Below are 57,671 nucleotides of genomic sequence, written 5' to 3'. Positions count from 1 at the left end.
ATAAAGATCTGATCACAGTCGGTGAAATGTCGTCAACGTCGATCGATAATTGCGTGAAATACACCCATCCTGACCGAGATGAATTGTCAATGACCTTTAGTTTCCACCATTTAAAAGTGGATTATCCTAATGGTGAGAAATGGACAAAAGCTCCGTTTGATTTAGATGCGCTTAAAACAATTTTGACAGATTGGCAAGTCGGCATGCACGCCGGTGGCGGCTGGAATGCGCTCTTTTGGTGTAACCATGACCAACCACGTGTTGTCTCACGGTTTGGTAGTGAAGGAAAGTATCATAACCGCAGCGCGAAGATGCTGGCGACAACACTTCACATGATGCAAGGAACCCCGTATATTTTCCAAGGGGAAGAGTTTGGGATGACCAATCCCAACTTTGAAACAATCGATGACTACCGTGATGTCGAATCACTTAACACGTACCGAATCATGACCGAGCGCGGCGCAAGTAAAGAAGAGGTACTCGACATCCTAAAACAGAAATCACGTGATAATGCTAGAACGCCGATGCAGTGGAACGATTCAGCTCACGCTGGTTTTACTGACGGTACGCCGTGGATTGATGTTGCACGTAACTACCAAGATATTAATGCTGAAAAGGCTCTGAAGGATCAAGACTCAATTTTTTATTACTACCAGCGCTTGATTCGGTTAAGAAAATCGGAAGCCATCATTACTGATGGAAAATACCGGTTGATTTTAGCATCAGATTCTGATATTTTTGCTTATGTGAGAGAAACTGATGACGAACAACTTGTCGTGTTAAATAACTTCTACGACAAAGAGGTCGCTTATGATCTAACCAATGAAGGCATTTTCGCAAAAGTTGCCGACGTGTTAATCAGCAATATGGATGACCAACAAGGCAGTGCCGAAACAGGCGTGTTACGTCCGTATGAATCGGTTGTTTACCACATCAAGTAAATCAGTCTCAACTAAGTGGCTAAAGGAAGATGATGATGCAGAATAAATACTTGGTAATCTACCAAGACTTACTTGAACAAATAGAAGACGACATTCATCCCGTGGATAGCTATTTACCAAGTGAAAATGAATTAAAAGCTCAATACCAAACGTCAAGGGAAACCGTGCGAAAAGCACTGACATTACTATCACAAAATGGCTATATTCAAAAAGTCCGTGGTAAAGGCTCAGTTGTCTTACCACAGAATAAGTTCGACTTTCCGGTGTCTGGCTTAGTGAGTTTTAAAGAACTACGTGATAAACTCGGTGAAGATAATAAAACGCACGTGTTAGCGTTAGAGACTCGCTTACCATCGCGTCACATTAAAAAGCAGTTACTGATTGATGATGACGATATGAGTACACTTGTCACCAAGGTCATACGGGCGCGGGAAATTAACGGAGAGAAAGTGATTTTAGATAAAGACTACTTTTTAGCTGAAAAAATTTCAGGGCTCACAGCTCAAGTTGCCCAGGACTCGATTTATCAACATTTAGAAGGCACGCTCGGCTTATCGATTAGTTTTGCGAAAAAAGAAATCACAGTCGAGGACCCAACTGAAGAAGACCGTGACTCACTCGACCTTGATGGGTTCCATAATATCGTTGTCATCAAAAACTATGTTTATTTAGATAATGCGACGTTGTTCCAATACACTGAATCGCGTCACCGGCCGGACCGTTTTCGTTTCGTTGATTTTGCTAGACGTCATCACTAAAAATAAGACCGCTCAATGTCCATATTACCGGACTAAGAGCGGTCTTATTTCTTATATTTGTTTTCATATGATGCTTGCTAATGTTTTTTAAAATCGTTGCGTAACGTTTCGTCAATCGAGCGGACATGTAAATCGCGCTGTGGGAATGGAATTTCGATGCCATGTTGGCTAAAGGTTCGGAAAATATTAAAATTTACGCTGGATTTGATACGAATGAATTGTTTTGGATCTTGTATCCAAACAAATAGCTCAAAGTCAAGTGACGAGTCACCAAAGCCAACAAAATTCACAAACGGTTCTGGGGTAGTTAGAATCGTGTCGTGTTTGTTACTTTCTTCTTCAGCCACTGACATCAAGAGTGCTGCAACTTTATCAACATCGCTGTCATATGAAACCCCTACTGGAACAACGAGACGCATCTCAGGTGCCGCATAGGAGCGGTTGACGACATGTTCTTCTAAGAAGTAAGAGTTAGGAACGATGATGTGTTCATTATTAATCGAGCGAATGATTGTGGCGCGCATATTAATCTTCTTGACATCCCCAATAATCTCTTCAACAATGACCCGGTCACCAACTTTAATTGGTCGTTCAAATAAAAGAATAATCCCCGAGATGAAGTTCGAGGTAATGTTCTGTAGACCAAAACCAATCCCAACTCCTAATACACCAGCAAAGACAGTTAAGGCGCTTAAGTCAAGTCCTACCATCGATGTTGTCACAAGAACGGCGGTAATCATTACCGTATAATGAAACAACCGGTTAAAGGTATATTGAATGCCGATATCTAAATGATAACGGTTGTAGAGCGTCGGTAAAAAATGTTTTGTTAAAGCTTTAGATGCATGATACGCCAGTGTTAAGACAAAGAAGCTAACAATGAGTAAATTTAAGTTGACATCAAATGTCCCAAATGAAATGAACGGGTAGGTTAAAAAACGCTTGCCTTGGTAATAGGTTAAGATGAAGATGATATAACTATAGATACTGAGCCAATACCCAAACGGTGAGCCAGGAAACTTCTTTCTAATCAAACGATTAAGTAGCGGCGTTATCACAAGTAAGCCAGCTAAAACAATAAGTGGTAATAATGAATGATGATTGATAAAAAGCCAAACCGATTCGATCATAGGAACACATCCTTTTTAACAGCTTACTTCTAGTTTAAAGGACGTAGAAGTTTACCGCAAGGAAATGACAAAGTGATCCGGCTAAAATAAATAAGTGAAAGATCTCATGAAACCCGAGATGTTTAAACTCAAGGAATTTTGGCTTAATCGCATAAATCACACCACCTAATGTATAGATGACACCGCCTAAGACAAGATACACAAGACCCGCGGTTTCGATGTGCTGGGCTAAGGGTTGAACCACAAAGACAATAATCCAGCCCATCCCGATATACAGTAAGGTCGAAATGATTCTTGGACAATGGAACCAAATCAGTTTAAAGGCAATACCACTTAATGCAATCGCCCAAATCGTAATAAGCAACGGAATCCCGATTGAATCGCGTAACGGGATTAAACAAAATGGTGTATACGTGCCGGCAATCAGAACAAAGATCATCGAATGGTCAACTTTTCTTAGCCAGCTGATAACGGTTGGCGAGGCTTTAATGCCGTGATAGATGGTCGATGCGCTGTACAGTAGGATAAGTGAAACCCCGAAAATAATAATTGAGATTGTCGCGGTCAATGTGTCGGTTTTAACTAACATGATAACCATAGCGACGGCACTTAAAATGATACCAAATAGATGCGTTAAACTATTGAGTGGTTCGCGAAAAAATGTGTGCATAAATATCATAACCCCTTTATGTAGTTTTTAATACTATGTATAATCATACACCTTTATTTTAATCTGTCAACCTTTACTATGTAACGTTATTTCGTTATAATTAAATGAATGAAAATGAAAGAAAAGGGTGACGATAATGACTTTAGAAAAAGATTATCAAGCGATGATTGAACGTGATATGATTCCCGATTTAGATTTATATATGGATCAAGTGAGACAGTTATTTGAAAAAACGTACGCTGGCAATAAGCGTGACGATAAAGAAAAGATATTAACGAAAACGATGATCAACAACTATGCCAAAAGTAAGCTGGTGCCACCGATTGTGAATAAGAAATATCAAACGGAACATATTATGTTGATTCAAATGATTTATCAACTAAAAGGCGCACTGTCTTTAACTGATATTGAAACGGTTCTATCATTTATTACCCCGTCAATCCTAAATGAAACGACGAGCGCTAAAGTCTATGATGACTATATTGGATTAATGAAAAAACAAGCCAAGGAAGCAGAAAAGATAAAAGCGAACATTGAAGCCGATGTGAAGCAAATAGATAAGCCACTGGCTGACTTTTATACCGTCGCCAGTCTTGTTCAGCTTAGCGCGGTATTTCGAAAGATGGCTGAAGATGCGATTGATACGTTTTCAGAAGATCAAGTTAAACAAGGGGAAAATCCTCCGGATTAAAAGATAGATGATTAAAGTGTAAGAGTTTTCAAAAAACTTTTTGATGAATCAATGGAAAAGTTATTTACCTAGCCCCAGAAGTGTAGTAAGATTAAGATTATTTTAACATGCTTGTATTTGAAATGAACAATGAAGGGGTGTTTCGCATGACAGAAAAAGCACTAGAAATGTTGCGGTTATTAGAGAAAAATGCCGCTTACTCAAATGAATTATTAGCGGATTTATTAAATATCTCAGTGGCTGAAGTCAAAGCCATTCGAAATGAGCTAGAAGACCAAGCCGTTATTTTAGGCTATCAAACATTAATTGATTGGACGAAAGTATTAAATACTGAACTCGTCACAGCAATGATCGAGGTGAAAGTAACGCCGACGCGCGGGAAAGGTTTTGATCAAGTCGCCGAGCGAATTTATCGCTTTAAAGAAGTCAAAGCGCTCTACCTTATGAGTGGTGGCTACGATTTATCGATTACCATTGAGGCCCAGTCGATGATGGAAATCAGCCGATTTGTCTCAGATAAACTATCTCCACTTGATTCTGTGATGTCGACGGTCACCCACTTCATTTTAAAAAAATATAAACACGATGGGGTCATTTTTGACCAAGACAATGACCACGATCCAAGAATGTTGGTGACACCATGAGTGAACGATTTGTCGCTTCGCACATTAAAGCACTAAAACCATCAGGTATTCGGCGCTTCTTTGATTTGGCGCAATCAATGGAAGGTGTTATTTCACTTGGTGTAGGTGAACCAGATTTTACGACGCCATGGTCGGTGATTGAAGCAAGTTACCATTCATTAGAGCGTGGTTTTACCGCCTATACCCCTAATGCCGGTTTACTAGCACTCAGGCAGTCCATCTGTCGTTTTTTAGACACGCGCTTTCATGTCCAGTACCATCCAGAAGACGAGGTGATCGTCACTGTCGGTGCGTCACAAGCAATTGACCTTGCTTTTCGGGCGATGCTCAATCCTGGAGATGAAGTGATTGTGATGGAACCGAGCTTTGTCTCTTATGTTCCGACCATCACCCTAGCAGGCGGCGTGCCTGTCGTTGTCGATACGTATGAGAAGGATGCATTTAAGTTATCGAAAGATGCGGTTGAAGCGGCCATTACCGATAAAACAAAGGCAATCCTTATTTGTAGTCCAAATAATCCTACGGGTGCTGTGTTAACGAAGGAAGACTTGATGGGGATTAGTGAGGTTATCAAACGTCATGACTTATTCGTTATTTCTGATGAAATTTATGCTGATCTTTTATATGATGATATGTACACAAGTATAGCCTCTCTTGAAGGGATGAAAGAACGTACCTTACTTGTCTCTGGTTTTTCCAAAGCGTTTGCGATGACTGGCTGGCGACTCGGTTATGTTTGCGGTCCAACCGCCTTAATCGCCGAGATGCTTAAAATCCATCAATATACGATTATGTCTGCTCCAACGATGGCGCAGTATGGGGCGGTTGAAGCGCTAGAGAATGGCTTAAGTGAAGTCGAGATGATGAGAGAAAGTTACAAGCAACGCCGGAATTACGTAGTCAAAACACTAACGCGGATGGGGCTGGATTGTCATATGCCAGGTGGGGCTTTTTATGTCTTTCCTTCGATTAAGTCAACCGGACTCACATCAAGTGAATTTGCCGAGCGTCTGTTGATGGAAGAAAAAGTGGCGGTTGTCCCGGGGAACGTTTTCGGTGACAGTGGTGAAGGTTATATTCGTTGTTCTTATGCCGCATCGATGAAACAACTCATAGAAGCAATGGAGCGGATGGCGCATTTCATTAAACAATTAACAGCAGAGGGATCTTAAACCTTTGCTTTTTTTATACAATTATTTGTTCAAATATTCACAAATCAAACAAAAAACATAAAAAAATGATAAAAACACTTAAAAATAACGAAAATGATGTTATAATACGAATAATTAAATTAAAAATATAAAAAACGTACGATTTTAGAGGAGGACTATGCATGCTGTCAGATTTAGATATCGCAAAACAATGTCAGTTACAACCAATCGAAATAATTGCTGATCAAGTAGGAATTGATCAAGCATTCTTAGAACAATACGGAAAACATAAAGCCAAAGTATCACTTGATGTGATGGAGACAGTAAAAGATCAACGAGAAGCAAATTTAGTTTTAGTTACATCAATCAATCCAACGCCTGCCGGTGAAGGGAAATCTACGGTTACTGTTGGTCTTGCCCAGGCAATGAAGCAATTAGGGCACAGTGTGAGTTGTTGCTTGCGTGAGCCATCACTTGGACCGGTGATGGGTTTAAAAGGCGGGGCTACTGGTGGCGGTTATAGCCAAGTCGTACCAATGGAAGATATTAATCTCCATTTTACGGGGGACATTCATGCGATTACAGCGGCAAATAATGCTTTATCAGCTTTTATCGATAATCATGTTTTTCAAGGGAATGAATTAAATATTGATGTGCGCCGGATTACTTGGAAGCGGGTTGTTGATTTAAATGATCGAGCCCTGCGTCAAGTCATTGTCGGACTTGGTGGCGTGAAACAAGGCGTGCCAAGAGAAGATGGTTTTAATATTACCGTAGCATCAGAAATTATGGCTATTCTCTGTCTAGCAACAGATTATTCTGACTTAAAAAAACGACTAAATCGGATTATTATTGGCTACAATACAAGTGGTGCGCCGGTCACGGTAGAAGATTTAAATGTAGGCGGGGCATTGACGTTATTGTTAAAAGAAGCATTTAAGCCGAACTTAGTCCAAACATTAGAAGGCGTACCAGCCTTTATTCATGGCGGCCCTTTTGCGAATATTGCACACGGTTGTAACAGCGTCGTAGCGACAAAAATGGCATCGAAACTGACGGATTATGTCGTAACAGAAGCCGGTTTCGGCGCCGACTTGGGTGCTGAAAAATTCTTAAACATTAAAGCCCGTCAAGCTGACCTTGACCCAAAAGCGGTTGTCATTGTCGCAACGATTCGTGCCTTAAAGATGCACGGTGGTGTGGCTAAAGATCAATTAGAAAAAGCTAATGTTGAGGCGCTTTTAACAGGGTTAGAGAACTTAAAAAAACATACCGAAACGATTGATGCTTTCGGTTTACCGTTTGTGATTGCGATTAACAAATTTACCGCAGATACAGATGAAGAGATTAACGCACTGAGTGAGTGGTGTGAAGACCATGACTTTAAAGTCGCCTTAACGGACGTCTGGGCAAATGGTGGTGCTGGTGGACAGGCACTAGCGGAACTGGTTGTACAAACGATCGAAGAAAAAGAAGCAAACTTTAGACCACTCTATCACTTAGAAATGACACTGGAAGAAAAAATTGAGGCGGTCGCTAAAAAGGTATATGGCGCAAAGAGGGTAGACTATTCAACCCAAGCAAAGAATGATATTATTGCGCTGAAAGAACAAGGTTACGGTAATTTAGGAATTTGTATGGCGAAGACACAATACTCTCTTTCAGATGACCCTGAAAAGTTAGGCAGACCAGAAGACTTTACGATCACAATCAGAGAATGTCGTCCTTCAATTGGCGCCGGCTTTATTGTCTGTCTGACAGGTGATGTCTTAACGATGCCGGGCTTACCGAAAGAACCTGCTGCCCTTAAGATGGATATCGATGATCAGCACCAAGCGATTGGTTTGTTTTAATTTAAGGGCTGTTTTTCGTCTGGTACCGATTAAGTTAAGCTAACAAACCTATAATTAAGGTGAACGGAGAGCCTATATAAAACCATCACGCTAAACCGATAGGTAAGCGTGATGGTTTTTTAACTTATCTTCATGGTGGTCTGTTTAATTTTTCTTCTTTTTGGGTTGTTATTATTCCTCAAAAGGTTTAAACTAACGTTACCTACCGAACGGTAGGTAGGGAGGTGAAGGGATGGAAACAAAGCAAGCGATTATGACCGGAGCTTTCCAGTTATTTGCTGTAAAAGGTTTAGCCTTTAGTATGAGTGAAGTGGCTGATTATGCAGGGATTAAAAAAGCATCTATTTATGCGCACTTTGCTAGTAAAGAGAAGTTGTTAAAAGAGGTAATTGAAACGGAAAGTGAAGGCTACTTTTTGTTGAATACGCGTACTAAGGACTTAAAAACAGTCTTCTTTGATATTTTAACTTATCATAGAGAGGACCCTAAACGTACCTTGTTTTGGAAACGGTTATTAATCTTACCGCCAGAAGCGATGGATCAAGTTGTAATGAACCAAATAGAGACGCGGTTACAAAACCGATTTCAACACGTACGTGAGTTAATCAAACGTGAAAGTAAACAAGCGGATAGATCTGATGAAGAAGTTGAGACGTTAACGGTCATGTTTTTCTCATTGGTTCATGGTTTGTTATCAAGTGAACTGATTTATACTGAAACGGATTTGTCGCACATGTATGAAGGTATTTGGCAACAGTTTATGATAAATATGTCTCACTAAGGTACACATTAAGAAAAGAAAAAATAAAGAAATCAGGGATGTTGTGATGTTGAAACCGAAATTATTCTCTATTTTAAAACATAGAAAGACAGAACTAACAAAAGAACAAGTAGTAAAAGATATCATCGCTGGTGTTGTCGTGGCCATCATTGCGCTACCATTATCGGTGGCCTTGGCGATTGCATCAGGAGTATCGCCTGAAAAAGGATTAATCACAGCCATTATTGCCGGATTTCTTATTTCATTTTTAGGTGGTAGTCGGGTTCAAATCGGTGGGCCAACGGGTGCCTTTGTGATTATTGTCTTTGGTATTATCGCTGATTACGGGCTCGAGGGTTTAACGATTGCGACACTTATGGCCGGGGTTTTTATGATTGTGTTTGGTCTTATTAAATTAGGTGGCGTTATTCAGTATATCCCTTACCCAATAGTGACGGGGTTTACGAGCGGTATTGCGGTTGTCTTACTCTCTACTCAAGTCAAGGACTTTTTCGGTCTTGATTTAGCCAAGGTACCATCTGAGTTTTTACCGAAGTGGGGTGCCTATATCAGTCATGTCGACTCACTTGACGTGACAACCTTCATCGTCGGTATGATATCACTGTTAATCATCATACTATGGCCGAAAATCACGAAGAAGATACCAGGTTCATTAATTGCATTAGTTGTTGCAACATCGATTGTACAATGGTTTGATTTACCTGTTAAAACGATTGGGAGTGAGTTTGGAGATATTTCAGGCCAGCTTTCATTTGTCGATTTTTCGTCATTTGATTTATCGATGGCAACGATCAGTGCGCTGATACGTCCGGCATTAATGATCGCCTTTTTAGCGAGCGTGGAGTCATTGTTATCGGCAGTCGTTGCTGACGGGATGATTGGGAAGAAACACCAATCCAACATGGAATTAATCGCACAAGGTATAGCGAATATCGGTTCTGCTTTGTTTGGTGGAATTCCTGCGACAGGAGCCATCGCAAGAACAGCGGCTAATATTAATAATGGTGGGAGAACACCGATTGCTGGTATGGTCCATGCGGTCGTGTTACTTGTGATGATGCTTGTTTTTATGCCACTGGCGAAATTAATTCCAATGGCGACATTAGCGGCAATCTTAGTCATTGTTAGTTACAATATGAGTGAGTGGCGTTCATTTAAGGCGATTCTTTCATCAACGAAAAGTGATGCGCTTGTGTTGTTACTTACCTTTTTTATGACGGTTATGTTTGATTTGATTATTGCGATTGAAGTGGGTATGATTTTTGCGATGGTGCTGTTTGTGAAACGAATGATTCAAAGCACCGATTTTCAACAAGTGACCCACCACTACTTCGAAATAGATGAGGATGAAACGACAGAGGCGTTACCGACATCTATAAACAAAGAAACTGTCGTCTATGAGATCACCGGCCCACTCTTTTTCGGTGTGGCACAGGCCTTTTTGGACGTGTTGAATGAATTGCATACAGATACAAAGGTATTAATCTTAAAACTCACACACGTCCCCCATATGGATGCGACAGCCTATCAATCACTCGTTTCGATTAAGAAGCGTTGTGAGAAAGAAGGGATGACATTATTGTTAGCGGAAGTTAGTGATCAGCCGCGGTCCTTACTTAAGGCAAAACAGTTTTGTCAGGACTCTTCGGAGGTAATGTATCCAACAGTATCAGAAGCAATGCGTTCGCGTAGCGCTTAAGAATAAAAGAAAGCGATGATGAAAATATAAGTAACAAATAAGCCATGACAAATGAATCTGTCATGGCTTATGTTACATGTGTATGCACGCGGTTAAGTATGAAGCACATAGTCTATTTCTTGTTTTTTTTGACTATACTTTACTTTTAGGTTGTGACCATCAAAAAACCAGGCATCTTTTTGTTCGATGAAAAAAGTCAGGCCATCTGTATGTAAAATAGCTGCGGCGTCATTGGGTGTATCATTCACTGTTAAACCAATAGAAAAACCGTTGTCAGCTTGAAAGCCCCCTTGTCGTACGTAAAAGCGAACCATTTGCCCTTCCGTTAGAGTCATCTCACGTTTAAACCAGAAAAGTGCAGGTTGTGTGAGCGATATATTCATATGTCTCATCCCCTTTTAATATCCATTATAACAAAAAACATGACAAATGACGATGAAATGTCTGTATTTCATTAGGTAAAAGTATGTGATTTTCGTGATTTTCGGATTAATCTGTTGACGATTAAGTAGAAAAAAAGTAACATAAAATTGTTCAGGTATTGTACGGTAAAAAAGTGTCAAGAATGTAGCTTTTGAATTTTTAAATTTTTAAGAGAGCTGGTTGATAAACGATATGAATTTTTATTTTGTAAAAAAACCTTCTCTGTTAAGAGATGGCATTCAAGAACTGTTAAAACGTCGATTTAATGAAAGCCACATTATTTGCTGCAACCAGTTTAATTACGAAGAAATACATGAAGCATCAATTATTTTAATTGATGTAGATGAAGCACTTACGAAATTAGACGATTTAGAGCGGCTACACAATGAAGGTGTGAAGATCGCCATGTGGGTCGAAGATCTTGGTATAAGAGGAGCAAAGCCTTTATTTAAAATGGGGCTTGAGGGCTACCTTTATTATGACATTGATGAAGATACACTCGTAAAAGCGTTACGATTTATTATCGAAGGCAAACGCTACGTTTCGCCTTTACTCGGTGGAATGTTAATCGATGTCTACCGTAAATCACATATCAAAAAAGTAAAACCACCGCTTGATTTGTTATCAAGACGAGAATGGGAAGTCTTACAATTGCTTGTGAAAGGCTACAACAATGTTCGTATTGCTGATGAGTTGTTTTTATCAGACAAGACAGTTAAGAATTATGTGAGCTCCATTTTGCACAAGTTACATGTACCAGACCGGACCAATGCTGTGATTAAAGCATTGAAAAAACAATGGCTCTATTTATAAAAAAACAACAGTAAACTTTTTATATGGCTACCATATAAAAAGTTATAGAGCTGTTGTTTTTTTGTTATTTATATCCCTATTTGTATTGTTCTAATAAGGCTAACGTTTCCTCTACACCAACGACAAGTTGGGTTGTATCTGATACATATAAAAGCGCTGGTGTCGTCATGATATCAAGTGACGTTAAGTCAGTTGGTGATGGGTTGAAAAAAGCGGTTTGATGCTGGGCGATAATCTGGTCATCATTTATGATGATATCATATTGAATCTCAGGATGATTTAAGTACAGATCAGGCTCTTTTTCGTAAACCTCCTCACCCGCTTCAATGTAACCAATCATCACATCATTTGCTTCGTGATGAGCCTCCCAGTCATACCAAATCTCAAGGTTAGCCGCTTTGGTCATATCAACGACATATAAAGGAATCAAACCACTGTCTTCATAATCGCTAATATTAGCTTCAATCTCCTGACAATATCCGCAGTCCTCTTGCCAAAAATAAACGAAATACTCTCCGTCTTGGTTAAATACATTAGGTGCTGTTATAAACTCATGTGTTGTTTTGTTTGTATTAAAGATATAAATACTTATCAGAAAAATCATTATAACACCACTTAATAGAAGGACCCACCTTTTACTTTTCATCATATTCCACTCCTTTTTTTGTTTGGTCATAGACATGATGGTCACTGTTTATGACCGCTTTACTAAGAATAATTCCGTTGATTCACTCACAACCATTCAGCATCAGTATACCCCAACCATAAACACATGAAAACAAAAGCTGTGAAGTCCTTTCAATTGCTAGCATAAATCGATATAATAGGTTCAATTGGATTGAACGTGAAGGGGAGAAGAATATTGACACATAAAGAATCACTCGTGCCATTGAAAATGATGTTATTCAGTTTTCATGCTGCGAATACAATGGTAATTAGCTTTTTACCATTATTACTAGCTTATCGAGGTTTATCAGAACAAGAAATTGGTTGGGTATTGGCGGTTGGTCCGACCGTTTCAATTATTTCACAGCCACTGTTTGGTTACATTAGTGATAAGTTTCAGACAGTGAAGAAAGTTCTACTTGTCGCAACATTAGGACTTATTATTAGCAGTTTCTTTTTCTTCCAGATGGAAGTACTAGGTGTCTTACTTTTTTCAGCGGTATTTTTTTATTTCTTTTCATCAACGATCTCACCGCTAGCTGATTCGCTCGCTCAGCGCCGGGCAAAGGCGCTGAATGTTCCATTTGGTTCGATTAGAACATGGGGCTCGATTGGTTTTGCGATCAGCTCACTGGTAATTGGTCAGTATGTTGATTGGGTAGGGATTCAGTATTTATTTATCCCTTACGTCATGATGACAATCATTTTACTGTTATTAACGACACGGTTAAAGGATGTAAAAGTAAATACGAAACCGATTAATTTCAGAGATGTTGGGAAATTATTAAAAAATAAACAATTTATTTCTTTCTTATTGGTTATGTTTCTTGTGACAATTACGCATCGGACGAATGACAGTTTTATCGGTTTATATATTCGCCAAATTGGTGGACGAGATAATTTAGTCGGTCTGGCATGGTTTTTAGGTGTCTTTAGTGAGGCAATGGTATTTATGTTTGCGGGTAAATGGTTCAAAAAGTTCCACCCACTTATCTTTATGATTATTGCTGCTTGGCTCTATACATTGCGCTGGCTTGTTTATGGGATTGTCGCTGACCCGTATGTGCTTGTGGTCATGCAAGTTTTCCACGGCTTATCTTTTGGTGTCTTTTATGTGGCGTCGTTTGATTATGTCTCACATCTCATTCCAGAACATATGCAAGCAACGGGCCACTTAATCTATATGTCTGTGTTCTTCGGGTTCTCTGGTATTATCGGATCTCTTGGAGGTGGTTATGTCCTTGAAGTATTAGGTGGACAAACATTATACATTGCGATGGGAATTATGACGATTGTTGGCTCATTACTTATCGGTGGTTATCATTGGTTTTATAAAAATAGTTACTAAGGGGTGATGTCGTGGAGCGTTACACAGTAACGGATGTCTGTCTTCTCGCTGGGAAGTTGATGCTACAAAGTGGGGCAGAGACTTACCGTGTGGAAGATACGATGGTAAGAATTGCTCAAGCTTTTGGTATGGACCGTGCGCAGGCGCATGCGACACCAACAGCAATTATGTTTGCGACAGATTTAACTGAACCGACTAATTTTGTCCGAATCATTAGTCGTGAGACCGATCTTCATAAAGTGACACAAGTCAACGGGGTCTCGCGTGCAATTTCTGCTGGACACTTAGATGTTAGTGAGGCGGCAAAAGCACTCGAGACAATTGAAAATCAGAAGGACACGTATCCAAACTATATTCAACTCTTGGCTGCCGCTTTTGCGAGCGGTTGTTTTACGATTATGTTTGACGGGTCATGGTTAGATTTTTTACCCGCCTTTTTTGTTGGGGCGCTTGGTTACGGACTCATGAGTTACTTTCATGATATGGTAAAAATTCGCTTTTTTGCAGAATTTTTAGCGGCAAGTTTTGTTGGTTTATTTGCTTACCTCATGATTTTTTTAAACCTTGGTCAACAGATTGATAAAATTGTGATTGGTGCAATCATGCCACTTGTTCCAGGACTTCTGATTACTAATGCGGTACGTGATTTAATGGCCGGTCACTTAGTGTCTGGTATTACCAAAGGTGCTGAGGCTTTCCTTACAGCGGCTGCCATCGGGGCTGGAATTGCGGTCATATTCTTTATATTCTAATGGAGGTGGGGACATGCTGATGTTAGCTGAACAACTAGTGGCATCGTTTTTTGCGGCTGCTGGTTTTGCGATTATTTTTAATGTGCCAAGACAAGTGCTGTTTCAGTGCGGAACGGTCGGTGCGGTTGGTTGGTTTCTTTACCGGTTGCTCGTCCTCAATACGGTTGATGAAGTTGTCGCTACGCTTGCGGCAGCGGCTGTTGTTGCGGTCATTAGTCAGATTTTTGCTAAATGGTTCCGGACGCCGATCATCATCTTTAACGTTTCAGGGATTATCCCACTTGTCCCAGGAGGACTCGCCTATGACGCGATGCGCCACTTCGTTGAGAATAATTATGAAGTTGCGATTCCTAATGCCGCGCGCGTCGTCATGCTCTCAGGTGCGATTGCTTTAGGACTCGTCTTCTCTGAGATTATTAACCAAATGATTCGTAATGGTAAGTGGAAAAGGTACCATAATAAATATGACCGTAAAGGTTTAGAACGGTCTTAGGAGGAAAAGAAATGATTATAAAGAAAAGAAAAGATTTAATCCACACACTACATCAAACTTCAGGTGAAAAAGTTGATAGCCCGATTTTAGCACCAGTTGATTATTTAGAAGCATCGGTTGCGATGTGTGTGGCAAAAACATTAGATTTTCTTGATACCCGTGATGCTCTTGAATTATCGGGATACGAGGTAACGGTCACGTCAAAAAGTGACGACACTTTAAAACCACGCCGAGTATCAGACGTCAAGATTAACATTCACTTTATTGATGCGCTTGACACGGCTCTAGCTAAGAAGCTAAGGTTGAAAGCGAAACGTGGGTGTATGATTGGCCATACACTTGAACATCCCGTTAACGTTGTCTTAGTTGATGATGAAGGAGAATCTTGATGAGACTATTAACGTATCGTTTAAAGGACACAAACGACACATATCAAGTCGGTTTACTCAAAGATGAACACATTTATCCTGTTGAAGCATTGAAACCCTATGTGACAGATGAAGTGGTAAAGTCATCAATCACTAGTGACCCTGAATTATTTTATCGCCAGTTACCATCACTATCAGCGTTAAAAATAGCGCTTGAAAAGGTACCTGAAACAGCAGGAATCAATAAGGCGTTGATTGAATTTGGCCCTGTGGTGACACGTCCAAGTAAAATTATCTGTGTCGGTGTGAACTATTTAGATCATGTGAAAGAAATGGGGCATGATGTGCCAAAATTGCCAGTGCTCTTCTCAAAATTTCCAAATGCATTAATTGGTCATAACGCTGATATTATGGGGGTGGCTAAATCAAATCAACTTGATTATGAGGTGGAACTTGCTTGCGTGATTGGCAAGACGTGCACAGAAGTGAGCGAGTCAGAGGCGCTTGATTATATTTTAGGTTATACAATTGCTAATGACATCTCGGCCCGTGACTTACAAAAACGTACGCCTCAGTGGCTGCAAGGGAAAACATTAGATAAGTCAACGCCTGTCGGTCCGGTCATTGTTACCACCGATGAATTAAACGATGCCTCTCAGCTTGCGATTAAGTCAACTATTAACGGCGAAGTGCGTCAAATATCATCGACCAATCAATTGATTTTTGATATTCCAACACTTATTGCGTTTATCTCTAACTTAATTACACTGGAACCAGGTGACTTAATTTTAACTGGAACACCGCACGGTGTTGGTTTTGCGGAAAGCCCTCCGCGGTTATTACAATCCGGTGATGAGGTTGTTTGTGAAATTGAAGGCATCGGTAAGTTATCAAATAGTGTTGGTTAAATTCTTTCTCAATATACTTTGTGATAATATTTAGTTGTTGTGTTGACGTAAAAAGCGTTTGTCCCCCATATCGATGAGGGACGAACGCTTTTTATATTGTACAATTTCAGCACAATTCAATGCCTTCAAGAACTTTCATAGATGTTAAAAGATCCAACTCTCGCTCTCGCTCGTCAGTATAAGAAGATACCTTTAAAAGTGCGTCATCAATATATGCTGGGTGTGTCATAACTTCTACAGAATCGACGTTTAACTCAAGAAGTTTCTCAAAAAGATCTGGCTGAGCTAATTTATCATAAAAATCTAACCAGAGAGCTTCAGTGAGTATCATATCAGTCTGATTATGTATGTGCTCAGTAAGGCGAACAGGCACTTGATGTTTTTCTTGTAAGCGCTTAATAACCGGTTGCAAACAATCCCATCCATGAACATGGTGATGGCTATCGATATGATCAAGTGTTAAACCAGTGTTTAAAAAGGCTTGTATTTGTGTTTCCCATTCTTGTTCAATCTGTTTGATTTCTTCATTATTTAATGTTTCCTCAAATTTTGTCGTTTTAAATGCCCCCGATTCATTAATAAGTAAATCTACATCATCTCTTAAAGGTTTGCCGTATGACAGAACTAAATGTATGCCTACTTTTAAGGAAGGTGTAGCTTTGGCTGCTTTAACAGCATGGTCAACAGCTGTGCCGTTCATCATTAATGTCGTTCTTGTAACCACACCATCTGTATGCGCTTTAATAATTCCTTTGTTTATGCCTTCGGTTAAACCGAAATCATCTGCATTGATAATGACTTTCATCAAAATCCCCCTCGAATATTTTCAAATGTATATACATTTGAATACTTTTAATAAAGTCGCTCGACTTTGAAGCTCGTCTTATCACCTCTAAAGTAAGAACGAGAAAATTCAATAACTCTACCAGTTTTGTCTTCGGCGATTGTTTCAATAAAAAAGCATGGATGCCCGACTTCGCAGTCTAAATAATGGCTAATGTCTTTATCGGCCAAAGTGATTTCTAAGATTTCTGTTGTTTTATGAATATCAATATTATAATCCTTCGTTAAGGTTTGGTAGAGTGAGTTCTCTACTTGTTCTTTTTTAATTCCAGGAGCAATTTGCCAAGGAATATAAGCGATTTCATATTGAGTTATTTCATTATTCACCATTCGAGTCCGTTTAATCTTTTGAATGGGGTCGGCTTCATTTAACCCGAAGCGCTCCTGAATGGATCCTTTTGCAGCAATCACTTCAATTGATTTAGCGATAATTTCTCCTTTTTTACCTTGCGCTTTCAATTGTTGACCAAAATGTTCATTAGTAGGAGAAAGTGTCTGATGTGCTTTAGGTTCAGCAACAAAACTTCCTCTGCCACGTTGTCTAATAAGGTAGCCTTCTTGAACGAGTTGAGATAAGGCAATTCTAACTGTCGTTCGACTGACATTAAATTCATCACAAATTTCAAGTTCAGTTGGGAACTGATCACCTACTTTATAGTCTTTGGATTTGATCCGTTCTATTAATTCTTCCTTAATAAAAGCATGTAGTGCTTGTTTCTCTGCCATAAAATCATCCCTTCATGAAAAGACATCCGTGTCTAGTATAACAAACTTCATCAAAAGTAGTAACAATTTATTTTAAAAAAACATTTTTTATTAAATGTATTTACAATATTTAAATTGTATGATACATTTTAAATGTAAGCCATTACAAAATAAATATAGAATTAAAAAAGGAGTTTTTTTATATGAAGCTGGTCATTATAGGGGGAGGATCTAGTTATACACCGGAAATTATCGAAGGATTAATTAACCGTCACGCATCATTTCCAGTATCACAGATCGTATTAGTAGATATCGACGAAGGGTTCGAAAAAATGTCGATTGTAGGTGAACTAGCGAAACGAATGATTGAAGCATCAGGTGTTCTAATCGATTTGTCTTGGACAACTGATCGGAAAGAAGCATTAAAAGATGCTAACTTTGTTTCAACACAATTAAGAGTTGGTGGGTTGAAAGCACGTGAAAAAGACGAGCGTATTCCACTATCTCATGGCATGATTGGTCAAGAAACAAATGGTGCAGGTGGAATTTTCAAAGCCTTTCGTACCATTCCAGTATTACTAGACATTGCAAATGATATTCATAATATTTGTCCAGATGCCTGGATGATTAACTTTACAAATCCGGCTGGTATGGTAACTGAAGCGTTACTACATCATAGCCCACACAAGAGAGTAATTGGTGTGTGTAACATACCTTTTAATATGCAACAATCAATCGCAGAAGTATTAGAAGTTAATCCTTCAGCGGTTAGAATTGAATTTGTCGGACTTAACCACTTTGTATACGGTAAAAAAGTCTATGCTAACGGTGTCGACCGTACGCAGGAAGTGCTAGACAGATTAATTGATCAAGTGGTGAACTACTCACCAGCCAACATAGTTAACTTAGGCTGGACAGAAACGTTCTTGAAATCACTTCAATTATTACCAAATCCATATCACCAATATTATTACAAGCAAGAAGCAACGTTAGAAAAAGATGTTAAATCATACGAAGAAAATGGTACGCGTTCAGAAGTTGTACAAGAAGTTGAACGCAAACTATTTGAATTATATAAACAACCGACACTTCACGAGAAACCAAAAGAACTAGAATCTCGTGGGGGTGCATATTATAGTGATGTGGCTTGTAGCTTAATGTCAGCAATCTATAATAATAGCCATGAAATTATGACCGTCAACACATTAAACAACGGTGCAATCAGTGATCTTGCGGATGATAGTGTTGTAGAAGTGAATTGTGTGATTACCAAATCAGGCCCTATGCCACTTGTCACGGGCGCTTTACCATCGCAAGTAAAAGGTGACATTCTTAAGATGAAAGCCTTTGAAGAACTAGTAATTAAAGCAAGTATTTCTGGTAAGTATGAAGATGCCTATCTCGCATTTCTTGCCAATCCACTTATTGGTGATGAAGATCGTGCGAAGGTTGTATTAGACGAATTACTGGAAGCACATAAAGTGTATTTACCACAATTTAATAAGTAATAATATGTGAGAGAACATGCTGCGTTACTTCTAGTATGTAACGTAGCATCTCCTAGATTTGTAATAATTATATGTAAGCGATCATACATAGTTTGTTTCATTATATAGAACATTTTTTGTTCTATTGAACTCAAACGCTTACATATAACAGATTGAGAATGTCCGGAAGAATGATATGCGATATTTGAAAGGGGTGATGCGAAGCGAGCAAGAGTGCTCAAAAGGTGTAAAGCAATTATATTTAAACAATTAGTTAAAACTATGAGGGGGTTTTTGAATGAATGCTTTAACGTTATGGTTGGAGAAATACTTTCTTCCAATCGCAGGTAAGATAGGTGGGCAAAAACACTTAGTCGCTTTAAGAGATGCCTTTATTGGAACGATTCCAGCAACAATGGCTGGTTCGGTCGCGGTTATGATTAACGCAATTATTAGAGATTTACCACCGCAATTTTTTGATGGTTATGATGGAAACTCGATTCCGATTATTAGGGAAATCATCGGGATTAATGGTTTTGTCTGGAATGGGACCTTGGCCATCGCTGGGTTGATCTTTGTCTTTTCGTGGGGATATAACTTAGCTAAAGCCTATGGTGTCAACGAGCTTTCCGGTGGGATTGTATCTACAGCTGCAACAGTCGCTGGGTTAACGTTCTCATTCTCAGGTACATTAAGTGGCTTGAGTTTAGATGAAGGAACCATTGCTTCGATTAACGAAGCTGGATGGGCTGCGACAGCTACGGATATCACCGCTGGTGGTTGGGGCTGGATTCCTTTAGGAAACTTAAACGGTAACCTCTTCTTTACTGCAATGATTATCGGTTTTGTATCAACAATTATTTTTGCTAAATTGATGCTTGCAAATATTACAATTAAATTACCTGATACGGTACCGCCAGCTGTTTCTAAAGCTTTTGCAGCGATTATTCCAGCAACAGTGGCACTTTACGTCGCATCAATCTTCTACTTCGTATTTTCAAAACTTGTTCCAGGTATGACGTTCTTAGATTGGATACAAGAAACAATTGCTAGACCACTTCTTGGTTTATCACAAGGGTTTGGGGCAGTTATCTTAGTTACACTATTCGTTCAATTATTTTGGTTCTTTGGTATTCATGGACCAAACGTATTAGCACCAATTTTAGAGGGTGTATTCGGCGTTGCGCAAATTGAAAATATTAACTTGTTCCAACAAGGTGGTACAGAACTTGTACTTGAAAAGGGTTATATGTGGGTAAGAGGATCGTTTGATGCTTACTCATGGTTTGGTGGTTCCGGGGGAACGATTGTTTTAATCATTGCGATTATTATGTTCTCTAAACGTAAAGATTATCGTACAGTTGCCAACCTTTCGGTTGGACCTGGTATCTTTAACATTAATGAACCGATTATGTTTGGTTTACCAATCGTGTTAAACCCTGTAATGTTCTTCCCATTCTTATTGGCGCCAGTTGTTTCCGTATCAATTGGTTACTTTGCCACAATCGCAGGATTAGTCGATCCGGTGTCGCAACAAGTAGCATGGGTTACACCGCCATTCTTACTATCGTTCTTAGCGACAGGTGCTGACTGGCGTGCGCCAATCGTAACATTGGTTGCGATGCTTTCATCATTTGTCATTTGGGTACCATTTGTTATGGCAGCTAACAAAGTCGAGCCAGAATCAGCAGAATCTGCTCAAGAATAATATAACCTTATATAGCTAGACAAAGGCCACTTTAATGAGTGTCCTTTGTCTCTCAAATTAATCGAAGACAAATATTTGACAGGTTATTCATGAACACTGATAAAAAATATTCACAGTATAAATAGAAAGGAGAAGTTTAAAATGATAGAAATTAGTTCGCCAACACAACAAGACCGAATTATTGAGTTACTAACAGCCATTAATACAGATGACGTAACATTTACTTTTAAAGAAAAGAAGGGCATCTCACTATATTTTGAAACAAATGCGAGTGACTTAGAAGAAGCGGCGAAGATAGCTAAAAGCGCAATTAAGGCTGAACCATGGGGTACGGTGCTTTACTTTCGAAGCGTGCCTTGTAATTAGTAATACTGAGTCATTAATCAGTTACTATGTGATGGAAAAGCATCAAAAAGCCAGAGGAACAAGGGCTAGATAAGATATGGCATAAATAAAAAGGATGTTGAACATGGGGAAATGGGGCTTATTTTTTCTTAGTATTGGTTGTTTAATGATTATTTTTGCAGCAGATGCCAAAAGTGGCACCTATGACTTTTTGAGTTTAGTCACAGCAGGCTTTTTAATCGTATTAAGTATTGTGATGATCAGAAAAGAAAAACAACATAAATTATCAAAAGATCAGGTGGAGTAAATGGAACTTTCAAAAAAACTAAATGTCCCGGTTGAATATTTTTATGATATGATTGTTCGCTCAGTATTAGCGGATATAAAGCAGCAAACAAATCAAAATGTAACCGAAGCAGCATTAGTGGACTTTCAGTATACTAAAACATTTTCTAAATCGGCATCAGCCACAGTTGAAATTACAGCACTCATTAAAAATGAATACTATGAATATCGAACTAACAGTAATAAAAATAAATTTACTGTTGCTTATAAAATGCATCCTATTGATGAAACAACATGTGAATTACATTACTCTGAAGTGGTAGAAACAAATGGTGGATTCATACAGAAGTTAAACGATGCTTTTGTTGGGGTGGTCTGGTCATTTTTGAAAAAGAAAAAGTTTAATGAGATGTTAAAGCAAATTGAGGCAACCTATAGAGGGCAACAAAAGACACACACTACAGCTTAACGATTTGATTAATTAGAATAATAATCACCAAAAAGGAGCATGCATATGCGGAGGATTGGCGTCTCACTCTACTTATCTAAAAGTACATTTGAAGAAGACCGAGCTTATCTTGATTTAGCCAGAAAGTATGGCTTTACGAGAATCTTCACAAGCTTACTAGAAATTGAAGGCGATACGACGGAAGTCATTAATAAATATAAACGGACCATTGATTATGGAAATTCTATTGGTATGGAAACAATATTAGATATTAGCCCAAGTCTATTTAAGCAATTAGAGATCGGTTACGATGACTTGAGCTTTTTTAACGAATTAGGTGCTTCGGGTTTAAGGCTGGATCTAGGATTTACTGGTTTAGAAGAAGCGATGATGACAAAGAATCCTTACGGATTAAAAATTGAAGTGAATATGAGTAGTGGTACAAAATACATTGATAATATTATGAGTTATCACCCAAATACAGATCATTTATGTGCATCCCATAACTTCTACCCACAAAAATATACAGGTATTTCTCAAGAACATTTTGAAGATACTACAGCAACCTTTAATAAATATCATTTAACGACAGCTGCATTTGTTACGTCGCAAGTTGGTGAATTAGGTCCATGGCCTGTACAGTTAGGTTTATGTACTTTAGAAAGTCACCGATTCTTAGATATTCAAACGCAAGTCACACATTTTCGTTTAATGGGCACGATTGATGACTTAATTATCGGAAATGCCTATGCGTCTGAAGAAGAATTAAAAGCAATGTCAGAAGCTTTCTTCTCCCCACATCCATTGTTACCAATGGAAAGTTACGATGGTTTATCAGAAGTAGAAAAGAAAATCTTATTTGAAGAAACACACGTATTCAGAGGAGATCGCTCGAAGTATCTGGTTCGTTCAACAGCAACACGTATTAAATATAAAGCAGAAGATTTCCCGGTGCGTGACGTTCAGCAAATTGATAAAGGTGACGTCATTATTGGAAGCAACGACTTCGGTCAATATAAAGGCGAAACGCAAATTGCGCTAGCTCCTATTGAAAACGAAGGTGAACGGAATGTCGTCGGTGTCATTAAAAAAGACGCGATATTCTTATTAGATTACTTAAAACCTTGGTCAAGTTTCCGTTTAGTCGAATAATTATGTGTTTATGCCATAATAAACTAGTAACGTTCAATGATATGAACGTGAAATAAGAAGATAATATTTTAGGAGGTTTTTTAAGATGAAAACAATTTTATTAGTATGTTCAGCAGGTATGAGTACAAGTTTATTAGTAACAAAAATGCAAAAAGTAGCAGCAGAGCAAAATGTTGAATCAGATATTTCGGCAGTATCAGCATCAGAAGTAGATCAAACGTTATTAGAAAAAGATATTGATGTACTCTTATTAGGACCGCAAGTTCGCTATATGAAACCTCAATTTGATAAAAAGATGGCAGGAAAGAATATTCCAGTTGATATAATTGATATGAAAGATTATGGCATGATGAACGGTGTAAACGTATTGGCACAAGCGATTAAATTAATCGACAATAAATAATTATCAGTTACATCACTTGCTATGTAAAACCTAGAAAACAGATAAACAATATTGAAGGGGCGAACTAAAATGGAAGAAAACAGCATTGAAATGATTTCGTTTCAAATTATTAGTAACGTAGGAACAGCAAAAAGTTTAGTAATGGAAGCACTTAGTGCCGCAAAGTCAGGTAATTACGATGAGTCTGAAGAGAAGCTGAAAGAAGCTGATCAATACTTTGTTGAAGGACACAAGGTGCACGCGTCACTTATTCAAAAAGAAGCGGCGGGTGAGCCAGTTGCATTCTCTATGTTGTTTATGCACGCAGAAGATCAGTTAATGAGCACAGAAACCATTGCCACACTCGTAAAAGAAATGATAGAGATGTATAAAAAGATTGAAAGAATAAATTAGAACAGCAACCTTCATTATATGAGGATTCGTATTACCTCTTCTTAGCGTTTGGTCAAGATGACTGAACAAAAAGAAGGGGTTTTTCTATGTGGTTTTATACGTAAAATACGAATAAATATTCAATTAAATAACTTTTATACGATGAAATAAAGAAAAAGGTTGTATAAAAATACATAATGAAGTATAATAATTAATCACAAAGAGGAACGGATTTTAAGAGGAGGAAATGAAGATGAACGTAGGTATTGTTGGAGGAACAGGTTACGGGGCGGTTGAATTAATGCGCTTTTTAACCAACCACCAAGCGGTAGAGAACATCCATCTTTATTCGCAATCAAAACAAGGCACGCCGATCAGTGAGGTGTACCCACATTTGGCATCGATCATTGATAACCCTATGGAGGAGCTAACGGTTGAACACGTGGCTGAACATATTGATGTGCTCTTTTTTGCGACACCACCAGCGGTTAGTCATCAGTGGGTGCCTGCTTTATTAGAAACAGATGTTAAAATCATCGATTTATCAGGTGATTTTCGCTTAAGTGACCCAGCTGTTTATGAAGCTTGGTATAAAAAAACAACTGCCAGTGAAGCGTATTTAAAACAAGCGGCCTTTGGCCTTGCGGATGTCTATCCAGAGAAAATTAAACACGCGCAGCTAATCGCTAACCCAGGTTGTTACCCAACCGCAACATTACTCGGTTTATTACCTGTTATAGACCAAGATTTTATTGATCCACAGTCGATTATTGTTGACGGGAAGACGGGTGTCTCTGGGGCTGGACGGTCTTTATCACAGGGCATGCACTATGCTGAGATGAATGAAAATACGCGAGCGTATGCAATTGGAACACATAAGCATACGCCGGAAATCGAACGTTTTTTATCTGAAAAGACTGAAAAATCAATTTATATTAACTTCACGCCACACGTCGTACCGATGACACGCGGTATTTTAGTCACTATGTATGTGAATGTAACTAAAAATGTGAGTGAAGCGGCGATTAGGGAACGATTCATATCGTTCTATCAAGACCGTACCTTTGTCAGAGTGAAGCCGAGTCACAGTCTACCGGAAACAAAACAAGTGTATGGCTCTAATTATTGTGATTTACACATCACCGTTGATGAACGAACCAAACGTCTGATTATTGTATCAGTGATTGATAACTTAGTAAAAGGGGCATCAGGACAAGCGATTCAAAATATGAATCTGATCTATGATTTAGATGAAACAGAAGGATTAAATCTTAGTCCGCTGTATCCATAATTCATGTGAAAGGGGATGGGCAAATTGATGACGACATTAAAAAAAGGCTTCACAATAATAGAGGGTGATATCGCAACCCCAACGGGGTTTGAAGCAGGTGGCTTACACGCTGGGATTAGAAAAAAGAAATTAGATTTAGCTTGGCTGTATTCAGATGTCCCCGCTGTGGCGTCTGGGGTGTATACATTAAATAGTTTTCAAGCAGCACCACTAAAAATTACCCAAGAAAATATCAAAATAGATGGTAAAATTCAAGCGCTCGTTGTTAATTCTGGGGTGGCTAATGCTTGTACCGGAGAACAAGGAGATAAAGATGCAGTAAAAATGCGAGACTTAATGAGTGAGCAGTTTGGTGTATTAAAACATCATGTTGCTGTTGCCTCAACGGGTGTGATTGGAGAATTATTGCCGATGGATAAAATTGAAGCGGGTATTAATAAGATGAACCGACAGACACAAACGAGTGATATGTTTGAAACGGCGATTCTTACAACAGATACAAAAGAAAAGCGGGCGGCGGTTCAAATTGAAATTGAAGGTAAAACGGTAACGATTGCAGGTGCAGCTAAAGGTTCTGGAATGATTAACCCGAATATGGCAACGATGCTGAGCTTTATCACGACGGATGCCAATATTGAAAAAGAAGCTCTTGATCAATCGTTAAAAGCGATCACAAATCAGTCATTTAATATGATCACCGTTGACGGGGATACATCAACTAACGACATGGTGCTTGTACTAGCAAATGGCAAGCAACAACATACTCCACTAACAGCTGAACACACAGATTACGCACTGTTTGAAGAAGCACTCACGTATGTGTGCCAAACCCTCGCCAAAGAAATCGCCAGAGACGGGGAAGGCGCAACGAAACTAATCGAAGTCCATGTAACAGGGACCGCACATGATGAAAGTGCCCAAAAGATAGGGAAAGCCGTGATTTCATCTAACTTAGTCAAAACAGCGATTCATGGTGCGGATGCCAATTGGGGGCGGATTATTACTGCCGTTGGATATAGCGGTGAACCAATTGATCCCAATCAGGTCAGTGTAAAGCTAGGTGAGATGATGGTTGTCAATCACGGTGTACCGGTCGTCTTTAGTGAAGACGCGGCAAAACAATATTTACAACAAACTGATGTCACTATTGATGTGAGTGTCGGTGAAGGCCCAGGTGAAGCATACGGCTGGGGTTGTGATTTAAGTTATGATTATGTCAGAATAAATGCGTCTTACCGGACGTAAAGGAGGGGTTTTTATGCAGACGATCGTGTTTAAATGTGGTGGTAGTATTGTCGATGCGTTACCGGAATCATTTTTTGAGATGCTTGGTACCCTAAAAGCAACGCATGACGTTGCACCTGTAATTGTGCACGGGGGTGGCCCGATGATTTCTTCAAAATTAAAACAATTAAATGTGACGTCAACCTTTGTCGATGGTTTACGGGTGACAACAAATGAAGTACTAGATGTTGTTGAAATGGTCTTAAGTGGGGCTGTCAATAAACAAATTGTTCGTAAGCTCTCAGTTTTTAACGATAAGGTTGTGGGCATAAGCGGGGTCGATGGTGGCTTACTCAAAGCTGTCCCGGTGACAAAAGTTGATCAAATTGGTTATGTCGGAGAGGTGACTGATGTGAACCATGACTTCTTAACGACCTTAACAACAAATGGTTACATACCGGTTATTTCACCATTAGCACTTGGAACTGACGCGCAGCGTTACAATGTCAATGCCGATATGGCCGCAGCTGCGATTGCCGATTGTTTATCAGCCCCACTCCTATTTATTAGTGATATTCCAGGTGTGAAACAAGATGAACGTATCCTTAATCATTTATCTCAGCAAGAGATTGAGTCGTTAATTGAAGCGGGGACAATTTATGGTGGAATGATTCCAAAAGTCCAGTCTGCGCTTGAGGCCTTAGATAAAGGGGTACCAGAAGTGGCGATTGTCAGTGGATTAGAGGAAAGGGCAATCCATCAATTCATCGCTGGAGAAGCTGTTGGTACGCGGATTACATTAAGTGAGGTGGCTTATGTCTAATACAACAACGATCAGTCCGTTAATGGAAACGTATGGCCGTTTTCCGATTACATTAACGTACGGAGAAGGGTCATATGTTTATGATGATGCGGGGATTAAATATTTAGATTATACGGCTGGCATTGCGACGTGTAATTTAGGTCACCGGCCACCAAGTGTCAAGCAGGCGGTTGAACACCAATTAAATAACTTGTGGCATGTGTCTAATCTTTATCATATTCAACCACAAGAAGCACTAGCAAAGCTGCTAACTGAACATACGGTCTTTGATCAAGTGTTCTTTGGTAACAGCGGAGCAGAAGCGAATGAAGGCGCGATTAAGCTCGCCAGACGCTACCAACAAAAAATAAAAGCAACGAACCGATATGAGATTGTGACCTTTAAACAATCGTTCCACGGCCGTACACTGGCAACATTAAAGGCAACAGGGCAAGAAAAAATTCAAGACGGATTTACGCCGCACATGCCCGGTTTTCGTTATTTACCTTATAACGATAAAAAAGCGCTGGATGATTTAATCCATGACGAGACAGCGGCGGTTATGTTAGAGCTGACCCAAGGGGAAGGCGGAGTTATTCCTGCTGAGGCGGCGTGGGTGCAAGCCTTAGTTGAAAAGTGTCAACAAGCAGGCGTTCTCATCATTGTTGATGAGATCCAGACCGGCGTCGGCCGGACCGGTACGCTTTACTTATATGAACAATATAGCTTTGAACCAGATATTTTAACGTCCGCTAAAGGGTTAGCTTCAGGTTTTCCGATCGGGGCGTTACTGGCAAAAACGGAGGTAGCTAAAGCTTTCTCAAAAGGCACGCATGGCTCAACCTTTGGAGGCAATCCGCTGGTGACAACGGCAGGACTTGCGACTTTACAAGCCATACTTGAGCCTGGCTTTTTATCAGAAGTGACCCAAAAAGCCAATAACTTTGTAACTGAACTAAACAAAATAAAAGAAGCAAGTCAAAAGATTAAAGCTGTCCGCGGAAGTGGGTTTTTAATTGGTTTAGAATTAGTCGAACCAGCGATTGATTATGTGAATAAGGCAAGAGAAGATATGCAGACGTTGTTTGTGATGGCCGGACCTAATGTAATGAGGATCTTGCCACCATTAACGACGACAGAAGAAGAAATGAATAAAGCGCTCCGCGTGATTCATGATCTTTTTGTCTAAGCGGATAAAAGTATAAACAAGCACCACTAGCATGATATATAGAGTATTTATAAAGATAACTCTATATGTATATACTATTTGTAAAAGCATACCTCTACAGTGGGAAATCTGTAGAGGTATGCTTTTGGTTTTGTATGAAAAAAAGCAATTTTCTGACGAAAAATTGGACATGGATTTCCATTTACGTGTATACTAAGGGTAACGTTTATCTTTGGGGAGTGATGACTATTTGATGAAAAAGATTATTTTAAGATGTGAAGATAGTACTAATAAGAGGGACAATAAACTAGGTGTTTATTTTCAAGGATGGTTATTACATCAATTACCAAATGAAGTGGCAACTGCTCTCCATGAATCAATAATCAAGCCTTACACAATATCTGTGAAGCAAAAAAATGGTATGGCTGAATTCATTGTAACAGTGTTAAAAGATGACCTTATTCAAGAGGTTGACAATGTGCTACTTAGTGATGGTCTAAATGCTATTTATCTAACCTCTTCAAAACAAAAGGAGTTTATGATTAAAGAACGTGTAGTCAAAGTTCTTACAGAAAAAGATTTGAGCCAAACATTCTATCAAGTGGATGCGGTGAAAAAATATGGACTTGAATTTTACACATCTACTAGTTTTAAAGTAGATGGAGAATATCATTTTTTCCCAGACTTAAGGTTAATCTATCAAAGCTTAATGAGAAAGTATAATGTGATTTTTGAGAATAATAACCATGTTGATCAAGATTTATTAAATGAATTAGTAGCTAAAACAAAAATAGTGAGTTATCGTGTGCAATCAACCTATTATCCTATACATAAGTCCTTTATACCTGGCTTTACTGGCACTATTAAGGTAAGTTGCTTTGGTAATCAAACGTTGGCCAATTATTTAAACATGTTACTGAGGTTTGGCAGTTATGCTGGGGTTGGTATAAAAACAAGTATGGGAATGGGAGCGATTGAATATCAAGAGATAAAGAAAGGAGATAGACATGGATAATAAACTTCTAGATTTATTTTATGGTTCGATCTTGCATGATGTCGGTAAAATGGTGCAACGCTCAACACAACAGCGAATCAAGCATTCAAAAATAGGAGCGGATTTCATGCGGAAATTCGAACCTGATAAAGCTGTGCTCGACCAAGTGTCATATCACCATTATCAAGAACTAAGTCAATCTAATGTCGAAGATGACAACTTAGCTTATATTACATATCTAGCTGATAATATAGCGAGTGGCGTTGACCGACGTGAACATAATGAACAAGTTAATCAACAATGGGATGCGAAAACAAACCTTGAAGATGTCTTTAATAAATTTGGAACAGCACCAACAAAGAGGTTTTTCCAACCGAAGGAATTAGATTTAAGCATGGATAAGTTATTTCCTGTAGAGTCAAAAAAAGAATTTTCAAGTGCGGATTACGGTGGTATCGTTCGTCGTTTAGAAGAGTCCCTAAAAGTGATGGCGTTTACAAAAGAATATGTCCAGAGTACGTTAAATCTTTTAGAAGCAACGGCAAGCTTTATTCCGAGCTCAACAAATTTAAAAGAAGTTGTTGATATATCACTATATGACCACTTAAAGATGACAACGGCGTTTGCGAGTTGTATTTACTTATACTTAGAGGAACAACAAGAAACGAATTACAAGCAGACTTTATTTAAACAAGCTAAAGAATTTTATCAAGAAGATGCCTTCTTACTCGTTAGCTTTGACCTTTCAGGTATTCAAGATTTTATTTATACAATCGCGAGTAAGGGTGCGCATAAGCAATTACGTAGTCGTTCCTTCTACTTAGAAATGATTAGTGAATATTTAGCTGATACATTGTTATCGGAAATGTCACTTTCTCGTGCTAATCTTATTTATTCTGGTGGGGGACATGCTTATTTCATTTTACCTAATACTACTGAAGCAAAAGAAAAAATTGAGTCTGTTGAAGCAGCATTCAATGCCTTTTTCTTAGAAAAATATTCAACGGCTTTGTATGTCAGTTTTGGTTACACAACTTTTCATGCGAGCCAAGTAATGAAAGGTAATACGAATGAAGTTTATCGCAAAATTTTCAAAGAGGTGTCTGAAGAAGTCTCTTCAAAAAAAATATCAAGATACTCAGCTGAGACGATTCAACAATTAAATGGCGGTGGAAAAAAAGCAGGACGCGAGTGTGTGATTTGTCATACGGTTGATCATCTAAAAGCGGATGAGGATAAATGTTACCTCTGTGATCAATTAGAATCATTTTCTCGAAATGTGCAATTAGGAGAATATTTTGTTGTGAATACTAAAAAGCAAGATGGGTTACCAGTGGGTCCTCATGCCTATTTGCATCGCACAACAGAACATGAAATTAAAAACCGTCAGGTAGATGGATATGTTTATGCTAAGAATCAATTCAATACAGGTGAAAACCAAGCGACACATTTGTGGATCGCTGACTATAATGCTATTGAAAGCAATCAGTTTAGTGATTATGCTAACCGAGAGTGGACAAAGGTCAATGGAGAAATTGAAGGTATCAAGCGTTTAGCTGTTTTAAGATGTGATGTTGATGATTTAGGTTATGCCTTCATGGCAGGCTTTTCTCACCAAGATAATGGGATTTATAACACCTTTACTCGCACTGCCGCTTTCTCAAGAAGTATGAGCATGTTCTTTAAGCTGTATATCAACCTCTTCGCAGAAGAGCTAAAGCTAACCATTGTTTATGCAGGTGGCGATGACGTCTTCTTATTAGGCGCATGGGATGATGTGTTAGATTTTGCGGTTGAATTTAGAGAACACTTCAAAAAATGGACGCATGACAAATTAACACTTTCAACAGGCATTGGCCTGTTTCATGACAAGACTCCTATTAATATTATGGCGCGCATAACAGGTGACTTAGAAGAAGCAGCGAAAAGTAATGGGAAAGATAGTATTACGTTGTTTTCTGAAATTCACACCTTTAAGTATGATACGTTTGTTGAAGATGTTTACTACGGTAAATTACCGATTATTAGAGACTTTTTCAATCAACAAGATGAACGTGGAAAAGCGTTTATTTATAAATTAATTGAATTAATTCGGGATCGAGATGAAAAAGACCGAATTGCTTTTGCAAGATTAGCTTATTATCTAGCTCGCTTAGAGTCTACAGCAAAAGACAAACAACTTTTTGCGACATTTAGAGATAACATGAAAGATTGGTTTGATGATGCGGAGCAAATTCGTCAAGCCGAACTTGCTTTAACATTATATGTATATGAAACAAGAAAGGATGGATAACATGGCAACTTATCAACAACCTAATCATGGACACTCCTCGAGACCTCAGCTAAATAGGGTTGATATTCATTTTAAAGAAGAAACTTATGTATCAGAAGCAGAGGAAGTAATTAAAGAGTTAGAGAAGAAGAATTTTAAAGGTGGACCCAAAAAAGAAGATGTATTAACAACGAGTCAATTGCGTCACTTATTAAGTTTAACTAGTGTTATTTATACGGAAGCGCAGTCTTATGATTTTGATCAGATTATCGATCGTTTAGCTTACTTGCGTGTACAGTTTGTGTATCAGAGTGGTCGTAATGGTGGAGTGAAAAAACTCATAGAACTAGCGGATATTTTGACGCTATTAAAGCGTGTTCAAGATAATAAAGATAAAAAAGAATTGATTCGTTTTTGTCGTTACATGGAAGCGTTAGTTGCTTATTTTAAATACTATGGTGGTCGTGACCAATTATAGAAAGGAGATTACTATGAATAACTTTGCGAAAATTAAATTAACAGGAGCGATTGAATTATTAAGTGGTTTACATATTGGAGGAAGTACGGCATTTGCCGCTATTGGCGCAGTAGACTCACCTGTAGTAAAAGATCCTATTTCTAATCTACCGATTATCCCAGGATCTAGCCTGAAAGGTAAAACACGTACGTTACTAGCACAAGCTTGCAACACTAAAGTGGCAGATAATCCAAATGCTGATAGTCCGAAAATCACCCGATTATTTGGGGCAACATCAGGCGGAGGAGATAATGGCGCGCAACTAATTAAAGGCCGATTGTTGTTTAGAGATGCTTTTTTATCAAATAAAGAAGCATTAAATGAACGTGGTGTGAGAACATTTACTGAGACGAAATTTGAAAATACTATCAATCGTATCACCTCAAAAGCTAAACCACGTCAGATTGAGCGTTCTATTAAAGGAAGTACGTTTAATTTTGAACTTATTTATGAAATGAATAATGTAGATGAAGTAGAAGAAGATTTCGAAACAATTGTTGCTGGTCTAAAGTTACTGGAATTAGATTATTTAGGCGGAAATGGTAGCCGTGGTTACGGGAAAATTAAATTCAATGATTTAAAAGCGGAGACGGTCTTTGGAACATATGATGTATCGAAACTGAATGCGAAATTGGAGGGATAAGAATGACAATCAAATTATACAAAATGAGTTTTGATCATGCTCATTTTGGTGAAGGTCATTTAAATGAAAGTCATGACGCATTTGATTCAGGCCGTCTGTTCAGTGCATTGTTTATCGAAGCGCTTAAATTAGGAGAAGCGGATGCATTTCTTAAAGAAGCTAATAAAGAAACTTTTGTGTTGAGTGACGCATTCCCTTATATAAATGATGAGCCTTATCTTCCTAAGCCAATTGGTTATCCAAAACATAAAGAAGACAGTGGAAAAGATCTCAAAGAAGTGAGACGACAAGCAAAACAAGTGAAAAAAATAAACTATATTCCATGGCATCAGTTTGATGATTTTTTACAGCAACGAGCCAGTATCGAAGAAATTGCACAGGCGCAAAAACAGTTAGAAACGCATGAACCGGTAATGAAAAAAGGAGAAGACCCGTTTGAGGTTGGTATGACAGCTTTTAAAGCATCACTATATGTCATAGCATCAGAAAGTGTGTTATTTGATCTGTTAATGGAAAGTCTCCAATACAGTGGTATAGGTGGAAAACGGTCAGTAGGCTATGGGCAATTCATATTAGAAAAACAAGACCTTCCTAAAGAATTTTTAAGTAGGTTGCAAGCAAAGGATGCTCAAGCAGAGCTGCTATTATCAACTAGTGTTCCGACGGATGAAGAGTTAGCGGGTAGTCTTGAAGGTGCTTATTATATGATTAAGAAATCGAGTGGCTTTACCTACAGTGAAAGTGTAGGGAATCAATTACGAAAACAGGATTTATATAAATTTAAAGCAGGCTCAACTTTTAAGCGATCGTTTACAGGTAACATCAGAGATGTAAAACCAGACGATTTTCCTCATCCGGTGTGGAATTATGCTAAAGGCTTCTTCTTTGCACTTAATATTTAGATAGGGGGATTATACGGTGAAGCAAAATAGAAAGCGTTATGAGTTCAAATTACTTACCATGGCCCCAGTGCACATAGGAAGTGGTGAGCATTATACGCAAAAAGAATATATTTACGAAGGTGGACAATATTACTTTCCAGATATGGTTAAGTTGTATCAAGTGATTGAGCAGCGAGGTGCTAAAACGGTTGAAGCATTTGAATCCTTTCTAATGCAAGGTGGCAATCGTAATCACTATAAAACCCCGCGCTTGGCACAATTTCTAAAAGAACATCACATTGATCGCCGAGACTTTTCTGGGTATAAGATAGCTGAAACAGGTTTAGAGTTAGTCGCAGAAAAAAATACACCTAAAGGAAATATAAATGAGATAACGAGTTTTATGAAAGACCCCTACGGACAGGCGTATATTCCTGGTAGTAGTTTAAAAGGGGCGATTCGAACGATATTGGCTAATGAACATTTTAAAACAGATGTTGTCCCTTGGGGATCAAAAAAGAACGAGCCTTACAACGATGTGTTCCATAATATACGGGTGACAGATAGTGAGCCTATAGCTTCTTCTGATCTGATTTTAGCGCAAAAATGGGATTATTCGGTACCTAAAAAGAAACCAAATCCATTACCAATATATCGTGAGAGTATTAAGCCGTTTGTTAGAGTATCTTTTGAGATAACAGCCGTTGGTGATGAGGCTATTGACCTCATTGATCGATTAGGCAAGTTATCGCAACAACATTATAAGCATTATAAGGAATATTTCTTATCCACCTGTCCTAAAAACTTCGTGCAAGACAACGTACAATATCCTATCTACCTTGGATCTGGCAGTGGCTTTTGGACAAAGACAATCATTAACATAGATAACCCTGAAAGACGTCGTTGTTTAACAGAGATGAAGGGAAAGGGTATGTTTAAGCTAACTAAAGCTAAAAATAAAACATTTAAGACACCTTCAGGTAAAAAGAACTTGATTGGAAATCAAGACGATTTTTATGAGATGGGAAAATGTAATTTCATTTATAAAGAAATCGAGTAAGAGGGGGGATAATTTTGTGGCAACATTAATCTCTTGTGTAGGGGATACAGACCCAATTAGAAATTATCATGATGGCCCGCTACTCCATATTGCGCGGGTCTATCGACCAGAAAAAATAGTGTTAATTCATTCGGAACGCTCCATTCTAAAGCATGATGCAATAGAAGCAGCGTTACAATCGATTGATGGGTACGATCCTATCGTCACACAAGATGCTACCGTTATATCTAATAAATCTGTATTTATTTTTGATACTATGTTTGATTTGTTATATCCCATTATTCATGCGTATTATCAGGACGAAGAGGCAGTGTTATTGAACCTTTCAAGTGGCACGCCGCAAATAATATCGGCCCTATTTTCAATTAATCGAATCAGTGGCTATAATGTCAGAGCCTTTCAAGTAGCTACACCTCAGTTTGCTTCAAATGAAGGAATTAAACATTCAACAGGGCAAGAAATTAGCGAGCTTATCGCAACAAATAAAGATCAATCAACAGATTTTCAAGTGCGTATTATTGAAGATAAGGGTGAGAAGTTCAATCAGGTTTTATTAATGCGTACATTTGCTGATTTAATTCAGGAGTACGATTATGAAGGTGCTTATCGGTTGTTGCTTAAACATAAATTAACAAGTAAAAAGAAACGCGCGACTATGATCAAGGCACTAGAGTCACTGCTCAACTTAGTAAAATTCCAAGAACCTTTGCCAGATGTGAATAAATCAGAGTTAAATGAACAAGAGAAAATTTTACTTAATGCCTTTTTATCTATTCAGTTACAGCATAAAAGGCAGCTTATTAGTGAAGTATTAATACGTACGAAAAATTTAGCCGAGGCTATATCGGAATATTATTTAAATGTGAAGTATCCTGATTTGATGGAATATCGCTATGAGAAATGGTATTTAAGTAAAAAAACACATCATGATTTGCATATATTTCTTGATGATGAAGCAAAAAAAGCCCGTGCCGATACGGGAGGGAATATTTCCTTTAATCCTGATAGTTATTTAAGTTTGCCAATCTATGTGAATATCTTTTGTTACCTAGAACCAGAATCTGTTATTTTGACTCATTTAAATAAAGTATTAGCGATAAATCATTTAAGAAATAAGGTCGCACATGGGTTTAAACCTTTGAATCAAAAAGAAGTTAAAGGTCAAAATATTTATGCAGCTTCACAGGGTTTAATTAAAGCAGCTTTAGACGTAGAAGACAAGTGGATGAACTATTTTGAGATAATAAATCATGACTTACTACAGCTTCTTGGTTACCGAGATAATCATTAAGCGATAAGGGGCACAACCTTATAGGTTAGTGCTTCTTATCTATTCACCGAAGTCGTTACGAGGGAGGGATACAAATGGTGGTATTATTTAGTCCGATTGGAAATAGTGACCCGTGGCGTAATGATAGAGATGGTGCCATGTTAAATATTGTTCGTACATATCAACCAGAATTTGTTAGGTTATTTTTTACTGAAAGTATATGGGAAGATAGAAAATATTCAAAAGGAACAGTGATTTTAGGTCACAAACATTTTGAGTGGGAAAAGATTATTCAGGCAGTATCTCCGCAAACGGACGTCGATCTTTGTATTGAGTCTATCGAAAAAGAACATGATTATGATAGTTATAAAGCTTGTTTTCACGCCCATATAACATCATTAATGAAACGTTATCCCGCCGATGAATTATTAATGAATGTCTCGAGTGGCACGCCACAAATGGGGGCAACATTATGTCTTGAATATGTTGCATATCCTGATAATAAACGCTGCCTACAAGTGAGTACACCGATGAACAATAGCAATGCCAACACTAAATATGCCACGCCTGCTGATCAAGAAATAGATCTTGACATTGTGAATGAGGAAGAGAATGGATTTCTATCGCGTTGTGCGGAAATTGATATTTTATCATTTCGAGAAATAATTGTAAAAGGTCAGTTGAGTAGTCTTATTGATAACTATGACTATAATGCTGCGTTCTTCCTGATTGTTCAAAATTCATCACTTCCTCATGCCAATCAAATAAAAAATGAACTGAAGACATTAAGTGAAAATATAAAAATGCATCGAGTATTTGATGAGATTCATGCTGAATATCCTGGTCGTAAAAATGAAGCTTTACGGCTTGCATTAACACATTGTCTTTTACTCAATATGCGGTATAAAAGAAGAGATTACGCTGAGACGTTGATAAGAGTGAAGTCAATAGCTGAATTTATTACGGAACACTATATCAATAAACATTACCCAAAACTTATCCAATATCGAAAGTATAGAGGGCAACCTTCGCCCTTTTTTAACCGTCATTATTCCTCTAAATTCACTGAAGAGTATCAATCTTTCTTATCGAAGAAAGGTTGGGAATTGGACGATCGTAAAGTGCTAGGGTTTGTTAATTATTTTGATATTCTAAAATTACTTGAGGGTGATGGGATGGTGTTTAGTCACTTGAAAACAATTGAGATGATAAATGATTTACGTAACGGTATAGCACATCGTTTAGAAGAACTTTCGATGATTGATAACGGGCAGGCTGATGATCAGTTAGAAGTGAGGGATAAACTTTCTCAAGCGGTAAAAGCAGTTAATGCGCTACTTATACATGTTTATTCGAACATACAATCACATAACTTGAATTATTTTGACAATAAAAATGAAAGATTTAAAGCATTGTTAAATCACTGATTCGACTTATTTGAAATGGGGCGACGTCGATGAAAGATATTGTGTATGTAGAACACCAACATTATGTTTCTGTTCGCAAGAACAGTTTTCGATTGGTCAATCAAATCACAAAAGCAGAAGTATTTATTCCGATTGCTGATGTAGAATGGCTTGTATTTGATAATGAAAGAAGTTACTTTTCAAAGCGTGTGATTACGGTAAGTTTGACAGAGAACATAGGTATTCTATTTTGTGATCATAAACATATCCCGCAATCGGTCATTGTTAATGATTATGGTCATTCAAAAAAGTTAGAGCGGCTGATTAGTCAACTATCACTTCCTAAAAAAAATAAACAGCGTTTATGGAGAAAAATAGTGGTTGAGAAAATTATGAATCAGGCCGCGGTTATTGAATACATCGCAAAAAAGAAGCCTCAAGCAGATAAACTTAGACAAATTAGTAAAACGGTTGATCAAGGGGACCGGAAAAACCGAGAAGCATATGCAGCAAGAGAGTATTTTGTCCAGCTATTTGGTGAAGGGTTTAAAAGAGGACGTTATAAAGATGGGGTTAATGCCAGTTTAAATTATACTTATGCCCTTATCAGGGCGTTAATACGAAAAGAACTAGCATTCTTTGGATTAGAGCCTAGTATTGGTATTGAACATCATTCGAGTGAAAATCCTTTTAATCTTTCTGACGACTTTATTGAAGCATTTAGACCATTTGTAGATGCGATGATATATGAGAAGGTCTATTTAAATGATCGGGAAGAGTTGACGTTAGAAGTTAAAAAAGAATTACTAGAAATCTTCTTTGAAAAGTGCGTAATTGATGGTAAAATATATACATTGACCGATGCTGTTCGAGTATCGATTGAATCGTATATAGCTTGTCTTGAAAACAAAAGTTCGGCTCCATTGAAACTCCCTCGTTATATTGAAATGGGGCGATAACAATGATGCTTCTTGTATGTTTTGACTTACCAAGAGAAACTAAGAAAGAACGTAGACAAGCGGCTAAGTATCGTAAGCGTTTAGTTGAACTAGGTTTTTCAATGAAGCAATTTAGTTTGTATGAAAGAGAAGTTAAACAACAAGCAACGAGAGAACGCGTAATAGAAGTTCTTAAAGAAGAACTACCAGATACAGGTGCTATTACTCTTTATTTATTGCCAGATGATGTAAATGATAATCAAATAACCATCTTGGGTGATAAAGCAGTTAATAAGACATTTCGTCAGCCACGATTAAGATTCTTTTAAAATTCGGTCAAAAAACGGGCAGAGACCATATAAAGTTAGCACCTCATGCCTGTTTTTTGACCGATAAATAAACTTGTGAAATATTGATTTATCAACGCTTTCAGCTTTTTTATCACAAGCTCCAATCGATACCTATACCCCGATTAAGGGGACGAGAACTCTAGGTTTAAGTTCTCGATTTTAAATGTTCTCATAATCGATACCTATACCCCGATTAAGGGGACGAGAACCTTCAAACCGTCTTAGATCTCTTAGTTGTTTTCTGTAAATCGATACCTATACCCCGATTAAGGGGACGAGAACATCTAAACGTCTTATCTTAGCTAAGTTTAGTTTTCTAATCGATACCTATACCCCGATTAAGGGGACGAGAACCCCTTGCTGATTTACTCTCATAAATTCGTGAATGAATCGATACCTATACCCCGATTAAGGGGACGAGAACCGTTTTTGTACATCTCTATCATTGTTTTAATTTTGAATCGATACCTATACCCCGATTAAGGGGACGAGAACTAGTCCACGGCTCCCGCAATCAAATTCCCCGTCAAATCGATACCTATACCCCGATTAAGGGGACGAGAACCCCGTCCATTCTTGCTCCGATTGACCAGACACAAGAATCGATACCTATACCCCGATTAAGGGGACGAGAACAACGTCGCTAGTGATCTGATTTAATTTCACATACAATCGATACCTATACCCCGATTAAGGGGACGAGAACTAGTTTCATTACAAAGTGTGCTCCCTCCAACATCAATCGATACCTATACCCCGATTAAGGGGACGAGAACATTTTCAACATCTCCTCTGTTTTTGTTTTATTGCCAATCGATACCTATACCCCGATTAAGGGGACGAGAACAAGTCACTTCTTTTGTCATAAGTTTTCTCATTTGTTTCAATCGATACCTATACCCCGATTAAGGGGACGAGAACCTGCAAGGTAGTTTATATATCCCCTCATGTTGTCCAATCGATACCTATACCCCGATTAAGGGGACGAGAACGATCGATGTCGTTGCAACTATCTAATCTTGTTTTTAATCGATACCTATACCCCGATTAAGGGGACGAGAACTTGATTTTGTAAATGTCGCGATAGCCTACCGCACCTAAAATCGATACCTATACCCCGATTAAGGGGACGAGAACTTAACATGATTCCATCTCCTTTTAGTTTGCTAGGCAATCGATACCTATACCCCGATTAAGGGGACGAGAACACCTAAGTAAAAGTCTTTTACCTCGTCAAAGGTCATAACAATCGATACCTATACCCCGATTAAGGGGACGAGAACTGTAACACCCCGGTACAAAATACATGCTTGTGCGGAATCGATACCTATACCCCGATTAAGGGGACGAGAACTCCACTGCCTTAAGAGCTAGTGGCATGTTTCTGTAATCGATACCTATACCCCGATTAAGGGGACGAGAACATGTTACTTCTTTCGACATAATTTTTCTCATTTGTAATCGATACCTATACCCCGATTAAGGGGACGAGAACCATCATCTTTTATCATGCCCACATCTTACAATCGTAATCGATACCTATACTCCGATTAAGGGAGCAAAAGCTGTTTTGATGATAATTTAAATCTCAATATTTCATGATCTATTTTGATTGAATCAATAATTTAAAAGGGGCTGTTAATTCAATTGACAACCATTTTCTCTTGGGATTGAAGTGATTGTCACAAACTATGGACTTAATGGTGGCACTTGCTATTGATTAGAAAAAAACTAAGTAGACCAAGTACTATCAGCACTTGCGTTTGATTGTACGAGTGGAGGTGGGCCTGCTAATAATTTTGGGGACAAATTTAATTGTTGACAGATAGACATTTATAAAACAAAATTTTTGAAAAAAAACCAAGAAAAACCTTATTAAATAGAGGTTTTTCTTGGTTCTTTTAGTTTTAAAAAAGCTGATAAGTTCTGGTTTGTTGTGTTTATAATTATATCATTAGTAGTTTAGGGTATTAAACATACGTATAAGTATGCTACTTTATAATGAAACGATAGTAGATATTTAAAAAACCTCAAAGACATCAGTGCTAAAGAGGTTTTGGTGTGATGTTTATGTGACAATCAAGGTATGAACGGCATCGATACTTCATGAGTTTTAGCGCATTTCTGACTGATTTCAGATAAGTTTATGTTAAACTAAAAAGAAATTAATAAGTCAAAAGAATGTAAGAGGTGTAACTTATGCAGACAAAATACAGTATTGTTAAACAAGCGCTTAAATCAAAGATTCTAGACGGTACTTTTCAGCCTCATCAAAAAATCAGTTCAGAAAGTGAGTTAATGAAACAATTTGGTGTCAGCCGTCACACTGTTCGCTTAGCCATTGGTGAATTAGTGAACCAGGGATGGCTATACCGAGAACAAGGCGCAGGGACGTTTTGCGCGGATCGTTCAAAAGAAAAACAGTCTAAACGCATCAATCATCAAAAAAATATTGCGATTATGACGACGTATATTTCGGATTATATCTTTCCATCGATTATTCGCGGGGCGGAGTCTTACTTAAGTCAACAAGGTTATCATGTGAGTCTATTTAGTACGAACAATGACCATGATAATGAACGCCGGTTCTTAGAAAAGATTCTGACGCAACAGTTTGATGGTCTTATTGTCGAACCGACAAAAAGTGCAGTGAGTAATCCAAACATTAATTATTATTTAAACCTAGAGCGCCAAAACATTCCTTACATTATGATGAACGCTTTCTATGATGAACTCGAACCGCTAAGTATTACCTTGAACGATGAACATGGTGGGTTCCTGCAGACGGAGCACTTAATTGAACTAGGTCATACGAATATTTTAGGATTCTTTAAAAATGATGAAGGTCAAGGCTTAAAGAGGATGAAAGGCTATTTAAAAGCGCACCGTAAACACGGCCTAAATATTAACCCGAATCATATCATTCTGTATAACACAGAGGGGAAATACCACCACCCTCAAGCGGAACTTGAGAGATTGTTGGCGTTACCTGAAAAAGAACGGCCAACGGGGCTTGTTTGTTATAATGATGAACTGGCGATAGCCTTACTTGATATTGTACGTAAGAAAGGTTTAGCCATTCCTGAAGACTTATCGATTATTGGGTTTGATGACTCCTTCCTTGCGGAAGTCTCTGAAGTAAAATTAACGACAGTGAAACATCCGCAAAGTGCGTTAGGTAAAGTTGCTGCTAAGATGATTCTTAGCTTAGTAAAAGACCAAAGTGGTATGCAGAGAAAGAAACAAGAACCGGTTGAATCTGTTGTGTTTGATCCTGTGCTTGTGAAACGCTCATCTACAGCTAAACCGAGACATTAATGATTTTTTAAAAACTCATAATAATCCCCGTCCGACATAAAAATGGAGGTGGGGATTTTACTAACTTTGCATCACTTTCACGTGATAGGTGCGTTGTCTTGGCCCGTCAAATTCACAGAAGTATATTCCTTGCCACGTACCAAGGACAAGTCTGCCGCGATCAATGACAATCGTCTGGCTATGTCCAACAGTACTTGTCTTTAAGTGAGCGGCGGTATTCCCTTCCATATGACGGTCGCGAGTGTGCTCCCAAGGATAGACCTCATCCAAACGTCTTAAAAAGTCGGTTTTAACATCGGGATCAGCATTTTCATTCACCGTAACCCCCGCTGTAGTGTGCGCACTTGATACGATGATGATACCGTCACGAACACCTATATTTTTTACGTATTGTTCAATTGGCTCGGTAATTTCAATCATCTCGCTATGGTGATGTGTGGCTAAAGTGAATGTTTCAAACATAATAGACCCCTTTCGGTATGGATAGATTTTAAAATAGTTGTTACGGATAGTATACCAAATTAACTGAATTATGTTAAAATTTAAGGAATACTGACGAGAGGATGAGTCGATTGAAAAAAGAAATTCAAACAAATCATGCGCCACAAGCCATTGGTCCTTATTCACAAGCCATTGATGCCGGTGATTTAATCTTTATTTCAGGTCAAATTCCACTAAACCCTGAAACAATGGAAGTTGTTGGTGAGGATATTGTTGAACAAACGAAACAAGTCATGAAGAACTTACAAGCCATCTGTGAACAAGCGAAAGTATCCCTTGATCATGTCGTGAAGTTTACGATTTATGTGACCGATTTAAATGATTTTCAAGCACTCAATGACACGTATCGTTTATTTTTAAATGCGCCATATCCCGCACGTGCCACTGTGGAAGTGTCTCAACTACCTAAAGGTGTAAAAGTTGAAATCGATGCGATCGTAAAGAAATAACGACGCTGCTGTCATAAACGAATCATAATAAAGACAACAATAAGCCTGTCAGCTGACAGGCTTATTCGTATGCACTTCTTGTGATAGTTATCTTCATTGCTGCTTGCTAAACTATAAGCTATTAACCGTATACTCCGGATGGCGTTTAATCGCATAGATCATAATCAGAGCGCTGATTAAGAGTAAACTAGCGGTTGATAAAAAGACAGCGGAATAGCCTAAGCTTGCACTAATGGCTGCACCAAGCATTGGACCAATCATATTACCGAAAAAGCGTAAACTTGTGTTGTATCCTAACACTTCCCCTTGCATTTCGATTGGGGCTGCTTGTCTGATGTAGGCAATCCTTAGCGGGATTACCCCACCAATAAAGATCCCCATTAAGAATCGTAAAATAATCAGTTGCCATAAAGCTGTCACAAAACCACCAGGGAAATAGACAACAGCGGCGAGGATTAACATCACCGTCAATAACTTAACATAGCCATGACGGTCACCTAAACGACCGATACGTCGTGAAAACAGTAAGTTACCGAGTCCTGATGCGGAAAAAGCGAGTCCAGAGAAAAAGGCGATGTTTGCACTCCCATGTATCTCTCCGACAAATAGAGGCAAAATGGGTTGAATACTAAAATTCGCAATTTGCACAATCATCGACATCAACATAATTAACAACAAGACTGGCTGGCGTAAAATGTGTAGTAGCACTTGACGTGACGTATAACGCGTTTGATCGATCGCTGAATCTTCTTGTATTGTAAATTCTTTAATCCCAAATAAAACAAGTAAACTAGAGATAAATAAGACTAAACTAAGCCACTTAAATGTGGATTGATATCCGAATAAATCAGCTAAGATCCCGCCTAAGAGCGGTCCCATTAATGTACCGGTAATACTACCGGTTTGGAGTGTCCCGAGCACTTTACCAGCAACACGTTTCGATGTTTGTGTTGAAATCAAGGCTTGAGATAACGAGATAAACCCGGTGAAGACCCCCATAAATAAGCGTAAGAAAAATAACTGTAAGATGGACGTGACAAAACCCATTAATAAGAGTGATAAGCCAAGGCCAAAAGCGAACACGACGAGAATCGGCTTGCGCCCAATCCGATCGCCGACTTTCCCCCAAATTGGTGAGAATAAAAACGCACTCACAAATGTAATACTAAAAATGAAGCCTGACCACGTTTGGACATACTCATCAGAAAAGTTGCCTAGTGTGTCAATATACAAGGATAAAAATGGTTGAACCATCGTAATGCTTCCGGCAATAAAAAAGTTCGCAAACCACATGATGCTGACATTCTTTTTTACCTGTTGTTCTTGGTTAATGATAATTCCCTTCTTTCTATAAACTGTCTATGTAATTATTTCGTTGCTCTAATTAATTAGCATACCGGAATTCACAAGGATTTGGAAGAGATTTGCCCAAAAAGATGTATGAGACCGTTCTGCGTGTAACCGATTGGGTGATCCGACAGATTTTCCGGGTAATTTGAGTGTGTGGGCTAGTGTTTTTATGCATTATCTTCTACAATGAAGGGTAGATACACATAGCGACAGATACATTGAAGGGGAGAACGACAATGACAGAATACAATCAATCATTTGAAGAAGAACAAGAACGGTTTCATGAGGTGAAAACTGTCATCAAAAACCGTCTGAATAAATTAATGAAACGTGTCAAACGGATTCGGACCGACGTGTTAGATTTACGGAAGGAGTTTTTTGAAGATGTCACCGTCAATTTAACGGAAATGGATGATGCGATTGAGACACAAGCAAGTTTGAAACAACAAGCAGAATTCCTCTCAGAACGTGAGCGTCACCACGACCAACAAGACCAAAGCTTTAGACAATTAACAAGGTTGTATGACCAGCCTTATTTCGGTCGCATTGATTTTAAAGAAGATGGTGAAACAGCAGTTGACGCGATTTATATTGGTACGTCATCTTTATTAAAGAAGAATGAAGAAGACTTCTACGTCTATGATTGGCGCGCACCAATCGCCTCGATGTATTATGACTACCCACCTGGTGCGAGTCAATATCAAGCGATTGATGAAACTATTACTGGTGAGATGACGTTAAAGCGTCAATATGTTGTCAAGCGCGGAGAGCTGGAGGGGATGTTTGATACGGGTCTTACGATTGGTGACGGTCTTCTCCAACAAGTACTCGGTGAAACGGCCGATACGACGATGAAAAATATCGTTGCCACCATCCAACAAGAACAAAACAAAATTATTCGTCATGAGAAGAAGAAAGACCTCATTGTCCAAGGGGTCGCAGGAAGTGGTAAAACATCGGCCGCTTTGCAGCGGATTGCCTATTTACTCTACCGTTTCCGTGGTGAATTAACCGCGGAACAAATGCTGCTATTTTCACCAAATCCACTGTTTCATACTTATGTCTCACAAGTGTTACCCGAACTTGGTGAAGACCAAATTGAACAAGTAACTTTTTATCATTATCTAGAACAAGAACTCGGTCGCCGGTTTGTGATTGAAACACCGTTTGATCAATTAGAAGTATTATTGACAGGAGAAGTGACTGAGTCAAGACAGGTAAACATGCAATATAAGGCCTCACTTCAGTTTAAAGAGAAAGTTGATCACTATTTAGAACAGTTAAAATATCGTGGCTTGGCTTTTCGTAACATTCGTTTTCGAGATCATGTGATTGTGTCAAAACAAGAACTGTCGCGTTACTTTTATAAAATGGATCAAAACGAATCGGTTCAGGTTAGATTAAGCCAATTACGTGATTTTATCTTGGCGTCACTCAAAGAAGAACAAAAACAATTAATGGACGCCGATTGGCTAGAAGATGAATTAGAGCTATTAGATTTAGATGACTACCAAGCCGCGTATGAACAGATTGAGGGTGAACAAGATACGATGGATTGGTTTAATCAAACCGAGCGCGAACAACAAATTTTAAAATTACGGTTAATTAATAAACTGTTCAAGCCGCTTCGAAAAAAAATAAAACGTCTCCAGTTTGTTGATACAAAGCGAACATATCTGCGTTTGTTTGATCACGCTGATGCGACCGATGAACAGTTTAATCACGTCCGTTTGGAGACTCGGCAACAATTATTGGATAATTTCTTGACATATGAAGACGCAACACCGTTTCTTTACTTTGAAAAAGTTTGTCTCGGGTTTGATGAACAGGGTTCCATCCAGCATGTGATTTTAGATGAAGCTCAGGACTACTCATTATTTCAACTTGCTTATTTAAAGCGCATTTATCCTAATAGTCAAATGACGTTATTAGGTGATGTGCACCAAACGTTATATTTACACGGATTAAATGATGATCATGTGCTAAAAAGTCTGACAGATGCTGATGTGTTAACGTTAAATAAAAGTTACCGAGCGACAGAACAACTCGTGAATTTCTCTAAAGGTTTAGCCAAACAAGATGCTTACACAATCGAACCGTTCGTTAGACAGGGTGACAAACCAAATATTTATGAAGTAGAAACCGAACAGATGATGATGCATAAGATTTATGATGAGTTACAAGCATTTCAAGCTCAGGGTTTTGAACAACTGGCAATCATCACAAAAACTAAACAAGAAGCGAAGAAAGTCACTGATTGGCTTCAGCTAAATGACACACAAGCTCATCTTGTGACAGTAGAAACCCATGAATTTGAACCAGGTATCAAAGTTTTACCTGTCTACTTAGCCAAAGGGATTGAGTTTGATGCGGTCATTGTCTACGACGTATCGGAAAAACATTATTATAATGAACTTGATCAGTATTTACTTTATACGGCCTCAACCCGAGCGATGCATGCGTTAACGCTTGTCAGTCACCAAACGGTTGCGCCTTGGCTAAAGGCCGTTGACGCATCGACATATCAACATCATAAAATCATGGAAATTCAGCTTCCAAAAAAAGGAGATGCTTAGTAAGTAATTATGATATAAAGCGCCTGTTGGTGAAGCGATGAGACAATCAGGTGTCGTTTGCGAAGATATTTTTTGTTGTCATCAGAAGAATTAAACGTGTAAGTTTTAAGTCATCAAGACTTTTAAAACGTAAACAATTCGGGTAAACACTAAATGTGATTAATAATAACAGATAACGGACGAAATGAATCGTCTCAAGGAGGATTTTTATATGTTAAAAGACTTAACGAGTACAACGAAGTTGGCAAACGGTGTAGAAATGCCGTGGGTTGGATTAGGTGTCTTTAAAGTAGAAGACGGACCGGAAGTAAAACAAGCTGTCATCGATGCGATCAATAGTGGTTACCGCAGTATTGATACAGCCAGCGTCTATGGTAATGAGAAAGGCGTTGGTGAAGCGCTTAAAGAAGTTGATGTGAAAAGAGAAGATTTATTTATCACTTCAAAATTGTGGAACGCTGACCAAGGTTATGAGTCAACACTAACCGCATTTGAGGCAACGTTAGACCGGTTAGGTTTAGATTATCTTGATTTATACTTGATTCACTGGCCAGTGCCAGAAGCAAATCTGTATCAAGACACATGGCGCGCGTTTGAAAAGCTGTATCAAGAAAAGAAAATCCGTGCGATAGGGGTCAGTAACTTTAAAGAAGAACATTTAGAGACACTGATTCAAGGGTCTGAAATTACCCCGATGGTGAACCAAGTTGAGTTTCACCCGCATTTAACTCAAGAACCGTTGCGTCATTTCTGCCTGGATCACAACATTCAAATAGAAGCGTGGTCACCACTGAAACAAGGGCAATTATTTGATAACGACGTCCTACAGGTGATTGCTGACCGTCACAACAAATCAATCGCCCAAGTCTTGGTGCGCTGGGATATTCAAAGTGGTGTAGTCACCATTCCAAAATCAACAAAAGCTCACCGAATTAAAGAAAATGCTGATGTCTTTGATTTTGAACTGACATATGACGAGATGAAACAAATCAATCAACTAAATAAAGATGAACGAGTAGGACCAGACCCATCTACCTTTAATAAGCGCTAAAGCGCCATGTGACAGGTTAGTGGTTAGCTTCAAAGATAAAAAGCCATCCCCGGCAGTGACAAAGACTGCGTTGGGATGGCTTTTTGTTGATAGCTTTAAAAAATATGGATTACTTTGGTCCAACAACTTGATCGATTTGTTCAACTGATAAAAGGCTAGCCGCGTCGCGATCTAAGATAACGGTCACGTTTTTGTGACGGTGTAAAATCGATGCCGGAAAGTCAGGTGTTTCCTCACCGTTTAAAAGGCGGTAAACAGCTTCTTTTTTACTGTCGCCAGAGGCAAGTAACAAAATTTGTTTGCTTTCCATAATCGTCTCAATTCCCATCGTAATTGCATGAGTTGGAACGTCATCAATCGAATCAAAGAAGCGGGCATTAGCTTCGCGAGTAGAGTCATCAAGCTCAATCATGTGTGTACGTGTATCAAAGGGTGTACCGGGTTCGTTAAAACCGATATGGCCGTTGATACCAAGACCGAGAACTTGTAAGTCAAGATTATCGTGGTGGTGCATGTTTTGTTCATAATCACGGCAGGCCTTTTCATGGTCATCGGTATTACCAGGTGGGACAAATGTTTCATTTTGGTCAATATCGACATGGTTAAATAAATGTTCATCCATAAAGTGATGATAGCTGTTTGGGTCGTCTTTACCTAACCCAATATATTCATCTAAGTTGAAGCTGGTGACATGTTTAAATGACACGTCGTTATTTTGGTGCGCCTTAATGAGTGCTCGATACATACCTTCTGGTGTTGATCCTGTCGCTAGTCCAAGAACAGGCTTATCTTTCGTTTTAATTGTGTCGATGACGACATCTTTCGCGTAGTCACTTAAATGGTCATAATTTTGACAGACGATAATATTCATGTGAGATCCCCCTTATATGCTACCACACCTTTGGTGATGGTTTTGTCTAACTGTAAATCATGATTAATAATTAATAAATCAGCATCTTTTCCTACTTCAATCGACCCTTTACGGTCATAAACACCCAACTGTTTGGCTGGATTGATAGAAGCCATTTGAATAATGTCTTGAAGGGAGGTGCCATCTAATTTGAGCATGCGCTGGGCTGCTTCAATCATCGGTAAGACGCTACCGGCAAGCGTACCATCTTCAAGTGTTGCTTTATTGTCTTTAACGTGAACCGTTTGACCTCCGAGAGTGTAGGTTCCATCCTGAAGTCCTTTGGCGCGCATCGCATCGGTAATTAGTATCAACCGGTCGCTGCCAACGTTATTGTAAATCAGTTGTAACATCTCATTTGATACATGTATCCCGTCAGCAATCAGTTCGAGCTGTAAGTGAGAAAGTAAGAAACTTGCCCCAACTAAACCGACATCGCGGTGATGAATCCCGTTCATCTGGTTACAAAGGTGAGTGACTTGATTCACGCCGTATTTACTCGCTTGTTTCGCATCATCAAATGATACATCAGTATGCCCCATTGATACGTTCACACCTGTTTCTCGGAGCGCTTTAATAAACGCACCCGCATCATCTTCTTCTGGTGCCATTGTGACGGTTTTAATGTTGTTGCCGCTTAATGTTTGCCAGCGTTTGAAAAGCTCAAGGTCAGGCTTTTTAATATGCTGTTCAGGTTGGGCACCTTTCTTTTTGACATTCACAAACGGCCCCTCTAAATGAACCCCAAGTAGTTCAGCCATTCCGGATGGTGTTTCGGTATTTTTAATGTGAGTTAAAGCTGTCTCAATCGCATCGATACTTTCAGTCATCGTTGTCGCAAGAAACGAGGTTGTCCCTTCTTTGACAAGATGTTTGGCTATTTCTGAAATAGCTTTTGGGTCATCATCCATCGCATCATAGCCGTTCGCACCATGAATGTGGCTGTCGATAAAACCGGGGATGACGTATTGACCGCGGGCATCAATCACTTCATCTTCAGATGTATCAATATGACCTGACGTTAAAATGGCTGTGATTTTCCCATCTTTAATGACTAAGTCACCCGTTGCAATCGCATTTGGTAAATAGAGTCTGGCATCTTTAATATACATAGACGTATCCTTCCTTTCTAATACAGTTTATCCGCAGTAAACACGGTGATCTCTTCTCGTCTAGCTTTTGCGGCTGATTTATGCAGCTGAATATACGTTGTACAAAGAGCATCAATCACAAACAGTTGAGCGACTTTACCTGAGAGTGTTCCCCGTTCTAACGGATTCTCTTTCACATGTGTCAGAATGCTCTCATCACTCACCTTTGTGAGCGGTGACTTTAAAAAGCCGGTCAGACTGACAATATGGGCGCCTTTCTTTTTCGCAATGGCAGTACTTTCAATCAATGACTTAGTGCTGCCACTTAAACTGATTGTCAGTAATAATGTGTCAGGCGAGGCGTTGGCCGCACGCATAATTTGCGTATGCGTATCGGTGACAACATCGATATTTTTGCCGACCCGCATCAGTTGATTTTGAAAATCTAACCCGGCAATCCCAGAGGCTCCAATCGCAAACACAACGATATCTTTCTTCTGATCAATCAGATGCGCGACATGTTCGAGCTGGCGAGGGTCCAATAAACTGTGATTTGTCTCGATGGAATAAAGCATGCCGTCTTTTACCCGGGTATAGAGATCGGTCTCTTTTGTTTCATGAGTGGGCTGTTCTTTTGCTAGATCAAATTTAAACGCTTGAAAGCCACTGTACTGTAATTTTTTAAAAAAACGTAAGCTCGTTGCTTCAGCAACGTTTGCTTGTTCACTAAGCTCTGAGAGTGAGTGATAAACGACGGCATCTAAATGAGCTAGAATATAGTCATATAACTTTAATTCAGATTTAGTGAACTGATTTTTAAATAAGTCTAACCGCCGAGAGGCGGGAAGTGTTGAGTAATATTCCATATCCTCACCCTTTCTTAACACTATTATATCAAAATGATAGTTAACTATCAAATGTTATTTTAAAAATGATAGCAAATAGTCAAAATGAATCTAATTTAAAGACATTTACAGATTTTTTATGATGAGAGGTTTCGTTCGTCATGCGTTAGTGAATACTTAATGATGAACAGCCGCGAGGGCTAATCATACATGCGAGGTGAGCAATGAGTTAAATTCTTCATGTGAAATAGCAGACAACAAGAGGAAGGTTCGTTATACTAAGAATTAGATTATAAATTTAGGAGTGGATGACAACCATGGGAATAGCTGTCGTTGCATTAGTGATTTTAATTTCACTGAATGCCTTTTTTGCAGCATCAGAAATAGCGTTAGTATCATTGAATGATAATAAAGTGAAGCGGATGGCAGAACGAGGTGACAAAACCGCTCAAGCCCTTGATAAATTATTATCACAACCAGGACGATTCCTGGCGACGATTCAGATCGGGATTACCTTAGCTGGCTTCTTAGCAAGTGCGTTTGCCGCGGATGTATTTAGTGAACCACTAGCAGAGTCACTGAGTACGTTCTTGCCGCTATCAATTAACATGCTTGAAACGTTAAGCTTAGTGATTGTAACGATGATCTTGTCTTATATGACCTTAGTGTTTGGTGAGCTTGTACCAAAACAGGTCGCCTTAAAGCGTAAAGAAAAGGTCGCAAATTTCGCGGTCAAGCCGATTACGTTACTCTTTAAAATTAGTTTACCAGTTGTGAAGGTGTTAAACTTTTCAACAAATACTGTCTCACGCTTATTTGGCGTTGATCCAAATGATGAAGATGAAGATGTCACAGAAGAAGAAATTAGAATGATGGTCGATATTGGGGACGAGAAAGGCACCATTGAATCAAGTGAAAAGCGTTTGATTCATAATATCTTTGAATTCAACGATAAAGATGTCTCCGATATTATGACCCACCGCACCGAGATTGAAGCAATTGATGTTGAGTCAAACTTTGAAGACGTGATTGACATCATTAAAGAGCACCGTTATACGCGGTTTCCGGTCTATCGAGAAGACTTAGATGAGATTATTGGTGTCTTGCATACAAAAGACTTAATTGTCATGTTGGAGACAGATCAAGCAACATTTAACCTTGCTGAGATTATGCGTAAGCCGTACTTTGTGATGGAACACCAATCGATTGATACGTTGCTGACAAATATGCAACGGGAGAATATTCATATGGCTATTATCGTCGATGAATACGGTGGGACAGACGGTTTAGTTACTTTAGAAGATTTAATTGAAGAAATTATTGGTGAGATTTCGAGTGAGCACGGCGTGAGTTTAGATAATGACGAAGTGTTAAAGCACTCGCATCACGAGGCGACTGTGAAGGCGACGATTCATTTAACTGATTTGAATCATCTCTTTGGTTTAGAATTGCCGGTTGATGACTTTGAAACGCTGAATGGTTTTTTGACCGATTATATTGGTTCAATACCAGATCGTGATTATAAAGAACCGATTCATTACAAGAATGTTCAGTTTGATATTTTATCGGTCTCCGATAAGCGAATTGAAGAAGTCTATGTGAAAGTCGACCAAGAACAATCACCACATGTCCATCACGAGGACAACAAACAACCAGACACTGATGAACAAACAATTTAATGAAAACAGCCAAGCCGGGGATTCCCTGACCTGGCTGTTTTTACTTAGTTTGTGTGTTTGAAAAGTCTATTGGTGTGCGTTTAAATATCCGTTGCAACAACGCACCTTTTCTTATATACAACAAGAGGGCGATAAAACTGCCTGTGGCGCTACTAATAAAGAAACCAGGCACAAAAAAGAACAGTGATAAAGCTTCGCCTGTAAGTAACTGACTCATTTGACGGGAGACAACGGCTGCAATTAAACCCGTCCCAATTAATTCGCCCATAACAGCAGTATAAATTGATGGTTTGATCCGGTAAAAGAGTCCGGCTAAACAGGCACCAATCATCCCGCCGGGAAAGGCAAACAAAGTGCCAATCCCTAATAAATTACGCAGTAAGGCAACGGTAAAGCTGACCGTTACCGCCCGGTTTGTCCCGTAAAAGACGGCAAGAATCACATTCAATAGATGTTGAATGAAGAGGGCCCGGTAAGGACCAATGTTGATTGCCAAAAAGGTTGAACCAATCACACCAATCGCGACAAAAATCGCGGTTTCAGTAAGTGTTTGTGTTTTAAACATAAAAAAGAGCCTCCTTTGATCGTGAAAATACCTACGATAAAAGACAAGACCTGAGGTTACTACTTCCCTCCGCTAGTACGAACTAGATCAGGTCAATAAGGGTCAAAAACGGTATGTTTTCTCTCAGCCCACGTGGGCCCCCCTAGTAGTCTTTTAACAGTATGCGGTTTGATGTTACTGTAACATAGTCACAGCGATAAATCGACTGAAAATTAAGATATTGTGTAAGTGTCGCGCCGATAGCTTATTCATGCTATACTGATTTTTATTATAGATACGGAGGGATCGAGATGAAACAACCTCAAGCAATTTTTTTAGATATGGATGGGACATTACTACGTGAAGATAATTACGTCAGCGAAGAAACAATGACGACGATTCACCAAGTAAGAGACCAAGGTATACCAGTCTTTATTGCGACCGGTCGTGGTCAAAGTGAGATTTTAACTCGGACACCAGAAGGGTTCTGTGTTGACGGGATTATTAGTTCAAATGGAATGACGGGTTATTTAGATGAAGAATTATTGTTTCAACATACCCTTGATTTTTCACTTGTTAAAGAGGTGATTGAAGCAGCTCGCGAGTTAGAAATCTATTATGAAGTGTTCCCGACAACGGGTGAAGGTGTCGCACTAATACAAGATCAAGCGACGCTAGAAGCTGAAATTTCAGGTGAGAAACCAGCCGATATTTTAGGTAGTGAATGGAATGAACGTGTGGAAGCCATTAGCGGCGGGATTACGTGGGTTGACGAGATAAAAGATGTCGGTTACTCAAAGTTTTATTGTTTTAGTAAAGACCAAAAGAAGATCGCTCAGTGGAAAAGTCGTTTAAACGAGATTCATGCGCGTTATCCGTTCTCGACGTCCTCTTCAACACCAGCTAATGTTGAAATTATGGTGACAGAGAAAAATAAAGCGACCGGCATTCAAGGTATTTTAACTCGATTAAACATAGACCCGGCCAATATTCTCGTTATGGGTGATAGCTTTAATGACGTGCCGATGTTTGAATATGCGGGTTATAGTGTGGCGATGAAAAATGCACCGGATCAGTTAAAGGCGATGACTGATGATGTGACGCGTTTCACCAATGATGAAAACGGGGTCAGTGATTACTTGAAAACACACGTTTTATCTTAACGATGATTCATTAAATAATTGAAAGATGTATAAGTTTATGAATAGGCATAAGCGTTTCTACCTGAGTGACCGTAAATCACTGGACTACATCGATTGTGTGTCTTACACCACAGGTGTATCCAATCGATGGGTACAGCTGTGGTGTTTTTTTAATGATGTTTTCACGAAACAAATAAGTAAATAGAAGAATACACAATAAATAATTAAAGGGGAGCTATCACATGGTAAAACCACTACATGAAGTTAGTCAAACATTAATGGAAGTCGTGCAAGGGAGAAGTTATGCTGATACGGTGATCACAAACGGAACGATCGTGAACGTCGTGACAGGTGAATTAATCGCAGGGTTAGATCTTGTGATTAAGGATGAGCGCATCGCATTTGTCGGCGCGGCGAGTCAGATGATAGGTGAGGTAACCCAGGTTGTTGATGCGACAGGAAAATATGTCGCTCCAGGATTAATGGATGGGCACATGCATGTCGAGAGTACGATGTTTTCCGTTACTGGTTTTAGTGAAGCGGCCGTGAAAAAGGGGACAACCGCTGTCTTTATGGACCCACATGAAATGGCGAATGTGTTTGGTATTGACGGGGTGAAACGGATGCACGCAGAAGGTCAACAGGCCCCGATTCATGTATTTACGACGTTTCCTTCATGTGTACCAGCAACGGATGATTTAGAGGATGCTGGTGCAACGATTTCAGTTGAAGATGTTGAAGAAGGTTTAACATGGGACGGTGTTGTTGGCTTAGGAGAAGTAATGAATTATCCTGGGGTGATTCATCGCGATGAGAAAATGATGGGTGAGATTGATGCAACCTTAAAGCAAGGTTATCAACCGACAGGGCACTTCCCAGAAGGGACAGTAGAAGACTTGACGAGCTATCTATTAAGCGGCGTCACTTCTTGTCATGAGACAGTCACAAAAGAAGCGGCCCTAGAAAAACTGCGCCTTGGCATGTACGTCATGATTCGTGAAGGTTCGGCGTGGCAGGACGTGAAAGAAGTCATTAAAGTTATCACCGAAGACCATATTCATACAGATCATGTCATGCTTGTCACCGATGATATCTACCCAGAAACACTGATTCATCAAGGGCAAATCAATCATGTCGTCAGACGTGCGATTGAAGAAGGGGTTGATCCTGTTGTGGCGATTAAGTTAGCGACGCTTAATACCGCTCGCTATTTTAAACTGGACGATGACTATGGCAGTCTAACGCCAGGCAAAGTCGCTGATATTATCTTGCTGGATGATTTAAGCGAGATGAATATTACGGATGTATTTGTCAAAGGGAATCTAGTCGTTAAAAATAAGCAATTAATCAAAGAGACACCTGTCTATACTTATCCGGAACATTACTATCAATCGGTTAATGTTGGTAGACATTTGACAGCGGCTGACTTTAACTATCAGACAACCGAAACGACTTCGGTTAACGTCAACGCGATTGAAGTGATTGAAAATAGCGCCCGGACCAAGAAAAAAGTGGTGGCACTTCCTGTTAAAAACGGTGTGATTGAAGGTGACGTGAGTCAAGATGTAATCAAACTTAGTTGTATTGACCGTCACCATCAAACGGGACAAATATCTAATCAATTTGTGACCGGTTTTAAGATTAAACAAGGAGCTGTCGCATCTACAGTCGCACATGATAGTCATAACTTACTCGTGATGGGTGTAAATGAACATGATATGGCTATGGCAGCTAACTATCTGTCTGATATTGGTGGCGGTATGGTCTGTGTTTTAGACGGGGAAGTTATTGCCGCTGTTCCTCTTCCAATCGCCGGGTTAATGTCTGATCAAAAAGAAACAAAGTTACTAGAACAAGTGGAAGATTTAAAAGCTGGCTGGGTCCGTCTAGGTTCGCCGCTACATGCGCCGTTTATGACATTTTCACTCATTGCTTTACCGGTGATTCCAGATATTCGTATCAGTAATCGCGGGTTAGTTGATGTCACTACATTTAACTTAATTGAAACCATTTGTTCAGAGGATTGTTAAGTAGATTAAATGATAGAGGTAAGAGTAAAGGATACGTTAAAAGGGGACTTTCTAGACAATCATCGTTAAATCGAGTTGAAACTTCCTATGTACATTTGTATAATTGATTTAGAAAAAATACAAATTATGTAAATGACTTTACGCTTGGTCGAGGATATGTCAAGTGCAACTAATGGGAGGTGCAAAATGGAGCTCAAATGGAAATGGTTAAACGCGATTGTTATTACTTTACTGTTGGTGACTTTGCTTGTAGTTATATCGAAGGAGAAACCTAATGTTTCTGTTCATACAACACCACTCGACACAGTTTCAGTAAATGGGAGCGTGGAAGTCGTTAACTTAAGTGAGAATAGAATTGTCCTGTTTAGCGCGGATGTAAATTCAGGTAATTATGGTGATCTGATTGTTTTAGAATTCGATGAAGAAACACAATCACTAAAAGAAGTTACTAATCAAAATATATACTTAGATAAGTTTCTTGATTAACGGGATGTTTTTGATTAATCACAGGCTTAACCTCTATACCAGATAACTATATGGTCATCTGGTTATTTAAATTGATATGATTTGTATCAGTGTTATCTACTGTCGTTATTAAGCAGCAGTTGTTATTCATTTGTGTCTCATTTTTCTCGTCTAGAATAACTTGTGTGAATAAGTAAAGATAACTTTCAAAGCTCATCTTTACATGGTAAAATAGGTTTTAGATAATGAATTATTTTAATTAAGTTTAATTGAACTACCCCCACCTAACATTCTCACGAATGTTTGAGGAAGGGGATTCCGTAAGGACACCTTAAAGGCGACCCATGCTCGTTCAACTAAGCATAGGTTTTTCTACTTTCCAACCGACGCAAACCTATTTTCTCAACATCTATTAAAGCATGTTGGGGAAATAGTGCGCTCCAGGAGCACAACTTGCTTGGGTCGAATCGTTCTGTCTGATAGAACGTATAGGTTCTGACAAAAGACAGGGTACGCGTCAAATACGCCCAGTGCGCCCAATGATGTAGACCTTGTTTCTGCTCTGGAACAAGTGAATACAATATCGGTGGGAGTTTTTCTTTAAAGCCCATTGCCCGACGGGCAATGACATAAGCGGCTGCCATGTGAATGGACACACCGAGTCGCTTCATATATTTCATCTTGCCAATTTGACTGGTATAAGCAGGGTTAACAACGTAGACAGCCACCCCCATTTTTTCAGCTCTTGACTTGATCGCTAGGATCATTTTTTGATAAGCAAACTGACTCATTTGGCGATTGGCTTTCCTATTTCCATAAGGACGCGACACTTTGGACCGCGTTGTATCCAATTTTTCAATCGCGAGTGGTTTATGATGTTTAACGGCATAGTCAACGAGGACAATAACCTCTGCTTCGATGATTTTCGCCCTCTGTCCACTGGTTTTACCCTCTAAGTTAAACGGAAGGGTAAAGGCATCCACACATTGACCTATGGCGTTGATATTGGCGACGGCGATATGATTCACATTCAAATCAACACCAACCATACCCGTTGATGTTGAGGT

Annotated in this window: 57 protein-coding genes, 1 CRISPR repeat array and 2 riboswitches (1 of these 60 running past the window's edge); of the genes, 44 read left to right on the top strand and 13 right to left on the bottom strand. The window is 38.9% G+C overall.

Annotated features, from left to right (window positions below; translation table 11 throughout):
- Window positions 1-941, top strand: the 3' portion of a protein-coding gene (treC, locus tag BM098_RS06065) for an alpha,alpha-phosphotrehalase (protein ID WP_089831461.1). The gene continues 721 nt to the left of window position 1, outside the view; only the last 941 of its 1,662 coding nucleotides appear in the window; its start codon lies beyond the left edge, outside the window; the stop codon is at window positions 939-941.
- 35 nt (window positions 942-976) lie between these two features.
- A complete protein-coding gene (gene treR, locus BM098_RS06060; protein ID WP_089831459.1) occupies window positions 977-1,699 on the top strand; it encodes a trehalose operon repressor in 723 nt (240 codons plus the stop codon).
- 77 nt (window positions 1,700-1,776) lie between these two features.
- Here the strand turns inward: treR and BM098_RS06055 are convergent, their stop codons facing one another.
- Window positions 1,777-2,829, bottom strand: a complete 1,053-nt coding sequence (locus BM098_RS06055) for a mechanosensitive ion channel family protein (RefSeq protein ID WP_089831457.1) — start codon at window positions 2,827-2,829, stop codon at window positions 1,777-1,779.
- A gap of 34 nt (window positions 2,830-2,863) precedes the next feature.
- Entirely contained in the window at window positions 2,864-3,499 is a 636-nt protein-coding gene (gene trhA, locus BM098_RS06050; protein ID WP_089831455.1) for a PAQR family membrane homeostasis protein TrhA, read from the bottom strand.
- A gap of 136 nt (window positions 3,500-3,635) precedes the next feature.
- Here trhA and BM098_RS06045 point away from each other — a divergent pair, with 136 nt between their 5' ends.
- The 6 genes from BM098_RS06045 to BM098_RS06020 all read left to right on the top strand — a co-directional run bounded on the left by BM098_RS06045 (window position 3,636) and on the right by BM098_RS06020 (window position 10,318).
- Window positions 3,636-4,190: a DUF1836 domain-containing protein gene (locus BM098_RS06045; RefSeq protein ID WP_089831453.1), complete on the top strand. Its 555-nt coding sequence runs from the start codon at window positions 3,636-3,638 to the stop codon at window positions 4,188-4,190.
- A 146-nt stretch (window positions 4,191-4,336) separates the two neighbouring features.
- Window positions 4,337-4,834: an Lrp/AsnC family transcriptional regulator gene (locus BM098_RS06040; protein ID WP_089831451.1), complete on the top strand. Its 498-nt coding sequence runs from the start codon at window positions 4,337-4,339 to the stop codon at window positions 4,832-4,834.
- A complete protein-coding gene (locus BM098_RS06035; RefSeq protein ID WP_089831449.1) occupies window positions 4,831-6,006 on the top strand; it encodes an aminotransferase in 1,176 nt (391 codons plus the stop codon). The genes BM098_RS06040 and BM098_RS06035 overlap by 4 nt, the downstream gene beginning before the upstream one ends.
- A gap of 161 nt (window positions 6,007-6,167) precedes the next feature.
- Window positions 6,168-7,838 carry a formate--tetrahydrofolate ligase gene (locus BM098_RS06030; RefSeq protein WP_089831447.1) on the top strand — a complete coding sequence of 557 codons (1,671 nt, stop codon included), beginning with the start codon at window positions 6,168-6,170 and terminating at the stop codon, window positions 7,836-7,838.
- Window positions 7,839-8,070: 232 nt separating this feature from the next.
- Entirely contained in the window at window positions 8,071-8,619 is a 549-nt protein-coding gene (locus tag BM098_RS06025; protein WP_089831445.1) for a TetR/AcrR family transcriptional regulator, read from the top strand.
- Between the two features lie 49 nt (window positions 8,620-8,668).
- The gene (locus BM098_RS06020) at window positions 8,669-10,318 is read left to right on the top strand and encodes a SulP family inorganic anion transporter (protein WP_222593092.1); all 1,650 of its coding nucleotides are present in this window, start codon (window positions 8,669-8,671) and stop codon (window positions 10,316-10,318) included.
- Window positions 10,319-10,410: 92 nt separating this feature from the next.
- Here BM098_RS06020 and BM098_RS06015 read toward each other — a convergent pair whose 3' ends face one another.
- Window positions 10,411-10,701 (bottom strand): HesB/YadR/YfhF family protein, encoded by a 291-nt coding sequence (locus BM098_RS06015; protein WP_089831441.1) that lies wholly within the window; start codon window positions 10,699-10,701, stop codon window positions 10,411-10,413.
- Window positions 10,702-10,933: 232 nt separating this feature from the next.
- Between BM098_RS06015 and BM098_RS06010 the strand changes: the two genes are divergently transcribed.
- Window positions 10,934-11,554 carry a helix-turn-helix transcriptional regulator gene (locus BM098_RS06010; protein ID WP_089831439.1) on the top strand — a complete coding sequence of 207 codons (621 nt, stop codon included), beginning with the start codon at window positions 10,934-10,936 and terminating at the stop codon, window positions 11,552-11,554.
- A gap of 76 nt (window positions 11,555-11,630) precedes the next feature.
- Here BM098_RS06010 and BM098_RS06005 read toward each other — a convergent pair whose 3' ends face one another.
- Window positions 11,631-12,158 carry a hypothetical protein gene (locus BM098_RS06005; protein ID WP_143423381.1) on the bottom strand — a complete coding sequence of 176 codons (528 nt, stop codon included), beginning with the start codon at window positions 12,156-12,158 and terminating at the stop codon, window positions 11,631-11,633.
- Window positions 12,159-12,416: 258 nt separating this feature from the next.
- On the opposite strand from BM098_RS06005, the gene BM098_RS06000 reads away from it, so the two are divergent.
- From BM098_RS06000 to BM098_RS05980, 5 genes are read left to right on the top strand one after another with little or no spacing between them, the layout of a single operon-like run.
- Window positions 12,417-13,568 carry an MFS transporter gene (locus BM098_RS06000; protein WP_089831435.1) on the top strand — a complete coding sequence of 384 codons (1,152 nt, stop codon included), beginning with the start codon at window positions 12,417-12,419 and terminating at the stop codon, window positions 13,566-13,568.
- Window positions 13,569-13,579: 11 nt separating this feature from the next.
- A complete protein-coding gene (locus tag BM098_RS05995; RefSeq protein WP_089831433.1) occupies window positions 13,580-14,320 on the top strand; it encodes a threonine/serine exporter family protein in 741 nt (246 codons plus the stop codon).
- Window positions 14,321-14,339: 19 nt separating this feature from the next.
- Window positions 14,340-14,813: a threonine/serine exporter family protein gene (locus BM098_RS05990; RefSeq protein WP_089831481.1), complete on the top strand. Its 474-nt coding sequence runs from the start codon at window positions 14,340-14,342 to the stop codon at window positions 14,811-14,813.
- Window positions 14,814-14,824: 11 nt separating this feature from the next.
- A complete protein-coding gene (locus BM098_RS05985) occupies window positions 14,825-15,202 on the top strand; it encodes an OsmC family protein (RefSeq protein WP_089831431.1) in 378 nt (125 codons plus the stop codon).
- Window positions 15,202-16,089 (top strand): fumarylacetoacetate hydrolase family protein, encoded by an 888-nt coding sequence (locus BM098_RS05980; protein WP_089831429.1) that lies wholly within the window; start codon window positions 15,202-15,204, stop codon window positions 16,087-16,089. The genes BM098_RS05985 and BM098_RS05980 overlap by 1 nt, the downstream gene beginning before the upstream one ends.
- A gap of 106 nt (window positions 16,090-16,195) precedes the next feature.
- Here the strand turns inward: BM098_RS05980 and chbG are convergent, their stop codons facing one another.
- A complete protein-coding gene (gene chbG, locus BM098_RS05975; protein WP_089831427.1) occupies window positions 16,196-16,894 on the bottom strand; it encodes a chitin disaccharide deacetylase in 699 nt (232 codons plus the stop codon).
- Window positions 16,895-16,941: 47 nt separating this feature from the next.
- Window positions 16,942-17,658 (bottom strand): GntR family transcriptional regulator, encoded by a 717-nt coding sequence (locus tag BM098_RS05970; RefSeq protein ID WP_089831425.1) that lies wholly within the window; start codon window positions 17,656-17,658, stop codon window positions 16,942-16,944.
- Window positions 17,659-17,840: 182 nt separating this feature from the next.
- Here BM098_RS05970 and BM098_RS05965 point away from each other — a divergent pair, with 182 nt between their 5' ends.
- The 23 genes from BM098_RS05965 to BM098_RS05855 all read left to right on the top strand — a co-directional run bounded on the left by BM098_RS05965 (window position 17,841) and on the right by BM098_RS05855 (window position 41,971).
- Window positions 17,841-19,145 carry a 6-phospho-beta-glucosidase gene (locus BM098_RS05965; RefSeq protein WP_089831423.1) on the top strand — a complete coding sequence of 435 codons (1,305 nt, stop codon included), beginning with the start codon at window positions 17,841-17,843 and terminating at the stop codon, window positions 19,143-19,145.
- Window positions 19,146-19,422: 277 nt separating this feature from the next.
- Window positions 19,423-20,832, top strand: coding sequence for a PTS sugar transporter subunit IIC (locus BM098_RS05960; RefSeq protein ID WP_089831421.1), 1,410 nt, complete (start codon window positions 19,423-19,425; stop codon window positions 20,830-20,832).
- A gap of 141 nt (window positions 20,833-20,973) precedes the next feature.
- Window positions 20,974-21,198, top strand: a complete 225-nt coding sequence (locus BM098_RS05955; RefSeq protein WP_089831419.1) for a hypothetical protein — start codon at window positions 20,974-20,976, stop codon at window positions 21,196-21,198.
- Between the two features lie 103 nt (window positions 21,199-21,301).
- On the top strand, window positions 21,302-21,484 hold the full coding sequence (locus tag BM098_RS05950; RefSeq protein WP_089831417.1) for a hypothetical protein: 183 nt from the start codon (window positions 21,302-21,304) through the stop codon (window positions 21,482-21,484).
- Window positions 21,485-21,931, top strand: coding sequence for a DUF3284 domain-containing protein (locus BM098_RS05945; protein ID WP_089831416.1), 447 nt, complete (start codon window positions 21,485-21,487; stop codon window positions 21,929-21,931). It abuts the gene before it with no gap.
- Between the two features lie 45 nt (window positions 21,932-21,976).
- Entirely contained in the window at window positions 21,977-23,062 is a 1,086-nt protein-coding gene (locus BM098_RS05940) for a DUF871 domain-containing protein (RefSeq protein WP_089831414.1), read from the top strand.
- 85 nt (window positions 23,063-23,147) lie between these two features.
- Window positions 23,148-23,465, top strand: a complete 318-nt coding sequence (locus tag BM098_RS05935) for a PTS sugar transporter subunit IIB (RefSeq protein WP_089831412.1) — start codon at window positions 23,148-23,150, stop codon at window positions 23,463-23,465.
- Window positions 23,466-23,534: 69 nt separating this feature from the next.
- The gene (locus BM098_RS05930; protein WP_089831409.1) at window positions 23,535-23,858 is read left to right on the top strand and encodes a PTS sugar transporter subunit IIA; all 324 of its coding nucleotides are present in this window, start codon (window positions 23,535-23,537) and stop codon (window positions 23,856-23,858) included.
- A gap of 232 nt (window positions 23,859-24,090) precedes the next feature.
- Entirely contained in the window at window positions 24,091-25,128 is a 1,038-nt protein-coding gene (gene argC, locus BM098_RS05925) for an N-acetyl-gamma-glutamyl-phosphate reductase (RefSeq protein WP_089831407.1), read from the top strand.
- 27 nt (window positions 25,129-25,155) lie between these two features.
- The gene (gene argJ, locus BM098_RS05920; protein WP_089831405.1) at window positions 25,156-26,373 is read left to right on the top strand and encodes a bifunctional glutamate N-acetyltransferase/amino-acid acetyltransferase ArgJ; all 1,218 of its coding nucleotides are present in this window, start codon (window positions 25,156-25,158) and stop codon (window positions 26,371-26,373) included.
- Window positions 26,374-26,386: 13 nt separating this feature from the next.
- Window positions 26,387-27,175 (top strand): acetylglutamate kinase, encoded by a 789-nt coding sequence (gene argB, locus BM098_RS05915; RefSeq protein ID WP_089831403.1) that lies wholly within the window; start codon window positions 26,387-26,389, stop codon window positions 27,173-27,175.
- Window positions 27,168-28,343: an aspartate aminotransferase family protein gene (locus BM098_RS05910; RefSeq protein WP_089831401.1), complete on the top strand. Its 1,176-nt coding sequence runs from the start codon at window positions 27,168-27,170 to the stop codon at window positions 28,341-28,343. Before argB ends, BM098_RS05910 begins: the two co-directional genes overlap by 8 nt.
- A gap of 232 nt (window positions 28,344-28,575) precedes the next feature.
- A complete protein-coding gene (cas6, locus tag BM098_RS05905; RefSeq protein WP_089831399.1) occupies window positions 28,576-29,337 on the top strand; it encodes a CRISPR-associated endoribonuclease Cas6 in 762 nt (253 codons plus the stop codon).
- Window positions 29,330-31,609, top strand: a complete 2,280-nt coding sequence (cas10, locus tag BM098_RS05900) for a type III-A CRISPR-associated protein Cas10/Csm1 (protein ID WP_089831397.1) — start codon at window positions 29,330-29,332, stop codon at window positions 31,607-31,609. Before cas6 ends, cas10 begins: the two co-directional genes overlap by 8 nt.
- Window position 31,610: 1 nt before the next feature.
- Complete coding sequence (gene csm2 / locus BM098_RS05895; RefSeq protein ID WP_089831396.1) at window positions 31,611-32,066, top strand: type III-A CRISPR-associated protein Csm2; 456 nt, start codon at window positions 31,611-31,613, stop codon at window positions 32,064-32,066.
- Window positions 32,067-32,079: 13 nt separating this feature from the next.
- Window positions 32,080-32,748 carry a type III-A CRISPR-associated RAMP protein Csm3 gene (gene csm3, locus BM098_RS05890; protein ID WP_089831394.1) on the top strand — a complete coding sequence of 223 codons (669 nt, stop codon included), beginning with the start codon at window positions 32,080-32,082 and terminating at the stop codon, window positions 32,746-32,748.
- A gap of 2 nt (window positions 32,749-32,750) precedes the next feature.
- Window positions 32,751-33,650: a type III-A CRISPR-associated RAMP protein Csm4 gene (gene csm4, locus BM098_RS05885; RefSeq protein ID WP_089831393.1), complete on the top strand. Its 900-nt coding sequence runs from the start codon at window positions 32,751-32,753 to the stop codon at window positions 33,648-33,650.
- A gap of 16 nt (window positions 33,651-33,666) precedes the next feature.
- The gene (csm5, locus tag BM098_RS05880; protein WP_089831390.1) at window positions 33,667-34,689 is read left to right on the top strand and encodes a type III-A CRISPR-associated RAMP protein Csm5; all 1,023 of its coding nucleotides are present in this window, start codon (window positions 33,667-33,669) and stop codon (window positions 34,687-34,689) included.
- Window positions 34,690-34,705: 16 nt separating this feature from the next.
- The gene (gene csm6, locus BM098_RS05875) at window positions 34,706-35,980 is read left to right on the top strand and encodes a type III-A CRISPR-associated CARF protein Csm6 (RefSeq protein WP_159430125.1); all 1,275 of its coding nucleotides are present in this window, start codon (window positions 34,706-34,708) and stop codon (window positions 35,978-35,980) included.
- Window positions 35,981-36,054: 74 nt separating this feature from the next.
- The gene (gene csm6 / locus BM098_RS05870) at window positions 36,055-37,386 is read left to right on the top strand and encodes a type III-A CRISPR-associated CARF protein Csm6 (protein ID WP_089831386.1); all 1,332 of its coding nucleotides are present in this window, start codon (window positions 36,055-36,057) and stop codon (window positions 37,384-37,386) included.
- Window positions 37,387-37,415: 29 nt separating this feature from the next.
- Window positions 37,416-38,324: a type II CRISPR-associated endonuclease Cas1 gene (gene cas1, locus BM098_RS05865; protein WP_089831384.1), complete on the top strand. Its 909-nt coding sequence runs from the start codon at window positions 37,416-37,418 to the stop codon at window positions 38,322-38,324.
- 2 nt (window positions 38,325-38,326) lie between these two features.
- Entirely contained in the window at window positions 38,327-38,632 is a 306-nt protein-coding gene (gene cas2 / locus BM098_RS05860) for a CRISPR-associated endonuclease Cas2 (protein WP_089831382.1), read from the top strand.
- A gap of 123 nt (window positions 38,633-38,755) precedes the next feature.
- Window positions 38,756-40,219: direct repeats of the CRISPR family, unit length 36 nt; unit sequence AATCGATACCTATACCCCGATTAAGGGGACGAGAAC.
- A 633-nt stretch (window positions 40,220-40,852) separates the two neighbouring features.
- The gene (locus tag BM098_RS05855; protein WP_089831380.1) at window positions 40,853-41,971 is read left to right on the top strand and encodes a GntR family transcriptional regulator; all 1,119 of its coding nucleotides are present in this window, start codon (window positions 40,853-40,855) and stop codon (window positions 41,969-41,971) included.
- Between the two features lie 60 nt (window positions 41,972-42,031).
- Here the strand turns inward: BM098_RS05855 and BM098_RS05850 are convergent, their stop codons facing one another.
- Window positions 42,032-42,433, bottom strand: coding sequence for a secondary thiamine-phosphate synthase enzyme YjbQ (locus tag BM098_RS05850; RefSeq protein ID WP_089831378.1), 402 nt, complete (start codon window positions 42,431-42,433; stop codon window positions 42,032-42,034).
- Between the two features lie 110 nt (window positions 42,434-42,543).
- On the opposite strand from BM098_RS05850, the gene BM098_RS05845 reads away from it, so the two are divergent.
- Complete coding sequence (locus BM098_RS05845; protein ID WP_200795835.1) at window positions 42,544-42,921, top strand: RidA family protein; 378 nt, start codon at window positions 42,544-42,546, stop codon at window positions 42,919-42,921.
- A gap of 111 nt (window positions 42,922-43,032) precedes the next feature.
- Here BM098_RS05845 and BM098_RS05840 read toward each other — a convergent pair whose 3' ends face one another.
- Window positions 43,033-44,214, bottom strand: coding sequence for an MFS transporter (locus tag BM098_RS05840; protein ID WP_089831374.1), 1,182 nt, complete (start codon window positions 44,212-44,214; stop codon window positions 43,033-43,035).
- Between the two features lie 293 nt (window positions 44,215-44,507).
- On the opposite strand from BM098_RS05840, the gene helD reads away from it, so the two are divergent.
- Together helD and BM098_RS05830 are read left to right on the top strand one after the other, a co-directional pair.
- The gene (helD, locus tag BM098_RS05835) at window positions 44,508-46,847 is read left to right on the top strand and encodes an RNA polymerase recycling motor HelD (RefSeq protein ID WP_089831372.1); all 2,340 of its coding nucleotides are present in this window, start codon (window positions 44,508-44,510) and stop codon (window positions 46,845-46,847) included.
- 211 nt (window positions 46,848-47,058) lie between these two features.
- Entirely contained in the window at window positions 47,059-47,898 is an 840-nt protein-coding gene (locus BM098_RS05830; RefSeq protein ID WP_089831370.1) for an aldo/keto reductase, read from the top strand.
- A 109-nt stretch (window positions 47,899-48,007) separates the two neighbouring features.
- Here BM098_RS05830 and nagB read toward each other — a convergent pair whose 3' ends face one another.
- From nagB to BM098_RS05815, 3 genes are read right to left on the bottom strand one after another with little or no spacing between them, the layout of a single operon-like run.
- Window positions 48,008-48,769, bottom strand: coding sequence for a glucosamine-6-phosphate deaminase (nagB, locus tag BM098_RS05825; RefSeq protein WP_089831369.1), 762 nt, complete (start codon window positions 48,767-48,769; stop codon window positions 48,008-48,010).
- Complete coding sequence (nagA, locus tag BM098_RS05820; protein WP_089831367.1) at window positions 48,766-49,920, bottom strand: N-acetylglucosamine-6-phosphate deacetylase; 1,155 nt, start codon at window positions 49,918-49,920, stop codon at window positions 48,766-48,768. The genes nagB and nagA overlap by 4 nt, the downstream gene beginning before the upstream one ends.
- 17 nt (window positions 49,921-49,937) lie before the next feature.
- Complete coding sequence (locus BM098_RS05815) at window positions 49,938-50,765, bottom strand: MurR/RpiR family transcriptional regulator (protein WP_089831365.1); 828 nt, start codon at window positions 50,763-50,765, stop codon at window positions 49,938-49,940.
- A 287-nt stretch (window positions 50,766-51,052) separates the two neighbouring features.
- On the opposite strand from BM098_RS05815, the gene BM098_RS05810 reads away from it, so the two are divergent.
- Window positions 51,053-52,423, top strand: coding sequence for a hemolysin family protein (locus BM098_RS05810; RefSeq protein ID WP_307725236.1), 1,371 nt, complete (start codon window positions 51,053-51,055; stop codon window positions 52,421-52,423).
- Between the two features lie 40 nt (window positions 52,424-52,463).
- Here the strand turns inward: BM098_RS05810 and thiW are convergent, their stop codons facing one another.
- Window positions 52,464-52,988: an energy coupling factor transporter S component ThiW gene (gene thiW / locus BM098_RS05805; RefSeq protein ID WP_089831361.1), complete on the bottom strand. Its 525-nt coding sequence runs from the start codon at window positions 52,986-52,988 to the stop codon at window positions 52,464-52,466.
- Between the two features lie 47 nt (window positions 52,989-53,035).
- Window positions 53,036-53,142: riboswitch (TPP riboswitch) on the bottom strand.
- A gap of 136 nt (window positions 53,143-53,278) precedes the next feature.
- Between thiW and BM098_RS05800 the strand changes: the two genes are divergently transcribed.
- From BM098_RS05800 to BM098_RS05790, 3 genes are all read left to right on the top strand, one after another.
- Window positions 53,279-54,130, top strand: coding sequence for an HAD family hydrolase (locus tag BM098_RS05800; protein WP_089831359.1), 852 nt, complete (start codon window positions 53,279-53,281; stop codon window positions 54,128-54,130).
- 5 nt (window positions 54,131-54,135) lie between these two features.
- A riboswitch (purine riboswitch) is annotated at window positions 54,136-54,237 on the top strand.
- Window positions 54,238-54,351: 114 nt separating this feature from the next.
- Window positions 54,352-56,139, top strand: a complete 1,788-nt coding sequence (ade, locus tag BM098_RS05795; RefSeq protein WP_089831357.1) for an adenine deaminase — start codon at window positions 54,352-54,354, stop codon at window positions 56,137-56,139.
- 186 nt (window positions 56,140-56,325) lie between these two features.
- Complete coding sequence (locus tag BM098_RS05790) at window positions 56,326-56,625, top strand: hypothetical protein (protein ID WP_089831355.1); 300 nt, start codon at window positions 56,326-56,328, stop codon at window positions 56,623-56,625.
- 335 nt (window positions 56,626-56,960) lie between these two features.
- On the opposite strand, the gene BM098_RS05785 is transcribed toward BM098_RS05790, so the two are convergent.
- Window positions 56,961-57,671, bottom strand: a 711-nt coding sequence (locus BM098_RS05785; RefSeq protein WP_200795834.1) for an IS200/IS605 family accessory protein TnpB-related protein, incomplete at its 5' end; no start/stop codon positions are given.

Source organism: Halolactibacillus halophilus, from assembly GCF_900115605.1.
Classification (GTDB): domain Bacteria; phylum Bacillota; class Bacilli; order Bacillales; family Amphibacillaceae; genus Halolactibacillus; species Halolactibacillus halophilus.
This window is presented reverse-complemented; position numbering and strand designations above follow the sequence as displayed.

Bases quoted from the DNA above. Each gene is read 5' to 3' on its own strand.
- cas6 (WP_089831399.1), top strand. From the start codon at position 28,576: ATGAAAAAGATTATTTTAAGATGTGAAGATAGTACTAATAAGAGGGAC.
- nagB (WP_089831369.1), bottom strand. From the start codon at position 48,769: ATGAATATTATCGTCTGTCAAAATTATGACCATTTAAGTGACTACGCG.
- cas1 (WP_089831384.1), top strand. From the start codon at position 37,416: ATGAAAGATATTGTGTATGTAGAACACCAACATTATGTTTCTGTTCGC.
- BM098_RS05965 (WP_089831423.1), top strand. From the start codon at position 17,841: ATGAAGCTGGTCATTATAGGGGGAGGATCTAGTTATACACCGGAAATT.
- argB (WP_089831403.1), top strand. From the start codon at position 26,387: ATGCAGACGATCGTGTTTAAATGTGGTGGTAGTATTGTCGATGCGTTA.
- BM098_RS05960 (WP_089831421.1), top strand. From the start codon at position 19,423: ATGAATGCTTTAACGTTATGGTTGGAGAAATACTTTCTTCCAATCGCA.
- BM098_RS05955 (WP_089831419.1), top strand. From the start codon at position 20,974: ATGATAGAAATTAGTTCGCCAACACAACAAGACCGAATTATTGAGTTA.
- BM098_RS06045 (WP_089831453.1), top strand. From the start codon at position 3,636: ATGACTTTAGAAAAAGATTATCAAGCGATGATTGAACGTGATATGATT.
- BM098_RS05800 (WP_089831359.1), top strand. From the start codon at position 53,279: ATGAAACAACCTCAAGCAATTTTTTTAGATATGGATGGGACATTACTA.
- BM098_RS06025 (WP_089831445.1), top strand. From the start codon at position 8,071: ATGGAAACAAAGCAAGCGATTATGACCGGAGCTTTCCAGTTATTTGCT.
- BM098_RS05850 (WP_089831378.1), bottom strand. From the start codon at position 42,433: ATGTTTGAAACATTCACTTTAGCCACACATCACCATAGCGAGATGATT.
- BM098_RS05950 (WP_089831417.1), top strand. From the start codon at position 21,302: ATGGGGAAATGGGGCTTATTTTTTCTTAGTATTGGTTGTTTAATGATT.
- argC (WP_089831407.1), top strand. From the start codon at position 24,091: ATGAACGTAGGTATTGTTGGAGGAACAGGTTACGGGGCGGTTGAATTA.
- BM098_RS05790 (WP_089831355.1), top strand. From the start codon at position 56,326: ATGGAGCTCAAATGGAAATGGTTAAACGCGATTGTTATTACTTTACTG.
- argJ (WP_089831405.1), top strand. From the start codon at position 25,156: ATGACGACATTAAAAAAAGGCTTCACAATAATAGAGGGTGATATCGCA.
- BM098_RS05910 (WP_089831401.1), top strand. From the start codon at position 27,168: ATGTCTAATACAACAACGATCAGTCCGTTAATGGAAACGTATGGCCGT.
- BM098_RS05935 (WP_089831412.1), top strand. From the start codon at position 23,148: ATGAAAACAATTTTATTAGTATGTTCAGCAGGTATGAGTACAAGTTTA.
- csm6 (WP_089831386.1), top strand. From the start codon at position 36,055: ATGGTGGTATTATTTAGTCCGATTGGAAATAGTGACCCGTGGCGTAAT.
- csm3 (WP_089831394.1), top strand. From the start codon at position 32,080: ATGAATAACTTTGCGAAAATTAAATTAACAGGAGCGATTGAATTATTA.
- BM098_RS06005 (WP_143423381.1), bottom strand. From the start codon at position 12,158: ATGATTTTTCTGATAAGTATTTATATCTTTAATACAAACAAAACAACA.
- BM098_RS06010 (WP_089831439.1), top strand. From the start codon at position 10,934: ATGAATTTTTATTTTGTAAAAAAACCTTCTCTGTTAAGAGATGGCATT.
- ade (WP_089831357.1), top strand. From the start codon at position 54,352: ATGGTAAAACCACTACATGAAGTTAGTCAAACATTAATGGAAGTCGTG.
- BM098_RS06055 (WP_089831457.1), bottom strand. From the start codon at position 2,829: ATGATCGAATCGGTTTGGCTTTTTATCAATCATCATTCATTATTACCA.
- thiW (WP_089831361.1), bottom strand. From the start codon at position 52,988: ATGTTTAAAACACAAACACTTACTGAAACCGCGATTTTTGTCGCGATT.
- csm4 (WP_089831393.1), top strand. From the start codon at position 32,751: ATGACAATCAAATTATACAAAATGAGTTTTGATCATGCTCATTTTGGT.
- BM098_RS06035 (WP_089831449.1), top strand. From the start codon at position 4,831: ATGAGTGAACGATTTGTCGCTTCGCACATTAAAGCACTAAAACCATCA.
- nagA (WP_089831367.1), bottom strand. From the start codon at position 49,920: ATGTATATTAAAGATGCCAGACTCTATTTACCAAATGCGATTGCAACG.
- BM098_RS05810 (WP_307725236.1), top strand. From the start codon at position 51,053: ATGACAACCATGGGAATAGCTGTCGTTGCATTAGTGATTTTAATTTCA.
- BM098_RS06015 (WP_089831441.1), bottom strand. From the start codon at position 10,701: ATGAATATATCGCTCACACAACCTGCACTTTTCTGGTTTAAACGTGAG.
- chbG (WP_089831427.1), bottom strand. From the start codon at position 16,894: ATGAAAGTCATTATCAATGCAGATGATTTCGGTTTAACCGAAGGCATA.
- BM098_RS05930 (WP_089831409.1), top strand. From the start codon at position 23,535: ATGGAAGAAAACAGCATTGAAATGATTTCGTTTCAAATTATTAGTAAC.
- helD (WP_089831372.1), top strand. From the start codon at position 44,508: ATGACAGAATACAATCAATCATTTGAAGAAGAACAAGAACGGTTTCAT.
- treR (WP_089831459.1), top strand. From the start codon at position 977: ATGCAGAATAAATACTTGGTAATCTACCAAGACTTACTTGAACAAATA.
- BM098_RS06040 (WP_089831451.1), top strand. From the start codon at position 4,337: ATGACAGAAAAAGCACTAGAAATGTTGCGGTTATTAGAGAAAAATGCC.
- BM098_RS05940 (WP_089831414.1), top strand. From the start codon at position 21,977: ATGCGGAGGATTGGCGTCTCACTCTACTTATCTAAAAGTACATTTGAA.
- trhA (WP_089831455.1), bottom strand. From the start codon at position 3,499: ATGCACACATTTTTTCGCGAACCACTCAATAGTTTAACGCATCTATTT.
- BM098_RS05855 (WP_089831380.1), top strand. From the start codon at position 40,853: ATGCAGACAAAATACAGTATTGTTAAACAAGCGCTTAAATCAAAGATT.
- BM098_RS05985 (WP_089831431.1), top strand. From the start codon at position 14,825: ATGATTATAAAGAAAAGAAAAGATTTAATCCACACACTACATCAAACT.
- BM098_RS05815 (WP_089831365.1), bottom strand. From the start codon at position 50,765: ATGGAATATTACTCAACACTTCCCGCCTCTCGGCGGTTAGACTTATTT.
- cas10 (WP_089831397.1), top strand. From the start codon at position 29,330: ATGGATAATAAACTTCTAGATTTATTTTATGGTTCGATCTTGCATGAT.
- BM098_RS06030 (WP_089831447.1), top strand. From the start codon at position 6,168: ATGCTGTCAGATTTAGATATCGCAAAACAATGTCAGTTACAACCAATC.
- csm2 (WP_089831396.1), top strand. From the start codon at position 31,611: ATGGCAACTTATCAACAACCTAATCATGGACACTCCTCGAGACCTCAG.
- BM098_RS05980 (WP_089831429.1), top strand. From the start codon at position 15,202: ATGAGACTATTAACGTATCGTTTAAAGGACACAAACGACACATATCAA.
- BM098_RS05840 (WP_089831374.1), bottom strand. From the start codon at position 44,214: ATGTGGTTTGCGAACTTTTTTATTGCCGGAAGCATTACGATGGTTCAA.
- BM098_RS05830 (WP_089831370.1), top strand. From the start codon at position 47,059: ATGTTAAAAGACTTAACGAGTACAACGAAGTTGGCAAACGGTGTAGAA.
- cas2 (WP_089831382.1), top strand. From the start codon at position 38,327: ATGATGCTTCTTGTATGTTTTGACTTACCAAGAGAAACTAAGAAAGAA.
- BM098_RS05945 (WP_089831416.1), top strand. From the start codon at position 21,485: ATGGAACTTTCAAAAAAACTAAATGTCCCGGTTGAATATTTTTATGAT.
- BM098_RS05990 (WP_089831481.1), top strand. From the start codon at position 14,340: ATGTTAGCTGAACAACTAGTGGCATCGTTTTTTGCGGCTGCTGGTTTT.
- BM098_RS05970 (WP_089831425.1), bottom strand. From the start codon at position 17,658: ATGGCAGAGAAACAAGCACTACATGCTTTTATTAAGGAAGAATTAATA.